Consider the following 49,005-nt stretch of genomic DNA (forward strand, 5'->3'; position numbering starts at 1 on the left):
GGAGATAAAACGGAGGTCTGCCGCTTTAGCGGTCGATTTATTTGGCCGGGAGTCCGGGGTCTCGGGGGAATGACGGTGATTCTCCCGAGACGTTCACCGGTATAATGGTGACATGTGAAGCAGGACTGGAGGTGAACGGAACTAACAATGAATAGCATAGATATCCGTTAATCCCGGAGCCCTCCCGAATTACTTCTTCACCTCTACCTGATAAAAAATATGCTTCCCGAACGGGTCAATCTCATACCCGGTCACCTCTTTGCGCACCGGCTCGAAAATCGTGGAGTGGGCAATCATCACCGCCGGCATCTGGTCGTGCATCATCTGCTGCGCTTCTTTATATAACTCAACTCGTTTATCGTGATTGCCTTCCGCGCGGGCTTCAAGAATCAGCTTATCAAACGGCTGGTAGCACCATTTTGACGAGTTAGAGCCGCCGTTAGCCGAGGTACAGGTAAACAGTGGCCCAAAGAAGTTATCCGGGTCGCCGGTGGCCGTGGTCCAGCCCATCAGCGCCGCCTGGTGTTCACCGCCCTTCACCCGTTTGAGATACTCGCCCCATTCATAGGTGACGATTTTCGCCGTGACGCCAACTTTCGCCCAGTCGGCCTGGATCATTTCCGCCATACGTTTAGCGTTCGGGTTATACGGCCGCTGAACCGGCATCGCCCACAGGTCGATGCTCATGCCGTTAGCAAAGCCGGCCTCTTTGAGCAGCTCTTTGGCTTTTTCAGGATCGTAATCATAGTCTTTGAGCTTATCGTCAGCGCTCCAGACGCCAGGCGGCAGCAGGTTTTTCGCCTCAATGCCGGTGCCGTGGAACACCGCTTCGATAATGGCCGGTTTATTGATAGCCATCGCCAGCGCCTGGCGCACCTTCACGTTGTCCAGCGGCGGCTTCTGGGTGTTAAACGCGAGGAAGCCGGTATTCAGCCCTGCTTTTTGCATCAGGTTGATGTCTTTGTTTTCCTTCATGCGCGGCAGGTCCGCCGGGTTCGGGAACGGCATCACCTGGCATTCGTTTTTCTCAAGCTTTGCATAGCGAATAGAAGCATCCGGCGTGATGGAGAAGACCAGGCGGTCAATCTTCGATTTGCCCTGCCAGTACTCAGGGAAAGCGGTGTAAAGAATGCGTGAATCTTTTTGATACTGCTTCAGCTCAAATGGCCCGGTGCCGATAGGGTCGGAATCAACGCGCTCCGGCGTACCGGCCTTCATCATGACGTCCGCATATTCTGAAGAAAGGATCGAGGCAAAATACCAGCCCAGGTCGGCGACAAACGGCGCTTCCGGGTGCGCCAGCGTGAAGCGCACGGTGTTGTCATCCACTTTGTCGATGGCGGTAATCAGCTTGCCGAACTCCAGGCTTTCAAAGTTGGAGTAATTGCCGTTGGAAACGTTGTGGTACGGATGCTTTGGGTCTTTCTGACGCATAAACGAGAAAATCACGTCGTCCGCGTTGAAGTCCCTGGTGGGCTTAAAGTATTTGTTGCTCTGGAACTTCACGCCTTTGCGCAGATGGAAGGTATAGACTTTGCCGTCTTCGCTGACGTCCCAGCTTTCCGCCAGGCTGGGCTGCAGCTCGGTGGTACCGACCTTAAAATCCACCAGCCGGTTGTAGACCGGCACCGCGCTGGCATCCACGCTGGTGCCGGAGGTGTAAAGCTGCGGGTTGAAGTTTTCCGGCGAACCTTCGGAGCAATAAACCAACGTGCTGGCCGCCACGCTGGTGCTAAGAGAGAGCGCCGCTACGGCAAGTGCAAGCGTTGTAATCTTTGTTTTCATCGCTGTCTTCCTGTGGTGTTTATCCTGACCCTGAATGAATAAAGCTTGTGCAAAGCGCCTTAATAAATAACATTAAATTTACATTGCCAACAAACAACATCGAACAATAAGGAAACACTATGCCTTCGTCGCTCAGCGAGCAGCTCACCCAACGTTTCTTCCGTTATCTGGCGGTCACCAGCCAAAGCGACGCGCGGGTAAATGCCCTGCCCAGCACGCCCGGGCAGCATGAAATGGCCAGCATGCTGGCGGAAGAACTGCGAGCGCTCGGCCTTGAAGAGATCGTTATCGACGAGCACGCCACGGTTACCGCCGTGAAGAGAGGCAATGTGGCCGCCGCGCCGCGCGTGGGCTTTATTACGCACATCGATACCGTTGACGTTGGCCTGTCGCCGGACATTCACCCGCAGATCCTGCGCTTTACCGGGGAAGACCTGTGCCTGAACGCCAAAGAGGACATCTGGCTGCGCACGGCGGAGCACCCGGAAATCAACGCCTGGCCCGGCGAGGAGATAATCTTCAGCGACGGCACCAGCGTGCTGGGCGCGGATAATAAAGCCGCCGTCACGGTGGTGATGACGCTGCTGGAAAACCTGACGGCAGAACATCGCCACGGCGACATCGTTGTGGCCTTCGTCCCGGATGAAGAAATTGGCCTGTGTGGTGCGAAGGCGTTGGATCTGGCTCGTTTTGATGTGGATTTCGCCTGGACCATCGACTGCTGCGAGCTGGGCGAAGTCGTTTATGAAAACTTCAATGCCGCCCATGCGGAGCTGAAGTTTACCGGCGTAACCAGCCACCCAATGTCCTCCAAAGGCGTGCTGGTCAACCCGCTGTTGATGGCAATGGATTACATCAGCCACTTTGACCGCAAGCAGACGCCAGAGCACACCGAAGGCCGTGAAGGCTACGTCTGGTTTAACGGGATCCAGGCCTCACAAAGCGAAGCGCTGCTGAAAGCGAATATTCGCGACTTCGACCTCGCAAGCTTTGAGCGCCGTAAGCAGCAGATTGGAGAAGTTGCGCAAAAAATTGCCGCGCAGCACCCCACCGCACGCGTGGAGTACAGCCTCAGCGATACCTACAGCAACATCAGTAATGCCATTACCGACGATCGCCGGGCGATTGATTTGATTTTTGCCGCCCTGGATGAGCTGGGCATTGAGCCGAAGGTGATTCCGATGCGCGGCGGCACGGACGGGGCTGCGCTTTCGGCTAAAGGGCTGCTAACGCCGAACTTCTTTACCGGCGCGCACAATTTCCATTCACGGTTTGAGTTTTTACCGCTGCGGGCGTTTGAGGCTTCGTATAACGTGGCGCTGAAGCTTTGTCTGCTGGCGGCGAAGTAATTTCCCCTCACCCTAACCCTCTCCCCAAAGGGGCGAGGGGACCAGAACAGGGAGTTTAACCCTCTCCCCAAAGGGGCGAGGGGATTCATACAGAGAACGCTTGAATTCCCCCTCTCCCTTCCAGGGAGAGGGCCGGGGTGAGGGTTAACCTTTACTTCTTCCGCGCCAGCATCGTGGCGAAACGCAGCTTAATACGGTTGCCGTTTTCATCGGTCTTATGCAGCTGGCCCACGTCTTCGTTGTACTTCACCAGCTCCCAGCCTGCATAGTAGTCACGCAGCTCGCCCTCTTTAAAGGCAAACGGGAACCCTACCGTGCAAGGGAAGTCTTCGGTATCCATCGCCGCTACGATCAGATTGTAACCCCCGGGTTTGGTGCAGCGCTGCATATTGGCGATAAGTCCCGGGATCGTGCCGCGCTCAAGGAACATCATCACCACGGTTGAGAGAATAAAATCATACTCACCGTCAAAGCTCAGCTGGTTAAGGTCAACCTGCGCAGTCACGATGTTTTTCAGCCCTTCGGCCTCAATAATTTCGTTCAGCCGGGCGATGCTCATCGGGTTTTTATCCCACGCGGTGACGTCGAACCCTTTCTGATTCAGGTACAGGCTGTTGCGCCCGCCCCCACAGCCAAGATCCAGCGTTTTACCTGGCGCTACGTACTTCACGGCGTGCAGCACGTCAGAATGGGTGGCGGTCAGGCCATATTTTTCACTGTAGTAGCTTTCAGACTTCTCGGTCATGACAGATCCTTTTTTTCTGGCCTCGCGGTACGCAAAATCAATTTCCCCTGCATGAGCAGGATGAAAGTGCGAGCCAGCAGCAGGCCAATAATCACATTAGTAAAAATAAAGAGCGGTACCGCGATGAGGTGAAACAGGCCGTCGCCGCTGCCCGCGCTCAGGTGCAGCGCGGTGGTCGCCAGCGCGGAAATACCGAATGAGAAGCTCCAGAAGGAGGCGTTAAACGGCTGCGCCAGGTACCAGGGCATTAAGCGCAGCATAAAAATCAGCTGTAGCAGGCCATAGCCAAACAGCATTTTGGCAAAGAAATCCGTCACGCCGCCGTTTACAGCCAGATAAGCGCTGCAGGCCACCAGCGCGGGGGCAAGCTGAATACCCAGCGAGGTGCGCACCGGCGTCGGAAGCTCCCCGACGCTGCGCATGCGGTGCAGTATCGCCGGCTCGAGACTCAGCCAGGAAAAAACGCCCGCCCCAAGGAACAGGATCCCCAGGTCGTGATAGCCCAGCGCGCCGCAGGCCATCGCGCTAATAAAGTTATTCGCCACGGTCGGCAGGTAAAGCCCTGGCGTCGTGGCATCCTGCGGGTGCGTCCCTCGCCATAACCCGGCCGACTGCCAGGCGGCATAACACAGCTGAACCACGGCGCCAAAGCCAAACATCGCCACGGCAAGCGGGCGCAGATAAGGCGCCACGCCGATGGCAACCAGCATGGTTGTCGCCGGGAACAGGCTGACAAAGCTGCTCATCAAGGGATGATGGATTTCCGCAACAACGCTGTGCGGGTAGCGAACCAGGCGTGTGATAAATGCCAAAGCCAGCAGCAGCCAGATAACACCTGCGAGCGCGACCAGCGCCTCGCCCACGGCCGACGGCACCGGCCAAATGATAGCGGCATAGCGCCAGGCAAATCCCATGCCGATGATGCCCAGCACCATGCCAAAGTAGCCTGCGGGAAGGTTGATAAAGCTACCGGGGGTCGGTTTATTCATTTTGTTTATTTTTTAAAATGTATTTTAAATGCATTTTATGCGATTACGCCGCCGAACGCTATGCCGGTGAATTACCTGCTACGTTTATCAGCAGGACACAGCGAGAAACGGCGATGAAAAAATACCGGTTAACGGAAAATTCACGGCTTCATGATTATCAGCACGACGGCGAACTGCGGCAAGTCCGGCTCTGGCAAATTGAGGCGCTTTGCGATTTTAGCGACGTAGAAACCGGGCAAAGCGGCGGCTGGGTTGAAGAAGAAGCTAATCTGAGCCAGTCGGGAAGCTGCTGGCTTGAGCCTGACGCTTTTGTCTGGGGCGGTGCGAGCGTCGAGGACAACGCGATAATCCTCGGCGAGTCAGAAATTTGCCACCAGGCGAGGGTGAGCGGTCACGCCCGCGTTGAGAATTCTCGTATCAGCGGCGAGTGCCATATCTATGGATTGGCTCGCGTGCTGCATCACAGCGAGGTGATTGCAGTGCTGGGGCTGACCGAAGACGCCGAAATGCGGCTGCAAATCTACGGGAACGCCATGGTCAGCGCCTCCCGCATCATTCATCAGGCGCAGATTTACGGCGATGCGCGGGTGAGTAATGCCTTTGTCGAGCACCGCTCGGCCATTTTCGGCCACGCGATTATCGAAGGAAATGAGGAGAACAACGTGTGGATCTGCGACTGTGCGCAGGTGTCCGACAACGCACGTATTATTGCCGGCAGCGGCGACAGTCAGATCCCTACGATTCGCTATTCTTCACGGGTTTACGGCAACGCCATCATCGAGGGCGACTGCGTGCTGAAGCATCGCGTTCAGGTTTACGGCGACGCGGTGCTCATCGGCGGCCCTGTCCTGATGGACAACAACGTGCAGGTATACGGCCAGGCTAAAGTGACGGGCAACGTGCTAATCGAAAATAACGTGCAGATTTATGACGAGGCAGCGGTGGAAGGTATTGATGGCGAACTCATTCACCTTCGCGGCATGAAGGATATTAACGGCGAGCAGCGCATCACCCGCACGCCGTTTTATGGGGTGTTTTAATCGGCGATACGCCCGTAAATATTCTGGTCGTGGTACCCGCCGTTCAGGAATTCGGCCTGTTTCAGGCAGCCTTCGAGCGTGAAGCCGTTGCGCTGTGCCACCCGGTTGCTGGCCTGGTTAGTGACGATGCATTTGATAACAAACCGGCGCACCGTCCCTGCCTGCGCGTAGCTGCTAATTACAGCCTCAATCACGGCAGAAATTATGCCCTGCCCCTGCCTGTCCTCGCTCAGCCAGTAGCCGATGTAGGCCGTTTTGTTGGTCGGTTCTATCTGGTTAAAGGAAAACACGCCCACCAGCTCGCCGCGAAGGAGGATCATAAACATCTTCGCGTAGCCCTTATGATGTAAGACGTAGTTACCCTGCACCGTTTTGCGCGTGTCGTCCTCGGAAACAACATACTGCGGCCAGTTCATGGCTTTTTGCAGCCAGCTTTTGTTGCGCTGCACCAGCGCGAAAACAGGCTGAACGAACCGCTCGCTAACCGAATGCAGCTCGATTTCATCGTTGACCGTAATCACTTCATCCTGCCATTCCTGATGCTGCTCCACACGCGGCTCCCGTTTTTGCTTAGAGGTGACAGCCATCTTATGTCACTTTTACCAGGAAGTTGACTCCAATTTATACCGACAGAACAGTAATGAATAAAAATTCATTATGGATAAATGCAAAATCAATACTAAAAACCAATACCCCGCTCATTCCTTGCATTAATTTTCATCAAAATATGGAATGCTTCGCGAAAAATGACTTCAAATATTGAAGTCAAAAAACGATATGCTACGATGACATTGCACGTCGAATCATGGAAGGAATCATGGGATATGGACAGGAATACCTAAGAAACAAACATCGTCAAACGCTAATTCAAATTTTCATCAAGCCCGTTCCCTCCGGAGTGAAATGGCAGGATATAGAAAGGCTGGTGCTTGCCCTCGGCGGAGAGGTCAACCCCGGCCGCGGTTCACGTATACGCTTCCAGCTTAACGGCAGCATTGCCCATTTTCATCGCCCCCATCCTTCTCCAGAGACCGATAAAGGGGCCATAGCCAACCTGAAAGAATGGTTTGAGAGTATCGGAGTCACACCATGACCACTGCGGAAGCACTGCCAAACATTATGATCATCAGCGGCCAGCCAGCGTTGATCACCTGGGTTCCCGAAATAAACCTCTTTCGCGGGAAATTTCTCGGCTTAACCGGATACTGTGACTTCGTCGCCGACAGCGCGGCGGGGCTTATTCGTGAGGGTGAAATCGCCTTACAGTACTACCTGGAGGACTGCCATTCTGCGGGTATTGAACCTTTTGAAAAAGAAGAGAAAATGAAGACGTTCACGCTGCGCTATCCTGAATCCTTTGGCGAACGACTGAGTGTTGCTGCGGCCGAGCAGCAAATGTCGGTTAACAGTTACATCATTGATGTACTGACAAAACATTTGAGAAATCGATAAAAAAGCCCCGCGGCTTTTACGCGGCGGGGCTGGGGTGATTAACGCATTTCGCGGTCGTCGACGTATTTACGCTTATCCGCCGGCGGCGGGAAGTACTGGTACAGCCAGGTTTCACTGATGGCTTTCCCCTGGCAGCGCAGGAACATACGCATCTCGACCGGGTCGGTGGAGTCGTTGGTCGGATACCAGTCAAACAGAATGCGGTAGCCGTCAAACGGTTCGACGTAGAGGATCTCAACCTGCTTCGCTTCGCCGTTGGAGAGCGTTATCACCGGTTCAATGCCTTTCGGCGCGGCGGCTTTCAGGTCGCCGCCGACAAAATCAATAGCAAAGCGGCGGGACCATTTGTCCGGGAAGTGTTCGCCCGGCGCCCAGCCTTCCGGGAAGCTGCCCATGCCGGTACGGGTGGCGTAAACGCGGGCCAGATCCGTGGTGACAGGCGGCAGGCCGCTCCAGTAGAGACGGTATTTAAACTCGAACTCATCCCCGGCTTTGACCGGTTTTTCCGGCTGCCAGAAGCAGACGATATTGTCGAGGGTTTCGCCGGTGGTCGGGATTTCCATCAGGCCAACGGAGCCTTTGCCCCACTTGTTGCGCGGCTCCACCCACAGGCTTGGGCGCTTGTTGTACCAGCCCATGATGTCCTGGTAGCTGGCAAAATCGTGGTCCAGTTGCAGCAGGCCGAAGCCTTTCGGGTTTTCGTCCATGAAAGCGTTGAACTGCAGCTTTTGCGGGTTATTCAACGGGCGGCAAATCCACTCGCCGTTACCGCGCCACATGGCCAGGCGGTCGGAGTCGTGAATTTGCGGGTGAATGGTGTCGCAGGTGCGGCGTTCGTTGGTGCCGCAGGCAAACATACTGGTCATCGGTGCAATACCCAGCTGTTTGACGTCTTTACGGGCGTAAAGGTGGTTGTCCACCTCCATCACCACCCGCTCGGCTTCGCAGTTGATGGTAAATTTGTAGGCACCGGTCACGCTTGGACTGTCCAGCAGCGCGTAGACCACAAAAGTGGTGTCGGAAGCTTTTGGCGTTTCAAACCAGAACGAGGTGAAGTCCGGGAACTCTTCCGGCGTGTCGGTGAAGGTGTCCACCGCCAGGCCACGGGCGGACAAGCCGTACTGGTAAGTGCTGTCTACGGCGCGGAAGTAGCTGGCACCGAGGAATGACACCACGTCACGGCGCGCCAGTTCAGGCGCCTTAAAGACCTTCAGACCGGCAAAGCCGAGATCGGTCTGGCCTTCGAGCTGTTTGGTGTCCACGCCCGCGTCGTTGTAGTTAAACAATTCCGGACGGAAGTGAATTTCACGCGCCTGGTGGGTGGCAGAGTCCAGAGAAAACATTCTGACGCGGCGGCGGAACCCCATGCCGACGTGGAAGAACTGCACGTCGAGCTGGCGATTATCTATGTTGTTCCACAGCGAATGATTAGCATCATACTGGATGGCGTTGTAAGCCTGAGGCGTCAGGTTAGCAAGCGTGTTCGGCAGCGCTCTCGGCGCGCCTCCCCACGGTTTTTTCGACAGGTCATGCGCCATGCCCTGGAGCACTGCAAAATCGAAGGCAGTGGAGTGCCCGTCCGCAATGCCGGACTCGGCTGCAAAGGCGCTTCGGGAGAACAGCGTGGCAAGGGTCGGCGTGCCGCAGGCAGCGGCGAGAGCCATAGAGGCCTGGATAAAACGTCTGCGATTCATGCCTGAGAAATCGTCCTTATATGTCGATGTGTTTCGTCCCGCCCTCGGGCAGAACAGCGGCAAGAGACTGCTACCTGTACGACCGCACACTCTAGACAAAATTCACAATGAATCCAATGGGCGGTGAAGGCGTTTGAGGGAGGAACGAAGGTTTTTTTTCAGGAAACCAGATATTGCCGAAAAATGGACAATACTCTGGCGAAAAAAGCGCTAAAAATTTTAGCAGGCGGCCCGTCGGCGAGCCGCCAGAAAGGTTACTTCACGCTAACGTCGATGCCCGGGAAGAACTTCTGCGCAAGCCTGGTGACGGTGCCGTCGGCTTTGACTTTATCAATCGCCGCGTCCAGCTCTTTTTTAGTGACAGTGTCACCTTTACGCAGACCAAAGCCGATCCCGCTGCCGAGAATGGTATCGTCGCTCACCGGCTTGCCGATAAAACCAAAACCTTTGCCCTGCGGCGTGCTCAGGAAGCCCGCCTGACCCGCAGCGGACATCACCAGCGAGGCGTCAATGCGGCCGTTCAGCAAATCGGCCCAGGCCATGTTCTGATCTTTATACGACACGACGCTTACGCCCTGCTTCTCCCAATGTTCTTTGGCATAGGTTTCCTGAATAGAGCCCTGCAGCACGCCGATGGTTTTACCCTTCAGCCCTTCCGCCGTCGCTTGCAGGCCGCTGCCTTCTTTGCCGACCAGCTGAGAAGGAATGCGGTAGATTGGCTGGGTGAAATCAATGCTTTTTTGCCGCTGGGCGGTGATGTTCATCGCCGAGTTGATGGCGTCGAATTTCTTCGCGGCGAGCCCTGGGATCAGCGAGTCAAACGAGGTTTCAACCCAGCTACACTTGAGGCTGGCCGCCTGGCAAATCGCCTTGCCCAGCTCGATATCAAATCCTTCCAGCTCGCCCGCGCTGTTGCGGCTCTCAAACGGAGGATATTCCGCTTCCAGACCATAACGCAGCTCGCCGGCCGCCAGCGCAGAAAACGAAGAGCACAGCCCAAGAAGCAAACTTAGCGCATAAACTTTTTTCATCATGACCTCTATCAGCGTGGCTTAACCCGGCACAGCGCCTGCGCGCCCGCCCGTAATGTGGCTTCATCTTTAGCAAATGAGAGCCGGATAATGTTGTTATCGGTACCGTCGGTATAAAACGCGGAAAGCGGAATCGTCGCCACGCCATAGTCGGTAATCAGCCGCTTCACCATTTCGCTGTCGGACTCATCGCTGAAGTGCCCGAAGCGGGCCAGCAGGAAGAATGACCCGCCGCTCGGCAACAGTTCAAACGGCGATTCGGCCAGCAGAGACTGCATTAAATCACGCTTGCGCTGATAAAACGCCGCCAGCGAGAGATAAGTTTGCGGGTCGCTCATATAGTCAGCAAAGGCGTACTGCATCGGCGTATCGGCAGAGAACATCAGGAACTGATGCACCTTGCAGATTTCATCCATTAACGCCGCTGGCGCCAGGCAGTAACCCACGCGCCAGCCGGTCACGTGGAAGGTTTTGCCGAAGGACGACACAATCACGCTGCGCTCGGCAAGCTGCGGGTGAGTCGCCATGCCGTGATGCTTTTTGCCGTCAAACACGATGTGTTCGTACACTTCATCAGACAGGATAACGATGTCGGTGTGACGGGTTAGTGCCGCCAGCATCTCGAGGTCATGGGCGCTGAACACCTGCCCGCTTGGGTTATGCGGCGTGTTGACGATAATCATGCGCGTGCGCGGGGTGATAGCCGCCCGGACTTCATCCCAGTTAATGGTGAAATCCGGCAGGTTCAGCTTCAGCGCAACCGGCGTGGCGCCCTGCAGGCGAACTATTGGCGCGTAGCTGTCAAAAGAAGGCTCAAAGTAGATAACCTCGTCGCCGGGATGCACCAGCCCGCCAATGGCGGAATAGAGTCCTTCGCTGGCGCTGGCGGTCACCAGCACTTCATCGGCGGGGTTATAGCTTGAGCCGTATAGGCTCAGCACTTTTTCAGCAATAAGCTGCTTCAGGGAGGCCAGGCCGGTCATTGGGGCGTACTGGTTATGCCCTTCCTGCATCGCTTTGGTGACGCCGGCAATTAATTTCGGGTCGCAGGGAAAGTTTGGCGCGCCCTGAGAAAGGTTTATCGCCTGGTGCTGCGCGGAAAGCTGGCCGATCACCGTGAAAATCGTGGTTCCTACGTCCGGTAATTTTGAACGATGTTGTACCGGGGTTTGCATGGCCATAGCCGCTCCTGAACATTATGCGATGTGCATAACTATTCAATCCGGATGCGATTGCCACGACAATCGAATTGTTGTCATAATAGCTATGCAAAAAATGCATAGCTCAGCGGAGAGCGTTATGACCCGGCGTAATTTCCCCCTTAATACCCTCGATGCTTTCCTGGTCACCGCCAGGCACCTGAACCTCACCAGAGCGGCGAAAGAGCTGTGCCTGACTCAAGGCGCGGTCAGCCGCAAAATTGCCGCGCTGGAACAGTGGTTTGGCTTTGCGCTTTTTGAACGCCACGCGCGCGGACTACGTCTTACGCCTCAGGGCAGCGCCCTACTCCCCGATCTGCAGAGCGCCTTCAACAGGCTGCTGGACGTGGCAGACCGCGCCTGCCATAAGCCTGAAATTATCCGGCTCAAGGCCCCCACCTGCGCCATGCGCTGGCTGGTGCCCAGACTCATCCAGCTCGAACAGCGAATGCCGGAAATACAGGTGGCGCTGACCACCACCGTTGAGCACGGCATCAATTTCAAAAATGAGCCGTTTGACGCCGCAATTGTGTTTGGGCAGCAGGCAAAGAGCGGCACGCTGCTGTTTGAAGAAGCCCTGACCCCGGTCATCAGCCAGGGACTGCTGCCGCAACACGCGAGTGGCTGGGAGCGATTAACCTTTTTGCACCCAACCCGCGATCGTACCGACTGGTCGCTGTGGCTTTCAGATAACCCCGCGCCGTGGCAGGCCATGACTAAAAATCAGCACTTCGACACGATGGATCTTGCCATCAGCGCGGCCATTCAGGGGTTTGGCATTGCGATAGCAGACGAAACGCTGGTTGCCGAAGATATTCGGACCGGACGGCTGGTGCGACCGTTTGCCGGTAGCGTGAAAACCGGCGCAGGTTACCGGCTGGCGGTAAAACCCGACAGCGAACATGCCGCCGGGCTCGAGGGGTTTTGCAATGAGCTGCTCAGTCCAGGCTGACGTGGTGTTTCATCACCCGCTTAAACAGCTGCATCCTCATGCGCATAAAGCGATTTTCCACCTTAAATTTCGCCCGCAGGTGCACGCCCAGACGCAGCGTACGATCCCGCCCTTTGATGCTAGCAGGCCAGCTTACCGGCCCGGGTAGCGATTTGCTGTGCGCTCCGGCACTGCGGGCAAAACTTACCCAGTAGTCACCGACGTGCGCCGCAAACTGCAGGTCCCGTTCATTCACATATTCGCTGGCCGGCGGGGAGAGCTGCAGCGTGTTAAAGACATACGCCACTTCGTTGCCGTGCCAGGTGCCGTTGGCGTAGGTTTCTCGCTCGGCCTCTGCCACGTAGTCAAAATAGTAGCGCCAGCAGGGCTGACCGACGCGCTGCTGCGCCTGCATCACCACAAATCCTGACGTCGTAAACGCCATATCCCGGCATACCTGCCGCCCCAGTTCAGCGTCCCCTTTAACGCCCGGATAGAGCAATTTTATCAGGCCCAGGCCAAAACGCTTTTCCCGACGCAGCAGCTCAACCTGCCCGGCGGGCTCTATGCCGAAGTAGCTCAGCACGCTCGCTTCGTCGCTGTTGCTGCCGACCATCAGCGGCATGCGGTGCTGTCGCCCGGCGAAGAAAATATCCAGCATCGGTTCGGGCAGAACGATATCGCCGCTAATGGGCGTCGGGCCGATGTTCAGCGGAGCCTCCAGAGCCCACAGCTCGTCGGCGGGAAGCGAGCGCAGCGCTTCGGCGCTGGCATTTTGCAGCCCAAAATGTTCAGCCACCGCCACCCCACGCTTGAGGGCCTTGCGGCGATCGACGTCCGGCAAGGTATAGGCGCTTTGAACTATGCCTTTATGGAAAAGCCCGCTGGCTAATGGCGAAGCCAGCAGCGAGAGCACGCTGCGTGCCCCCGCAGATTCGCCAAACAGCGTCACGCTGGCGGCATCACCGCCAAAAGCGGCAATATTTTCTTTCACCCATTTCAGCGCGGCTATCTGATCGAGTAAGGCGAAATTATGAACCGGGCCATCAGGATTTTCTTCGTCCAGCGCAGGATGCGCAAAAAAGCCCAGGTGCCCGAGGCGATAGTTCACCGTGACTAATACAACGCCGCGCGAGGCCAGCGCCGCGCCATCGTAAGGCGGCAGCGAACCGGCCCCGATGGTGTAACCGCCGCCGTGCAGCCAGACCATGACGGGCAGCGGTTTGTCGTCGCGTCGGGCTGGCGTCCAGATATTGAGGTAGAGGCAATCTTCCGAGAACTGGCCGGGATCGCCGCCGCCGACCGCCTTGCAGTACTCCAGGCTTTGCCAACAGGCCGGGGCGAAGGTATCGGCGACGCGAACGCCTGGCCAGCTTTCAGGCGGCTGTGGCGCTCGCCAGCGCAGGTTTTCGGTGGGAGGCGCGGCAAAGGGAATACCGCGATACACCGCAATATCCCCCTGCAGGACGCCGCTCAGTTGACCCTGAGCAACGTTAACAACGTGTTCCATCTGCTGTTCCTTGTAACTGACATCCCAGCAGGGTAACGCGTTTACAGCAAACCGCAACGCCGTTTACTGCGATCTTCCGCCTGTTGATAAAGGCTAAATTCGTCGGTAACCGCCGTGCCGAGCGCCTCTTCGAATTCCTGCCGGCTGGAATGACCGTGCTGCCGGTGCCCGCCGTCGCTGCCCAGGTTCGACTGGAAAATGCCCGCAGCGCTGACCGGCAGGAAGTCTTCATAAACTATCGGCTGCGCGACAAGCCACCCGCGCTCGATAAGCAGCTGCGGATCGTCGCCCGGTTTGATGGACTGGCGATGCATGTCGCCCACCGGCGTCAGGCGATAGCGAAAATAGGCCAGCCCCTGACGGCGCAGCAGCGCATCGCTGTCCGGGAAGCGGCTGAACACTTCCTGCAGGTGATGCTGATGGCTAAGGTTGTCGGTGCCGTTGCCTGCTTCCAGCAGCAGCTCGTCGTACAGCGCCCGGCCTTTAGGCGTCAGCGCCACGCCACGCTGCTCGATTTCCCCAAAACGCGCGGTGTGCGTACCGTGGTGCTCGCCGGCAAACAAAATAGGTTCTTCCAGCGCTTTAAAGCTGGTCTGGCGAAGCAGAATGGGTCGCTCACGGCGAGGCGGGCCTTCAATAATGGCTTTTGGCGTGATGCCGCGTTCCGGCATCAGGGACTGCACGCGATCGATGTCCAGCGTGCGGGGCGTGAGGTGGTTGATGTGGCAGCCACGGAAGCAAACTACGTCGGCAATCAGGCGATGTTCGTCGTGCAGAGCGCGATAGGTGTCGGCATCCACCGTGGCGTGCTGATGCCAGCGGAAGGTTTCCAGCGCTTCGGCCACGAAGATATTGGCCTCATCTTCGCTAAAACTGCCCTGCTTATCATGAAGATCCAGCATCTCACGGCAGCGTGGAGTAAAAATGTCACGTTGAGCCAGAATCGCGGCGGCTCGCGCCCTGAGTTCCGGATTATCAATCAGCTCGAGGCGCAGCAGAGAGGTAAACACGCGGAAGGGGTTGCGGGCCAGCGCCAGGTCATCAATCGGGCGGAAGGCGGTAGAATGCACCGGCACCCCGGCCTGGGACAGGTCATAGTAGCCCACCGGATGCATGCCCATGACCGCAAAAATCCGCTTTAATACCGCCAGCTCTTCGGCTTTGCCAACGCGAATGGCACCGTGACGTTCCACGCTAAGCCTGGCCAGCTCGTCGGCGTTTTCCAGCTGCTGATGCAGTTCAGGATCGTGTTCCAGCACCGCCAGGTTCACATCGGCCACAAGCTCCAGTAAGGTGCCGTACTGCGGAACTTCTTGCTGGTACATCGCCGACATAGCTTGCGAAAATTTGTCCCGAATCTCATCGGCCGTGAGGGTGTTCGCCATGATGTCATGCCTCCAGTGGATAGTGCTGAAAGCGTAGAGCCTGGTGGATCACTTATCAGGAAGAATTTCCATTTTGTGATCTGCTTTGCAGCGCCTAAAAAGTAATTTTTTCAGCACATTACATAACATCGCGTTATGAAGAATGGCCATCCCCACGAGTATAAATTAACAAAAAATTAACTAAAACAGGCAGCACACAAATCTGCCGATCGGCGTCACTTTTCAGCGCATTAGCTGCACCCGCACCGGAAAAATCTCCTCTGATTTAAATCTGTTATGCGCTTAGTCATAGCCAAATGTTAATGATATTTTGCAATCAGGTTATCAAAATTCAACACCAAAGCTTGTCAGCGAAGCCGGACTGTTTTTAACATCGGCTATGGAAAAAAACGGTCTCTTCAATCAGCGCATTCGCTTGCGCCATTTGCATACTTTCGTAGCCGTCGCTCAGCAGGGAACCCTGGGTCGCGCGGCTGAAACCCTTAACCTGAGCCAGCCGGCTCTCTCCAAAACCCTCAACGAGCTGGAACAGCTGACCGGTACCCGCCTGTTCGAACGCGGGCGGCTGGGGGCCCAGCTAACCCTGACGGGCGAGCAGTTTTTAACCCATGCGGTAAAAGTGCTTGATGCCCTGAACCATGCCGGGCAGTCGTTTATTCGAAAAGAGGACAGGCCTTCTGATGTCGTGCGCATTGGCGCGCTTCCCACTGCTGCTCTGGGCATTTTACCGGCGGTTATCGGAGAGTTTCATAAGCATCAGAGCGACGTCACGCTCCAGGTTGGCACGATGAATAACACCATGCTGCTGGCGGGGCTGAAGTCCGGCGAGCTGGACCTGGGGATTGGGCGAATGTCCGATCCTGAGCTGATGACCGGCCTTAACTATGAACTGCTGTTCCTCGAGTCCCTCAAGCTGGTCGTGCGCCCTAATCACCCGCTGCTGCATGAAAATATTACCCTGAGCCGGGTGATGGAATGGCCTGCGGTGGTTTCACCTCAGGGCACGGTGCCGCGCGACAACGCGGAGTCTTTGCTTGCTTCACAGGGCTGTAAGCTGCCCGCGACCTGCGTTGAGACGCTTTCTGCTTCTCTCTCACGTCAGCTCACCGTGGAGTACAACTACGTCTGGTTCGTGCCGTCAGGTGCGGTGAAGGATGATTTGCGCCAGGGCACGCTGACTGCCCTCCCCGTCCCCATTCCGGGCGTCGGAGAGCCTATCGGTATTCTGACGCGCGTGGATACCCCGCTTTCAACGGCCGCACAGATTTTGCTGTCTTCAATTCGTAAATCGATGCCGGCCTGAGAACCGTAGCCGCAATCTCTGCGGCTACGGCCTTAACGGCTGCGTTTGGCGTGTTTTTCCCACGTTTCCAGTTTGGCCTGCTCTGATTTTTTTAAAGCAACATAGCAGGCCCCGCTGCCGCCGTGGTGCGGCATCGCCACGCAAAAAGCCTGAACCTCGTCAAACTCGGCCAGCCAGCGCCCAAGGAAACTGCGCACCACGTTGGCATGGGATTTATCTTCTCGCCCTTTGCCGTGAACGATCAGCAGATTACGCAGGCCATCCTGTTTCGCCTGCATGACGTAGGAAAAGAGCAGTTGTCGACAGCGTTCAACTGGCTGGCGAATCAGATTGAGACTGGCCTGCTGGCCGTATTTTCCGAGCCTGAGCTTGTCCAGCACGCCGTTCTGTAAGCCTTCACGCTTGTACTCAAGCGGCGTGTCGAGGGGGATGATTTCCAAAAAATCGGTGGTGAGAAAGTTGTCGAGCTGGGTGGGGTCCGGCTTTGCAGCAACGTTCTCTTTCTGAGGTTTGATCCACTGGCTGTCTGCGCAGTTTTTCAGCGGTTTGACATCCTCCATGGCGTCAAGAAACAGCGATTTGTCGTCAAGGTTCACGGTCAATCCTCCGGTGTTATCTGCGGCTACTATAACCTCGCCCTGCGTAGGGCTCAACGGGGATAATGCCAGGCTTCATTTCGTAAACACGGCGCATTATTTGCGCCACTGTTTTTTTAAAAAATAAATACTTTGCATTTGCGTTAAAAAAACGTGAATCAAATAACCGCAATAGCAATTATTACTATCTGCATTGGAAAATAATCACCGCCGCAATCAGGCTGCCCGGCTGACGCTATTTCGGCTCAACGGTCGGTCAGGCGATAATGGGTTTTCCGATGCTATTGATCGTTATTATCGTTGGATTCTTTTTCTGCCTGCATATTACTCCGCGGCGTTAATCCTTTTGGGGTCTGGCTGCTATCGTTGAACGCATGCTATCTTTTCAGCCTGCAAAGGGGCCGGACATCGGCCTGAACCCGCAATAAAAACGGAGTTTTGCCGTGCTGACGATATTAGAAGATAAAATTGACACGCCTGTTGGGCCGCTGTGGATCCTGTGCGATGAGCAGTTCAGGCTTCGGGCCGTGGAGTGGGAAGAACATAGCGATCGCATGGCACAGCTGCTCAACATTCATTATGGTGCGCAAGGTTTTCAACGCGTTAGCAGCCGAAACCCGAATGGACTGAGCGATAAGCTACGCGATTACTTTGCGGGCGACCTGGCGGTAATTGATGCTCTGCCTACGGCCACCGCAGGCACGGATTTCCAGCGTCAGGTTTGGCAAGCTCTGCGTGATATTCCCTGCGGGCGAGTGATGCATTACGGGCAGCTTGCGGAGCAGCTGGGCCGGGCCGGAGCGGCACGCGCTGTCGGCGCCGCTAACGGCTCAAACCCGGTCAGTATCGTGGTGCCCTGCCATCGCGTTATCGGCCGTAACGGGACGATGACCGGCTACGCGGGCGGCGTGGCGCGGAAAGAGTGGCTGCTGCGCCACGAAGGCTATTTATTACTGTAGAAGTTGCCAAAAGTGCGGCTATTTATTCCGAAACGGAGTCGCTGCACTTTAATGTTTCAGTGAATTCAACAAGATGACGGCCTTTTTTTAGCCCCCTACCTTTATTATTGTCCGGATAGCGTTCTGCCAGACTTACCTGATCGCAAAAAAGATGTTAAAATTGACCAATATCAATTACGGTCCGAGCATATCTATGATCCCTGAAAAGCGTATTATTCGACGAATTCAGTCTGGCGGTTGTGCTATCCATTGCCAGGATTGCAGCATCAGCCAATTATGCATCCCCTTCACGCTTAATGAGCATGAACTCGATCAGCTTGATAATATCATCGAGCGTAAAAAGCCGATTCAAAAGGGACAAACCCTGTTTAAAGCGGGTGATGAACTGAAATCGCTGTACGCTATTCGCTCCGGCACCATCAAAAGCTACACCATTACCGAGCAGGGCGATGAGCAAATCACCGGTTTCCACCTGGCGGGAGACCTGGTCGGCTTCGACGCCATCGGCACCGGCCATCACCCGAGCTTCGCTCAGGCGCTGGAAACTTCTATGGTGTGTGAAATCCCGTTTGAGACCCTCGACGATCTGTCCGGTAAAATGCCAAGCCTGCGTCAGCAGATGATGCGCCTGATGAGCGGCGAAATTAAAGGCGACCAGGACATGATTTTGCTGCTGTCGAAAAAGAATGCCGAAGAGCGCCTGGCGGCGTTTATCTACAATCTTTCTCGCCGCTTCGCCCAGCGTGGCTTCTCGCCGCGTGAGTTCCGCCTGACCATGACCCGTGGCGATATCGGTAACTACCTCGGCCTGACGGTGGAAACCATCAGTCGCCTGCTGGGTCGCTTCCAGAAGAGCGGTATGCTGGCGGTGAAAGGCAAGTACATCACCATCGAGAACATCGACCTGTTGTCAGACCTTGCGGGCCAGTCACGTAACGTCGCCTGATAATCCCCTCCTTTGCCGGATCGCCTTTTATTCCATTTATTGATCCGGCAGGGGCTCTCCACCTGTTTCATTCCTTTCTTATGGGTTAATCTTACTTCACAGACTGTGGTTAAGCAGTTGTAAGGAGACCTGTATGGCAAACTACCAAAACATGCTTGTCGCGATTGACCCGAACCAGGACGATCAACCTGCCCTGCGGCGTGCTGTTTATTTGCATCAACGGATTGGCGGCAGGATCAAAGCCTTCCTGCCTATCTATGACTTTTCCTACGAAATGACCACGCTTCTGTCGCCTGATGAACGCACCGCCATGCGCAAAGGGGTTATCAGCCAGCGTACGGCCTGGATTAAACAGCAGGCGCAGTACTACATTGAAGCCGGCATTCCTATTGATATCAAAGTGGTGTGGCATAACCGCCCGTTTGAAGCCATCATCCAGGAAGTGATCGCCGGCGGGCACGACCTGCTGCTGAAAATGGCCCACCAGCACGACAGGCTGGAAGCGGTAATCTTCACCCCAACCGACTGGCATCTGCTGCGTAAATGCCCTTGTCCGGTGTGGATGGTGAAAGACCAGCCGTGGCCTGAAGGCGGTAAAGCGCTGGTGGCGGTCAATCTTGCCAGCGAAGAGCTTTACCACAATGCGCTGAATGAAAAGCTGGTGAAGGAAACCCTGAAGCTGGCGGATGATGTCAACCATACCGAAGTCCATTTGATAGGCGCCTACCCGGTCACGCCAATCAACATTGCCATTGAGCTGCCTGATTTTGACCCGAGCGTGTATAACGACGCGATTCGCGGCCAGCACCTTGTCGCCATGAAGGCGCTGCGCCAGAAATACGCCATCGACGAGAAGATGACCCACGTTGAGAAAGGGCTGCCTGAAGAAGTGATCCCGGACATGGCCGAGCATCTGCAGGCCGGGATTGTGGTACTTGGTACGGTGGGCCGCACGGGGCTGTCTGCGGCATTTCTGGGCAATACCGCAGAGCAGGTCATCGACCATCTGCGCTGTGATTTACTGGTCATAAAGCCGGATGATTACCAGACGCCGGTCGAAATGGACGATCCGGAAGACGACTGATGTCGTCAGGCTCTTAAGCAAAAATCCCGCTGAATACCGGCGGGATTTTTATTTGTCGCTCAGGCGTTATCATCGAGGCGAATGATGATGCCCCGCAGGTAATCGAGCACCATTCGCTCACTCTCCGCCAGCGGTTTCCCCTGCAGCAGCACGGCGCCAACATCCATATAGGTTGCGCTATCCTCTATCGTTTTTCTCATCACCCGCAGCCCCTCAAGCGACCAGGGACGATAAACCAGATCGGACAGAATGGTGACGCCCCTTCCCTTGGCCACCAGGCTGCGCACGGTTTCAAAAGACGTGGTGGTAAAAGTAACGTTGGGCTGCCCGCCTTTCGCCTGCCAGTGCTGGCAAATCACGTCCGGGTATTTGTCCGTATCCAGCATGATAAACGGCACGCCTGCGATATCGGCCAGCTTTATCGCGGGCTGGTTCAACAGCGGATGCCCCTGCGAAACCCACAGGCGGCGCTGCGAGCGGATAAATGTCTCAACGTTCAGCCCTGCGTCGTGGATGATATTCGACGTCAGCACCAGGGCAAACGCCAGCATTTTGTCCCGAAGCTGTTGGATAAGCTCAGCGGGATCGTCTTCAACAAAGCGGAGGGTCATCAGCGGGAAGTGCTGTTCAACCTCGCTGATAATTGCCGGCAGCAGGTAGGCGGCAAGCGTCTTCGCAATGCCGATGGTCAGCTCTCCGGCTGCCAGCTCAGGCTGGTACTGCAGGTCTTCTATGGCATGCTGGCTGTCGCTGATGATTTTGCGGGCATGAAGTAAAAAGCGCTCGCCGGACGGCGTGAGCTGCACGCCCCTGGGCTGACGCAGGAAAAGCTGACTGTTCAGGGCCTCTTCCAGATTGCGCATGGCCACCGTCATTGATGACTGCGAAATATGGCAGCGGGTTGCCGCTTTAGAGATCTGTTTCGTCTGTGCTAAGGCGATGAAAAACTCCAGTTGCCGCAGAGTAAATTTCATAGATAAAAACGATACCTTGAAATGGAAAAGATGAATTCGCTTTACACCAGGCGGATGTTTATCCTTTTCCTATCGACTAAAAAGCGTTACACGCCTTTAAAATCAAGCCATCAGGCGCCTGAGCAGACGTTAATTTACCGAGCTGGCCGCATGCCTCATCGTAATTATAGATAAAAGCGATATCTACACGGCATCCTGCCAGCATCATATGATGGAAATCAATCTATGCCGTATTTATTACTCAGCCTCGCCGCCCTGTTCTGGGGAGGTAACTATGTTGTCGGGCATTTACTGGTGGCTCAGGCCGATCCAATTGTTCTCTCAGAAGCCCGCTGGTTGCTGACCGCGCTGCTGTTAATGGCGCTTTACGGGGCGCAGGTTAAAAAACAGTGGCCGGAGATGATGCAGGCCAGGGGCACGGTCTTTTTTCTGGCGCTTTGTGGCCAGGTGCTGTTTCCGGTGACGTTGTATGTGGGACTGCAGTACACCTCCTCGCTCAACGCCGCCATTTACCTGTCGACCACGCCAGCGCTGGTGCTGCTTATCAATAAGCTAGTGTTCAGGGAGGTCATCTCGCGCCGCAACATTCTGGGCGTTATTTTGAGTTCCGCAGGCGTGATCTATCTGGTAATGCAGGGGGATTTGCTGCATCTCAACACGTTGAAAAACCTGAACCGGGGCGATGCATGGACGATGGGATCGGCGGCAAGCTGGGCGCTCTATTGTGCATTTTTACGGCTTAAGCCCAAAACCATCGGCGGTAATGCCTTTGTCGCCGTCAGCGCCGTGATTGGTGCCCTGGTGCTAATTCCGCTGCTTGTTTTTACGCTTATGCACCAGCCGCAGCCGTTTAAAGGCCAGTATCTGAACACTGGTTTTTTAGCCGGGCTGGGCTACCTGGTTATCTTCCCTTCATGGCTGGCTTATCTGCTTTGGAACAAAGGGATTTTAGCGATTGGCGCAACGCGGGGAGAGATCTATTCGCACCTGATCCCGCTCAGCGGCGGCGCGTTCAGCATTCTGTTTTTGAATGTCCCGCTGCACGCTTTTCATTTGATAAGCGCGTTGTTGATTACTGCCGGGATAGCCCTTTGCTCAGGACAGGCAAAAAAAAGCCGCCCTTTCGGACGGCTTTCGCGAGACAGTTGACGCTTAAAGCGCTTTCAGAATCGCTTCGACGCTGGCTTTGGCATCGCCAAACAGCATCTGAGTGTTTTCTTTAAAGAACAGCGGGTTCTGAACGCCTGCGTAGCCGGTATTCATCGAACGTTTAAACACAATGACGTTCTGCGCTTTCCAGACTTCCAGTACCGGCATGCCGGCAATTGGGCTGCGCGGATCGTCCTGGGCGGCAGGGTTAACGGTGTCGTTAGCCCCGATCACCAGCACGGTGTCGGTATCGGTGAAGTCGTCGTTGATTTCGTCCATTTCCAGCACGACATCATAAGGCACGCGGGCTTCCGCCAGCAGTACGTTCATGTGCCCCGGCAAACGACCGGCTACGGGGTGAATACCAAAGCGAACTTTGATCCCACGCGCACGCAGCTTCTCGGTAATTTCCGCGACCGGATACTGTGCCTGAGCCACCGCCATGCCGTAGCCCGGGGTGATGATCACCGAGGTCGAGTTTTTCAGCATCTCAGCGGTTTCTTCCGCGCTGATTTCACGGTGCTCACCGGCCTCTTCTGTTTCACCGCTAGAGGAACCATCGGTGCCAAAGCCACCTGCGATAACGCTGAAGAATGAACGGTTCATCGCCTTACACATGATGTAAGACAGGATGGCACCGGATGAACCAACCAGCGCACCGGTGACGATAAGCAGGTCGTTGCTGAGCATAAAGCCCGCCGCCGCCGCTGCCCAACCGGAGTAGGAGTTAAGCATTGACACCACAACCGGCATGTCTGCCCCACCGATGGAGGCCACCAGATGCCAGCCAAACGCCAGCGCGATAACGGTCATAATCAGTACCGCCAGCACCTGCATGCCGACGCTTTCGGTACGCACGAATACCAGCAACAGCGCAAAGGAAACCACCAGCGCTGCGAGGTTGAGCTTATGGCGGTTTGGCAGCATCAGCGGTTTAGACGAAATTTTACCGCGCAGCTTACCGAAGGCCACGATAGACCCGGTGAAGGTCACCGCCCCGATAAAGATCCCGATGAAGACCTCCGTCAGGTGGATGTTCTCCATGATCGGCTCAAGACCCGGACCGTGATCCAGGTAGCTGTTAAAGCCCACCAGCACCGCCGCCAGACCCACAAAGCTGTGCAGCACGGCAACCAGCTCAGGCATTTCGGTCATTTCGACCTTTTTCGCCAGGTGAATACCAATCGCGCCACCAATAACCATGGCGATGATAATCCACACCACATTGCCGGTTTCCGGGCCAAAAATGGTCGCCACCAGCGCAATCGCCATCCCCGCCATACCGAACAGGTTGCCCTGCTTTGAGGTTTCGTGTTTGGACAGGCCAGCCAGGCTAAAAATAAACAGGATCGCGGCAACAATGTATGCAGCTGTAACTAATCCTCCAGACATTTGTTACCCCTTAGTTCTTCCGGAACATTTTCAGCATGCGCTGAGTGACGGTGAAACCACCAAAAATATTGATACTGGCGATCAGTACCGCAATGAAGCTCAGGAAGCTGACCCAGCCGCCGTGACCAATCTGCAGCAGCGCGCCGACGACGATAATCCCTGAAATAGCGTTGGTCACCGACATCAGCGGCGTGTGCAGCGCATGAGAGACGTTCCATACAACGTAATAGCCGACGACGCAGGCCAGAGCAAACACGGTGAAGTGGCCGAGGAACTCTTTTGGCGCAACGCTCGCAAACCAGCCGAACAGAATAATCGCCAGCGCCATCAGGCCGTATTTAAACCACGGCGAGGTGGGTTTTTTCTCTGGCACCGGTTCTGCTGCAGGTTTTGCCTTCGCCTGAGGCTGGGCAGAAACCTGAATCGGAGGTGCAGGCCAGGTGACTTCGCCCTCGCGAATAACCGTCACACCACGTACCACAACGTCATCAAAATCGACGGTAATGTTGCCGTCTTTTTCTTTGCACAGCAGCTTAAGCAGGTTAACGAGGTTGGTACCGTAAAGCTGGGAAGACTGCGTTGGCAGGCGACCTGGCAAATCGGTATAGCCGATGACCTTCACGCCGTTCGCGGTGACGGTGACCTGGTTCGCAACGGTATATTCGCAGTTGCCGCCGTTTTGCGCGGCGAGATCGACGATAACGCTCCCCGCCTGCATGGAGTCCACCATTTCACGGGTGATCAGCTTCGGGGCCGGTTTGCCTGGGATTAACGCGGTGGTGACAATGATGTCGACCTCTTTCGCCTGGGCCGCAAACAGCGCCATTTCCGCGTCAATAAAGGCCTTCGACATCACCTTCGCATAGCCGTCCCCGCTGCCGGCTTCTTCTTTGAAGTCCAGCTCCAGGAATTCGGCGCCCATGCTTTGCACCTGCTCTTTTACTTCCGGGCGGGTATCAAACGCACGCACAATGGCGCCGAGGCTGTTGGCCGCGCCGATGGCAGCAAGCCCCGCAACGCCCGCACCAATCACCATGACTTTGGCAGGCGGTACTTTCCCTGCGGCGGTAATTTGCCCGGTAAAGAAGCGGCCAAATTCATGTGCGGCTTCTACGATGGCACGATAGCCGGCGATGTTCGCCATGGAGCTAAGCGCATCCAAAGATTGCGCGCGCGAAATACGCGGCACAGAGTCCATCGCCATCACGGTGATGTTCCGCGCCGCGAGCTTTTCAAGCAGTTCGGGGTTTTGCGCTGGCCAGATAAAGCTCACCAGCGTTGACCCTTCGCGGGCAAGCTCAATTTCGTTTTCCAGCGGTGCGTTCACTTTAAGAATAATGTCCGACTGCCAGACATCTGCGCTGTCGGTGATGCTCGCACCCGCGCGTTCAAACGCTTCGTCATCAAAGCTTGCCAGTTTTCCGGCATCACTTTCAATGGCGACCGTGAACCCCAATTTTATCAGCTGCTCTACCGTTTTCGGCGTGGCTGCCACGCGGGATTCATTGGTCAACCGCTCTCTTGGTACACCAATACGCATAGTATTCCCTTCCACCTGTTTTTGATGATGGTTTGCCAGACCTTGCCATGGCCAGACGCAAGCATCCGCCCGCACTCTGCCGGCAGATATCTGTTCCATTACCACTTCAACAAAAAATACATCTGTAACAAACTTTTTATAACCTACTGAAAATAACGACTGTGATCTAGATCCGCATCCGGGTATTTGTATTTTTATCGCAAAAATTCAGCTATCGCGTGGCCAGGCAGCTATTTTTATCTCTATTTACGCGCCAGGGCCTGATAATACGCTTAAGCGAAGCGGTAAGACATGATTCTACGCCGCAGCAAAACCCATTTTTAACAACGCATTAACTAAATAAGTCATAAGCTTTATCAGTTTTACCGGTGAATGCCTCTTTTTTTAACTTAATAACGATTGCTGCCGTCGTTCGTCGTCGGGAAGGCACAAGGCGTGAAAAATGGCGCAGACAAGGACGTTATTTCAAGCCATAATCGGCGACTAATCGGTCTTTATCAGAGAACGCAGTACTAGTACTCATTTTGCGCAAGGCGAAGGATTATTTTTATGAATCTCAAGAACACCCTTCTGGCGTCGGCTCTTATTTCCGTGACTTCGCTGTCCGCTCAGGCGGCGACCGAACTGACCCCAGAGCAGGCGGCCGCACTTAAGCCGTACGATCGTATTACCGTAACGGGCCGTTTTAATGCTATCGGCGACGCTGTTGCTGCCGTTTCTCGCCGCGCAGATGCCATAGGCGCCGCTTCATTCTACGTGCTGGACACCAGCGCAATGGGCGAAAGCGGTAACTCCCGCGTCGTGGCTGACGTTTATAAAAATGATGCCGCTAAAGCCGATGCGCCTAAAAATCGTGTCATCAACGGCTTGATGGAACTGCCGAAGGATCAGGCCTATAAGCTTGAACCTTTTGATACGGTGACCGTTCAGGGCTTCTTCCGTACCCAGCCCGATGTCAACGACGCGATCACTAAAGCCGCGCGTGACAAAGGTGCCGCGTCCTTCTTCATCGTACGCCAGGTTGATACCAACCAGGGCGGCAACCAGCGCGTAACCGCCTTTATTTATAAAGCGGATGCTAAAAAACGTGTTGTTCAGAGCCCGGACCTGCTGCCGGCCAACTCCGAAGCGGGCAAAGCCGCGTTAGCTGCGGGCGGCGCAGCCGCGAAGAACGTGGAAATTCCGGGCGTTGCTTCCTCTGAAACCCCGTCCTCTGACGTTGGCCGTTTCTTCGAAACACAATCTTCACAGGGTACGCGCTACACCGTAACGTTACCTGACGGCACCAAAGTTCAGGAAGTGAATAAGATTACGGCTGCCCAGATGGTACCGTTTGACAGCATCAAGTTCACCGGCAACTTCAGCAGCATGACCGACGTCTCCTACCAGGTGGCGAAGCGTGCGGCAGCTAAAGGGGCTAAGTTCTACCACGTCACCCGCCAGTGGCAGGAACGTGGCAACAACTTAACCGTTAGCGCTGACCTGTTTAAATAAGATACACCATCAATGCAAGGGCAGCTTACGCTGCCTTTGTTTGAAGGCAAGTAAATCACAGAATGTAATTCATTGTTTTTATTTAAAAAACGTAAGTTTTTTGAAAGGCAATGAATCATCTCAGTCATGAAAGGGCAGCTTACGCTGCCTTTTTTTTTGCACTCAAGTCATTTTATCGCACCACGCGCATTGCAAGCAGTGTGCACACTCCGTAAAATCCCGCGCCTTAGAGCGATCCTCCATTTATATGCGAAAAAGCAAAATAATTATGCGGGATCCTTTCCGACCTCAACAGGATACCTATGGAAAAGAAACTTGGCCTCGCAGCGCTAACCGCGCTGGTATTAAGCTCCATGCTCGGCGCTGGCGTATTCAGCCTGCCGCAGAATATGGCAAGCGTAGCGAGTCCGGCAGCGTTACTGATCGGCTGGGCGATCACTGGCGTTGGTATTCTTTTACTGGCTGTGGCGATGCTGGTACTTACCCGACTGCGCCCCGATCTTGATGGTGGAATATTCACCTACGCGCGCGAAGGCTTTGGCGAGTTAATCGGCTTTTTCTCCGCCTGGGGTTACTGGCTCTGCGCGGTGATAGCCAACGTGTCTTACCTGGTGATTGTCTTCTCGGCGCTGAGTTTCTTTACCGATACGCCGGAACTGCGCCTGTTTGGCGACGGTAATACATGGCAGTCGATCGTCGGTGCCTCCGTGCTGTTATGGATGGTGCACTGGCTGGTTCTGCGAGGCGTACAGACGGCGGCCAGCATCAACCTGGTCGCTACGCTGGCTAAGCTGCTGCCTTTAGGGATGTTCGTGGTGCTGGCGGCCATAGGCTTTAAACTCTCGACCTTCTCCCTCGATTTCACCGGCATCAAGCTTGGCGTTCCCGTTTGGGAGCAGGTGAAAAATACCATGCTTATAACCCTGTGGGTGTTTATCGGCGTGGAAGGTGCGGTTGTGGTATCCGCACGTGCGCGAAATAAAAAGGATGTTGGTAGGGCAACGCTGCTGGCGGTGGTTGCCGCGCTGAGCGTCTATCTGCTGGTCACGCTGCTTTCGCTTGGCGTTGTGGCTCGTCCTGAACTGGCGGCAATGCGTAACCCGTCGATGGCCGGCCTGATGGTTGAAATGATGGGGCCATGGGGCGAAGTCATTATCGCTGCCGGGCTGATTGTCTCGGTATGCGGCGCGTACCTGAGCTGGACGATTATGGCGGCTGAGGTGCCACTTCTGGCGGCGACCCATAAAGCCTTCCCGGGAATGTTCGCTCGACAGAATAAAAATAACGCCCCGTCGGCCTCCCTTTGGCTCACGAATATCAGCGTGCAGGTGTGCCTGGTGCTGATCTGGCTCACCGGGTCTGACTACAACACGCTGCTGACCATTGCTTCAGAAATGATTCTGGTGCCTTATTTCCTGGTCGGTGCTTATCTGCTCAAAATCGCCACTCGTCCGCTGCATAAGGCGATTGGCATCGGGGCCTGTCTTTACGGCCTGTGGCTCCTTTACGCGTCAGGGCCGATGCATCTTCTGCTCTCGGTGGTGCTGTATGCCCCTGGATTATTAGTGTTTCTTTACGCGCGTCATACCCATACGCACGAAAAGTCGCTAAATTTAAAAGAAAGAACCATTATTGGCCTGATGCTGCTGGCAGCATTTCCGGCGACCTGGATGCTGGTGGGCTAATCGACACCCTCCCCGGCCGCGATGTAGATTAGGGGAGCATGACTATTAATCGTCCAATTCTTATCACCGGTGCCGGGCAACGTATTGGCCTGGCGCTGGCTCAGCATTTTCTGGCTAAGTCTCAGCCATTAATCATTAGCTACCGCACGCGGCATTCTGCCGTCGACATGCTCGAACAGGCAGGGGCCGTTTGCCTTCACGCTGATTTTTCGAGCAATGAAGGCATCCTTGAATTCGCCGCAAGAGTGAAGTCGCTTACGCCTTCGCTGCGAGCCCTCATTCATAATGCCAGTGAATGGCAGCCGGAGAGTCGCGACACCGCGCTCGGCGATACATTGCAGGCAATGATGCAGATCCACGTTGCGGCCCCCTACTTGCTTAACCACGAGCTTGAAACATTGCTGCGCGGCCACGGACAGGCGGGGAGCGATATTATTCACCTCACCGATTACGTCGCTGAGCGCGGCAACGATAAGTATATTGCCTACGCCGCCAGCAAAGCCGCACTTGAAAACATGACGCTTTCGTTTGCCTCGAAGCTGGCTCCCGAAGTCAAGGTCAACGCCATCGCGCCGGCGCTAATCATGTTTAACGCCGGAGACGATGCAGACTATCGTCAGCGCTCGCTGAATAAATCGCTAATGAAGATCGCGCCAGGCGAACAAGAGATTGTCAGCCTCGTTGAGTACCTGCTGGCCAGCCGCTATGTCACCGGCAGAAGCCACGCGGTGGACGGTGGACGCCACCTACGCTAACGCTGTTTACCAACCATTAATGGTGTAATCTATTGCATCATTGTATGTTAAATTTTTAACAGCCGACGCGGCGGATTATGAGCAAAATAGTTTACGTGGAAGACGACCCGGAAGTCGGTAGCCTGATTGCCGCCTATCTCGGGAAACACGACATTGACGTTATTGTTGAAACACGCGGCGATCGCGCCGAGGCGGTTATCCAGCAACAGCAGCCGGACCTGGTCCTGCTTGATATTATGCTCCCGGGAAAAGACGGGATGACGCTGTGTCGGGATTTGCGCCCACAGTGGGATGGCCCGATTGTTTTGCTGACCTCATTAGACAGTGATATGAACCATATTCTCTCGCTTGAGATGGGTGCTAATGACTATATTTTGAAAACAACGCCGCCTGCCGTGCTTCTGGCACGGTTGCGACTGCATTTGCGCCAACGCGTTTCAGCCCAACAAACGGCTGACACCACCGCCAGTAACCTCAAGCCGCACAAAGCCATTCGTTTTGGCACGCTTTGTATCGACCCGCTCAACCGCCAGGTAACGCTTGGTGATGAAAACGTCGTGCTGTCGACGGCCGATTTCGATCTGCTGTGGGAACTGGCAACGCACGCGGGCCAGATAATGGACCGTGACGCTCTGTTGAAAAATCTACGTGGCGTGACCTACGATGGGATGGATCGCAGCGTGGACGTGGCCATTTCTCGCCTGCGTAAAAAGCTGCTTGATAACGCCACTGAGCCTTTCCGCATTAAAACCGTACGCAATAAAGGCTATTTGTTTGCGCCCCATGCCTGGGAAAGTGAAGCTTAATGGTAGGTGTACCAGGCGAATAAACCCGCTAACGCGGGTTTTTAGACAAACATCTACTTCACCGGCGTTTTTATATCTAGGAAAGTAAGCAGATCGACGTTCTCTGTGTTCCTGGCCATCTCGTTCAGTGCGGTGAGGGTAAAGCCATAGGCTTTATCACTGGTGTCATCAACGCTGTATACAAACTGACGTGAGCCATCCTGAGTAGCACAGCTAATACTCCACTCTCCATTCTGTTGTTTATTATTTGAACAACGCTGAGGGCCAAAACTGTAGGAAAGATAGGACTCAAGCCTGTCTTGTGCAGTAGAGACAAACGGAGGAACAGAAGAGTTGAAACCGGAAAGAACAATCCCCCCACCAGCCAAAAGAAGTACAGCAGCAGCAGAACCCCATTTTTTTGTCATTGCCAAAATCCCTATGAATTAACATCTAAAAATTATCTACGCATGTTAGCCCGTTAAAATAGCACGTTGATTTTAGATAAAGATGAAGCTGATACGAGAAAATTCTTAAATACCGACACGGTTTTCAGAAAAAGTTCATCAGTGCCTGACCAAAAACTCGGGACTGGAGATTGAAAACAATATTATATTGGATTGAATACTACTTTCGACGTAACGCTGGATATAATGCTGTAATAGCGGCAGGAGAAACCTGAAGCACATACGTATGTCATTAATTTACGGTAATATTTAATGAAAAAGCTGTTCGTGCAGTTTTACCTTCTGCTGTTTGTCTGCTTCCTGGTGATGACCATGCTGGTCGGCCTGGTGTATAAATTCACCGCCGAACGCGCGGGCCGCCAGTCGCTGGATGATTTAATGAAAAGCTCGCTGTACCTGATGCGAAGCGAGCTGCGTGAAATCCCGCCGCGTGACTGGAATAAAACCATCAACGATCTCGACCTGAACCTCTCTTTTAAGCTCAATATCGAGCCGATGAGCAAGTTCAAGCTAGATGACGTTGCCGCCCGTCATCTGCGGGAGGGTGAAATCGTGGCGCTGGATGAGGAGTACACCTTTATCCAACGCATTCCGCGCAGCCACTATGTGCTTGCGGTGGGCCCGATTCCTTACCTGTTTTATCTGCACCAAATGAGGCTGCTGGACATAGGCCTGATTGCCTTTATTGCCATCTCACTCGCCTTCCCGGTGTTTATCTGGATGCGCCCACACTGGCAGGACATGCTCAGGCTGGAAAGCGCTGCTCAACGCTTTGGTAAAGGGCATCTCGATGAGCACATACATTTTGATAATGCCTCAAGCTTTGAACGATTAGGCATCGCCTTTAACCAAATGGCCGATAATATTAATGCCCTGATTGCCAGCAAAAAGCAGCTAATCGACGGGATTGCGCATGAGCTCAGAACGCCGCTGGTTCGCCTGCGTTACCGCCTTGAAATGAGCGATAACCTCAGCACAGAAGAGTCGCAGGCGCTCAATCGTGATATTGGCCAGCTAGAGGCGCTGATCGACGAGCTGCTCACCTATGCACGCCTTGACCGCCCGCAGACCGAACTTCATCTTGCACACGTGAAATTTGCCAGTTGGATGGAAACGCACATTGCCGACGTACAGCTCATCCACCGTCAGCGTCAGATAGCCCTCGAGACAGATACCGTCACCGCTATCGACTATGGGGCGCTGGATCTTCGCCTGATGGAGCGAGTCACCGACAACCTGATCAACAACGCCCTGCGCTACAGCCAGCAGCAGCTGCGCATCAGCCTGTGGCGTGAAGGTGATATTGCGAATCTGCAGGTTGAAGATGACGGCCCGGGTATTCCGGAAGAAGAACGCGCCCGCGTATTCGAGCCTTTTGTTCGCCTCGACCCGAGCCGCGATCGCGCCACCGGTGGCTGCGGCCTTGGCCTGGCGATAGTGCACTCCATCGCCGTTGCCATGGGCGGGCAAGTCACTATTGATAGCAGCCCGCTGGGCGGCGCCAGCTTCCGTTTTTCGTGGCCGGTCAACACCACTTACCTCTCCTGACTCTCTGGCCCGAACACCTGTCGGGCCCGTTTTTCCCTGCTGAACACAAACGACGCTATTGCTGAAGTGTGCACCTGCTGCTACAGTTCTTTAGTATGTTGTAACTAAAGAGAGCCCTCATGCCACGCTACGATATTATTGAACGATTGACGTCCACCTGCCGCGAGCTGGAACAACAGCTGATTGTGCTGCGTGAACAGCTCGGGCAATTCAGGCTGTTGAGCGGGAGAGTTTTTACGCTGCCAACGATTGAAAAAAGCAAAGAACACGATCCGCTCTCGGCTATAGAAGTGACGCAACGCGTGGGCCAGGAAGCGCACCAGGCTGCCGTCGCCCACTTTACGCGGCTGTTTATCCAGCAGCAGTCGGAAAAAACCAGCACCAAGGCCGCCGTGCGTTTGCCTGGTGCGCTCTGCTATTCAGTGACCGAAGATCAATTCCAACAAACCAGCGTGCTTCTGGAACATATCAACCAGCTAAAGTACTCACTGGAGCACATTATCAGCGTCGAGTCTGAGCTGCCCTCTGCCCAGCGTTTTGAGTGGGTGCACCGCCACATTCCCGGCCTGCTTACCCTGAACGCCTACCGCGCTATCACCCTGCTTGAAACGCCGGATACCGTGCGCTTCGGCTGGGCCAATAAGCAGATAGTCAAAAACCTTAGCCGCCAGCAGGTGCTGGAGATGCTTGAGAAAAGCCTTAACGCCGGGCGGGCCGTGCCGCCATGGACGAAAGAGCAGTGGGCTGAACGCGTCGCGCAGGAAATCAATGATGTTCAAAGGCTGCCGGAAAATACCCGGCTGAAAATCAAACGCCCGGTCAAGGTCCAGCCCGTGGCGCGCGTCTGGTACCAGGCGCAGCAAAAACAGGTGCAGTATGCCTGCCCTACTCCGCTGATCGTGTTATGCCGACAGGAAAGCGGTGAAACACCGCCCGATTTAGGGGAACTGCTGAATTATGACGCGGAAAATATTCGCCATCGCTACAAGCCGGAAGCGCAGCCGCTGAGACTGATTATCCCGCGGCTGCACCTTTACAGTGAAAGGTAAAACTTACGACTTCATGCTGCCGACCATATCCTCCGGGCGAACCCAGGCATCGAACTCTTCTTCGGTCAGGTAACCGAGCTTGAGCGCCGATGCCTTAAGGGTCAGTCCCTCTTTATGGGCTTTTTTGGCAATTTCTGCCGCTTTGTCATAGCCGATATGGGTGTTGAGCGCGGTCACCAACATCAGCGACTCGTTCAGCAACTGGCTGATGCGGTCACGGTTAGGCTCGATGCCCACCGCACAATGTTCGTTGAAGCTTTCCATGCCATCGGCCAGCAGGCGAACGGACTGCAGGAAGTTATGGATAACCATCGGGCGGTAAACGTTCAGCTCGAAGTTACCGGACGCGCCGCCGATGTTCACCGCCACGTCATTGCCCAGCACCTGGCAGCACAGCATGGTCACGGCTTCGCACTGGGTCGGGTTCACTTTCCCCGGCATGATGGAGCTGCCCGGCTCGTTCTCAGGGATAGATAGCTCGCCGATACCGCAGCGCGGCCCGGAAGCCAGCCAGCGAACGTCGTTTGCGATTTTCATCATCGAAGAGGCCAGCCCCTTCAGCACGCCATGCGCGTGTACCAGCGCATCGCAGGTGGCGAGCGCTTCAAACTTGTTTGGCGCAGTGACGAACGGCTGCTTCGTGAAGTCAGCCAGCTCTTTTGCCACGCGAACGGCATACTCAGGATGGGTGTTCAGCCCGGTCCCCACCGCCGTGCCGCCCAGCGCCAGCTCCGCCAGATGCGGCAGGCTGTGGTCGATATGCTTCAGGTTATGCTCAAGCATCGCCACCCAGCCGGAGATCTCTTGCCCAAGCGTCAGCGGCGTGGCGTCCTGCAGGTGGGTACGGCCGATTTTGACGATATCTTTAAAAGCATCCGCCTTTTTCGCCAGCGTTTGTTTGAGCACGTTTAGCTGCGGCAGCAGATGCTCGCGTACCGCGATAATGGCCGCCACGTGCATGGCGGTCGGGAAAACGTCGTTCGAACTCTGACTTTTGTTAACGTCGTCGTTCGGGTGCACCAGTCGCTCCATCCCACGCACGCCGCCCAGAATTTCACTGGCACGGTTCGCCAGCACCTCATTCATGTTCATGTTGCTTTGGGTGCCAGAGCCGGTCTGCCAGATAGCCAGCGGGAACTCACCGGGATGCTTCCCGGCCAGCACTTCATCGGCGGCGGCGATAATGGCCGTGCCGCGCTCTGCGGGCAGCAGGCCAAGGTCAACGTTGACTTTGGCCGCCGCACGCTTGGTGAGCGCCAGCGCCCGAATCAGCTCGGTCGGCATTTTCTCGGTAGAGATGCGGAAGTGCTCAAGTGAACGCTGAGTCTGCGCCCCCCACAGTTTATCTGCAGGTACGTCGATCGGGCCCATTGAGTCTTTTTCACTGCGACTGGATGTCATGCCTTTCTCCTTTGCGATAAAAAAAGCCGCCGTTTTACGGCGGCTCGAGTATTACTTAACGCATCGAGAACACTGTGAGAGCTGAATTTTCTGGAAGAAGTCGTTGCCTTTGTCATCCACCAGGATAAACGCCGGGAAATCTTCCACTTCAATTTTCCAGATGGCTTCCATACCCAGTTCCGGGTACTCCACACACTCCAGGCTCTTGATGCTGTTTTGCGCCAGCACCGCCGCCGGCCCCCCAATACTGCCCAGGTAGAAACCACCGTGTTTGTGACAGGCGTCCGTCACCTGCTGGCTGCGGTTGCCTTTTGCCAGCATTACCATGCTGCCGCCGTTGGCCTGCAGCTGATCCACGTAGGAGTCCATGCGGCCCGCGGTCGTCGGCCCTAAGGAGCCGGAAGCGTAACCGTCCGGCGTTTTGGCCGGGCCTGCGTAATAAATAGGGTGGTCTTTCACGTACTGCGGCAGATCTTCCCCGTTATCGAGACGTTCTTTCAGTTTAGCGTGAGCGATGTCACGCGCCACAATAATGGTGCCGGTTAACGACAGACGGGTGGACACCGGGAAGTCGGACAGCTGGGCGAGGATCTCTTTCATCGGGCGGTTCAGGTTAACCTTAACGGCTTCCCCTTCCCCCGCCTGACGCAGCTCTTCCGGAATGTATTTGCCCGGGTTGTGCTCCAGCTTCTCAAGCCAGATGCCGTCTTTGTTGATTTTTGCCTTGATGTTGCGGTCTGCAGAGCATGACACGCCCATGCCGACCGGGCAGGAAGCCCCGTGGCGCGGCAGGCGAACGACACGGATATCGTGCGCGAAGTATTTGCCGCCGAACTGCGCACCCAGGCCAAGGTTCTGGGCTTCTTTCAGCAACTCTTCTTCCAACTGCACATCGCGGAACGCCTGGCCGTATTCGTTACCTTCGGTTGGCAGACCGTCGTAGTACTTGGTTGAGGCCAGTTTCACTGTTTTCAGCGTGGCTTCGGCAGACGTACCGCCGATAACAAACGCCACGTGGTACGGCGGACAGGCCGCGGTGCCCAGAGTGCGCATCTTCTCAACCAGGTAGTCTTTCAGCTTCGCCGGCGTTATCAGCGCCTTGGTTTCCTGATAGAGGTAGGTTTTGTTGGCCGAACCGCCGCCTTTGGCGATGCACAGGAACTTATATTCATCCCCGTCCACGCTGTAGAGGTCAATCTGTGCCGGCAGATTGGTGCCGGTGTTCACCTCTTTATACATATCCAGCGCAGCGTTCTGGGAATAGCGCAGGTTATCTTCAATAAAGGTGTTGTAAACGCCGCGAGACAGCGCTTCTTCGTCGCCGCCGCCGGTCCAGACTCGCTGGCCTTTTTTGCCCATGATGATGGCGGTGCCGGTGTCCTGGCAGGTTGGCAGAATGCCTTTGGCGGCAATGTCGGAGTTACGCAGGAACTGCAGCGCAACATACTTATCGTTTTCGCTGGCCTCCGGGTCGCTCAGAATGTCCGCCACCTGCTGCTGATGCGCCGGGCGCAGCATAAACGAAGCGTCGTGGAAAGCGTGCTGGGCGAGCAGCGTCAGGGCCTGAGGGTCAACCTTGAGGATTTGCTGGCCGTCAAACTCGGCGACGGAGACATGGTCGGAGCTCAGGAGGTAATATTCGGTCGGATCTTTTTGGAGCGGGAAAGGCTCCTGGTAATGGAAGGGTTTATTCGACATATTTTTCTCACTTGCGACAACAGTAACGTTAATTTTTATATTTCAGCGCAGGATCTTACGCTGCATTCCAAAAACAATTCATAACATGCTACACAATTTTTTAACAGAAACTGAGACTAATACGACTTTTTGTTGCCCTGGTTACTTCACGGCGGATAATTGGTTTAATAACTGAAACTTCGACTCAATGATGACAGGGACCTGAGATGCAAAAATTGATCAATGCGGTACAAAATTATGCCTGGGGAAGTGAAACGGCGTTAACGGAACTGTACGGCATCGCCAACCCGCAGCATAAGCCCATGGCCGAACTGTGGATGGGCGCTCACCCAAAGAGTAGCTCAAAAGTGCTCGATGCTAACGGGCAACAGCACGCATTGCGCGATGTAATTGACGCTGACCAGCCTGCGCTGCTGGGGAAAGCCGTTGCCGGGCGTTTTGGCGAGCTGCCTTTCCTGTTCAAAGTGCTTTGCGCCGCCCAGCCGCTATCGATTCAGGTTCACCCGAATAAAAAAGCTTCTGAAATCGGTTTTGCTAAAGAAAACGCCGCCGGTATTCCGTTAGATGCCGCAGAACGCAACTACAAAGACCCCAACCACAAGCCCGAGCTGGTGTTTGCCCTTACGCCATTCCTCGCGATGAACGCCTTCCGCGAGTTCTCCGACATTGTGTCGCTGCTGCAGCCGGTTTCCGGTGCGCATCCGCTGATTGCTCATTTCCTGCAGAAGCCCGGCGCAGAAAGCCTGGCACAGCTGTTCGCCGGCCTGCTGAATATGCAGGGTGAAGAGAAATCCCTGGCACTTGGCGTACTGAAAGCTGCCCTGAATAACCAGCAGGGTGAGCCGTGGGAAACCATTCGCGTGATTTCCGAATTTTACCCGGACGATAGCGGCCTCTTCTCTCCGCTGCTGCTGAATGTAGTTAAGCTTGAACCCGGCGAAGCGATGTTCCTGTTCGCCGAAACGCCACATGCCTATCTGAACGGCGTGGCGCTGGAAGTAATGGCCAACTCTGACAACGTGCTGCGTGCCGGGTTAACGCCGAAGTACATTGATATTCCTGAGCTGGTTGCCAACGTTAAATTTGAGCCAAAACCGGCCAGCCAGCTGCTGACTCAGCCACAGAAAAACGGCAGCGAGCTGGACTTCCCTATCCCTGTGGACGATTTTGCCTTCTCGCTGCATGACCTGAGCACGCAGGAAGCCACGCTCGCTCAGCAAAGCGCGGCCATTGTGTTCTGCGTTGAAGGTGAAGCCGTGCTAACCAAAGACGCCCAGCGTCTGGTGTTGAAGCCGGGTGAGTCAGCCTTTATTAGCGCCGCAGAATCCCCGATTGCCGTCAGCGGCGTAGGCCGGGTAGCGCGAGTGTTTAATAAACTTTAACTTACTGATCTTTTTAGCGCGTATTGCTAAGCTAGTAAGCACGTTACCGAAAGCGCCTGTTATCAGGCGTTTTTCTTTCGCCCGGTGGGGGACGGCTACCGGCTTCTAAACATGGATAATGACACGATGAAAAAATCTCTGGTTGCGGTTGGGGTAATTGTTGCGCTGGGCGTGGTGTGGACCGGCGGAGCCTGGTTTACGGGCAAACAGCTCGAAGGCCGTATGGCCGAAATGATTGATAACGCCAATGCGGAAATCAAAAATTCTGCGCCGGAATCAGGCCTGGTCCTCAGCTATCAGGACTATAAGCGTGGGCTTTTCCACAGTACGGTGCAGCTGGTTGTTAAGCAGGTAGCCGGCACGAAAAATGCGCTGCTCACGCCGGAACAAAGCGTGTTGTTCAACGAAACCATCGACCATGGTCCTTTCCCGTTCGCCCAGTTGAAGAAATTCAACCCGATCCCGAGCATGGCGTCTATCCACACCGAGCTTGTGAATAACGAGACGACCAAACATCTCTTTACGCTGACCAAAGATAAGCCGCTAATTAGCGTGGACACCCGTGTAGGCTACGGCGGCGCAACCTCTTCCGACATCGCGCTGGCGGCCATTGACGCCACTGAAGGGGAAAACAAACTCAGCTTCAGCGGCGGCAAATTGACGGCCGACGTTGACGGTTCAGGCAATGAAATCGCGATTTCTGGCACCGCAGACAGCGGGTTGGTTAATACCGTTAACGAATACGGCCAGCGCGTACAAATCTCCTTCAACGGCATTAAAACCGACGGCGACAGCAAACGCAGCCTGTTTGACCAGCGCGTTGGCTCGCAAAAAGCAACCGTTGATAAGCTCTCAATGGTGGTTGACGGTAAAGAGATTGCCGTCGTGGAAGGCTTCAATCTGAACGCAAAATCTGACGTTCAGGACGATAAAAAGCACTTTGCCGGCCAGTTCGACTACAGCCTGGACGCGCTGAAAGTGCAGAACCAGAACATGGGCAGCGGCAAGCTGACGCTTAAGCTCGGCAATATTGATGCCGCCGCGCTGCGCGAGTTTACGCAGAAATATAACGCCGGCGTGCAGCAGCTGATGGCAGACCCCGCCCTGCAGCAAAACCCTGAGCTCTACCAGCAGAAATCGGTCGAGCTTATCAGCGCCAACCTGCCGCTGCTGCTGAAGGGCAATCCGACCATTACCGTCGCCCCGCTAAGCTGGAAGAACGCGAAAGGCGAATCAACCTTCAACCTGTCGCTGTTCATGAAAGATCCGCAGGGCGTCACCGGCCCGGCCAATACGCCGGAAGAGCAGCTGGACCGCTATGTGAAGTCTCTCGATGCGAAGCTGACGATCCCGATGCCGATGGCAACGGAAATGATGTCTCAGGTGGCGCAGCTTGAGGGCTATAACGCCGAAGAGTCACAGAAACTCGCCAGCCAGCAGATCAAAGGCCTGGCCGCGATGGGCCAGATGTTCCGCGTCACCAAAGTGGACGGCGATAACATCACCACCAGCCTGCAGTATGGTAATGGCAAAGCCGCCCTGAACGGCGAGCAGATGTCGCTGGGTGAACTGTTCAGCATGTTCGCTCTGCCGGCAGGTATGGGTGGCCCGGCGCTGCAGGATAACGACAGTGATGCCGTGCCTCAGCCGCAGGACGACGCGCCTGGGGATGATGCTTCTCCGGACGCCGAACCGGCTCCTCAGCAGTAACTCTTACAAAAACCCCGCCAGCAGGCGGGGTTTTTAGTTTCTGGCGGCCATCAGGCACGATCCGCTCAAGCTGTTCCTGAAAAGTTAGTTTTTAATGGTTATCAGGCGCGCGGGCATAATCTGGTTACTGAAAACGATGTCGCTTTCCTGGACCCGCTGAAGAATACGCTGCGCCGCGCTGCGGCCAATTTCCCTCGCGGGCGTTGTCACCCAGGTCATCGGCACGTCGTCTAACTCCTCTTCGGTGACCTCGGCAAAAGCCGCCAGCGCGATATGCCTGTCGTAATAGCTGTCGACGCTGCCGCCCCCCATCTGCCAGCCCGCCCTTGTCAGGCCGAACCACGCCCCCATTGCTACGGTGCTGTTGTGGCAGACAACCGCGCTGAGGGTCGGGAAATTATGCAGCAGCTCGGTAATCGCGTCCGCCGCCTGCTTCTGGCTCGGCTCGCACTCGAGGATCCAGTCGCTATGAAAAGGCAGTCCGTGCTGCATCAGCGTGGCGCAGAAACCGCCCAACCGTTCAGCACGAGTCAGAGAGGAGCTGCGCCCGCCTAGCCAGGCAATACGCTGATGCCCACGCTTAATCAGGTGCTCGGTCACCAGCTGCGCCGCCTGCATATTATCCGGCCGGATAATATCCACTTCATCCAGATAGCTCGCCCGTGAGGCAAACACCAGCGGCAGCTTATTCTGTGCCGCCATTTCTCGCAGGTCGGCACCCTGTCCTGCTGCCCCGGCAATAATAATACCGTCCACGCCCTGCGATACCAGCATGTCAAAACAGCGCTGCATATGCTGGCCGTTGCTTCCGCTTTGGGTCAGAAATAAAAGCTGCCCCTGCTGCTCCAGCGCTTCCGTCAGCCCGGCGGTGAGCTCCGCGTAAAAAGGATTGCAAAGGTCGCGCACGATAAGGCCAATCACGCCGCTCTGCCCGCCGCGAAGCGACACGGCCTGGCGATTACGCACAAACCCTAACTTTTCGATGGCCTCATTTACCCGCTGACCGGTGGCGGTTGAAATTCTGCCCTTGCCGCTGAGCACCAGCGATACCGTGGTCACCGATACGCCTGCGGCCTCGGCAACCTCGTTGATAGTGATTCTTTTGGTCAGCGTCGACATCGTCAGGTCAGATCCTCCGTGAATCGATAAATATAAAGATAAAACGTTTTACTTATGCTGGCATATTCAACTTCATTATGCGCGGTAATTCTGAGATCGTCCTCACGATAAAATTGGGTAAAACGTTTTATCATCACCAAACTTTAGTTACTCAACATCTCATTTTAACCGGGTTAAGGAGTCGTGATGGCGGCTAATACACCACAAAAAAAATCACTGTGGGAATTTTTTCAAAACCTTGGCAAAACCTTTATGTTGCCGGTGGCGCTGCTCTCTTTCTGCGGCATCATGCTGGGTATCGGCAGCTCGCTGAGCAGCCATGACGTCGTCACGGAGATCCCGTGGCTGGGTAATCCGGTGCTGCAGCTGATCTTCACCTGGATGAGCAAAATGGGCTCGTTCGCCTTCAGCTTCCTGCCGGTGATGTTCTGTATTGCGATTCCGCTGGGCCTGGCGCGTGAGAACAAAGGCGTTGCGGCCTTTGCCGGTTTTGTCGGCTATATGGTGATGAACCTGGCGGTTAACTTCTGGCTCACCGCTAAAGGCATCCTGCCGACTACCGATGCGGCAATTCTCAAAGCCAACAACATTCAAAGCGTGCTCGGCGTTCAGTCAATTGATACCGGTATTCTCGGTGCGGTCATTGCCGGGATCATCGTTTATCTGCTGCACGAGCGTTTCCACAACATTCGCCTGCCGGACGCGCTGGCCTTCTTCGGCGGCACCCGCTTTGTGCCGATCGTTACGACCCTGGTGATGGGGCTGGTTGGCCTGGTCATCCCGCTGATTTGGCCAATTTTTGCCGCCGGGATCAACGCCCTGGGCTACATGATCCACAGCGCAGGCATCTTTGGCCCGATGATCTTCGGCACCGGCGAACGCCTGCTGCTGCCTTTTGGCCTGCAGCACATTCTGGTGGCCCTGATTCGCTTCACCGAGGCGGGCGGCACCATGGACGTTTGCGGCCATACCGTGAGCGGCGCGCTGACCATCTTCCAGGCGCAGCTTAGCTGCCCGACCACCCACGGTTTCTCTGAGAGCGCAACGCAGTTCCTGTCACAGGGTAAAATGCCGGCGTTCCTCGGCGGCCTGCCTGGCGCTGCGCTGGCGATGTACCACTGCGCCCGTCCAGAAAACCGTCATAAAATTAAAGGGCTGCTGATCTCCGGCGTGATTGCCTGCGTCGTGGGCGGTACCACAGAGCCGATCGAGTTCCTGTTCCTGTTCGTGGCTCCGGTACTGTACCTCATTCACGCCGTGCTGACGGGTATTGGCTTTACCATGATGTCCGTGCTGGGCGTCACCATCGGTAACACCGACGGCAACATTATCGACTTCTTCGTCTTCGGCGTGCTGCACGGCCTGTCCACCAAATGGTATATGGTGCCGGTCGTGGCCGCGGTGTGGTTTGCTGGCTACTATGCTATCTTCCGCTTCGCCATCACCCGCTTCAATATCAAAACCCCTGGTCGTGATATTGAAACCACCACCGCAGAAAAACCCGTCGGCGGCCACACGGGCAAATCCGGCTATAACGTGCCGGCTATTCTGGCGGCGCTGGGCGGCAGCGACAACATTTCGACGCTGGATAACTGCATCACCCGTCTGCGCCTGTCGGTCAAAGATATGTCGCAGGTGGATACCGCAGCCCTGAAGGCCAACCGCGCCATCGGCGTCGTCAAGCTTAACGAGCACAACCTGCAGGTGGTCATCGGGCCACAGGTTCAGTCGGTCAAAGATGAGATGGTCGGCCTGATGCGAACCGTCGAGGCTTAATTCACAAACGGGCGCTGCGGCGCCCTTTTTGCCGTGAGGTTTTATGTTTGATTTTTCTGTTCCGGTAGACCGCCACGGGACCTGGTGCACCCAGTGGGATTACGTGGCCGATCGCTTCGGCGCCGCCGACCTGCTGCCCTTTACTATCTCCGATATGGACTTTCCAACCGCGCCCTGCATCCTTGAAGCCCTGCAAAAACGGCTGGCTCACGGCGTGCTCGGCTACAGCCGCTGGAAGAACGACGATTTTCTCTCCGCTATCGCCCACTGGTATCAGCAACGCTTCGGCAGCACCATCAACCCTGAAAGCGTAGTCTACGGGCCTTCCGTGATTTACATGGTTTCACAGCTCATTCGCCAGTGGTCACAGCCGGGCGACGGCGTGCTTATTCATACCCCGGCCTACGATGCGTTCTACAAGGCAATTGAAGGCAACAAACGTCAGGTATTGAGCGCTTCGCTGCAAAAAACGGCGGACGGCTGGCAGTGTGATATGGCGGAACTGGAGGCCTTGCTCGCCCGCCCTGAATGCAAAGTTATGCTGCTGTGCAGCCCGCACAACCCAACCGGCAAGGTCTGGACTCGTGCAGAGCTGGAGCTGATGGCTGAACTCTGCGAACGCCACGGCGTGCGCGTTATCAGCGACGAAATCCATATGGATATGGTGTGGGGCGAAAATCAGCATATTCCGTGGTGCGACATCGGCCGCGGCGGCTGGGCGCTGTTCACTTCGGGCTCTAAAAGCTTCAACATCCCGGCGCTCACCGGCGCCTACGGGCTGATAAATGATGCAGAAGATCGCCAGCAGTATCTGAGCGTGCTCAAAGGGCAGGACGGCCTCTCTTCTCCGGCGGTGCTGGCAATCGTCGCCCATATTGCCGCCTACCGCGAAGGCGAATCCTGGCTTGATGCGCTGCGAGACTATCTGCAGGATAATTTGCAGTTCGTGGCCGACAGGTTGAACCAGGCATTCCCGGCGCTTAACTGGCAGCCGCCGCAGTCCACCTATCTGGCCTGGGTCGATTTACGCCCGCTGGGGCTGGACGATCGCGCCCTGCAGAAAGCGCTTATTGAGCAGCAAAAAGTCGCCATCATGCCCGGCTACACCTACGGCGTTGAAGGCAATGGCTTTATTCGCCTGAACGCCGGGTGCCCGCGCGTCAAGCTTGAGGCCGGCGTCGAGCGGCTTATCGCCGGGATCCAGTCCCTGCTGTAGCCATTAAGGGGAGCCTGCTCCCCTTCTCCACCCTGCTCATTCATCCTTTCGTCATCTTTCCGACACCTAACCGACACACTATCTTCACCCGCTCACCTTAAGCTCTTGTCCATTAAAAACAGGAGCAAATCATGCACGTTTTTTCCGGTGAAATTCCCTTCGGTCATGCTGTCCATTCCTTCCATGTTGCCCCAAATACTCCGGCGATTAGCCTGACGGGCACCACGCTGCGTACCGGGCATCTTTATTGTTATCTGTACGACAGCCGCCGGCAGCTGCGGGCCTCCGTGATGCTGCAAAAGCCTGAAAAAGTGCTGACGGTTTGCCCTGACTGGGCCTCCGTCGGCGCGCTGCCAGGGGAACTCCCGCCGGGAGAGTGGCAGCTGCATGTCTATAACGTCATCGGGGAAAGCCGCTCGCCGCAGCCGATGAGCTACCGGCTGGACGTCAGCTTTGACGCGCTGGCCGCCCCGGTAGACTTTGACAAGCTGGGCGTGCTGCGCCCCGATCATCAGGTGATTTTTGACTACCAGCGCACGCTGAGCGACCGCCCGGGCTGGTACCGTGGCGACCTCCACGGCCATACCACTTTGTCCGACGGCAACAATACGCTGCTGCAGGCGCTGGACATCATGGCCGAACAAGGCCTGGATTTCTTCTTCCTGACCGAACACAACCTGTCGCACGCCTGCCTGCCGCGCCATGACAGCGTGCTGATGCTGCCGGGCATTGAGGTCACCGCCGACAAAGGCCACCTGAACGTGCACGGCCCGGCCGCCACGCTGAATATGTTCAATGCGGATTACAGCAGCCGCGGCCTGATTACTCAGGGCATTGCGCTCAAGCGCCCGGAAAGCGTGCTGAGCGTGAACCACGCCATGCTGCATCCGTGGAGCTGGCTGTACGACGAGATGCCGCTGGCAGACGTTGACGTGCTGGAAGTGCTCAACGATCCGACCTGGAAAAACGCCACCCCCGCCAATGAACAGGTCGTGGAGATTTTCAATACGCTGTGGAACGCCGGGCACCGTATTTATGCCGTAGGAGGCAGCGACTGCCATATGCAGCCTCACGAGCGTTACCCGCAGGCTACGGAGCCGTCAATTTACGGCGATCCGGCAACCTGGGTTTATGCTCAGGCGCTCAGCGGGGAGGCCATTCTTGCGGCCATCAAAAAGGGACATTGTTATTTTGAACGCCGCTGTGGCCTGAACTTCAGCCTGAACGACGGGGCGCTGCTGCCCGGCGATGCCGCCGATGGTAGACAGGTCGTGCTGACCGTTGCGGTAAAAGATACCGGGCAGCGCTACACGCTTCAGGTGGTGTCCGACACGGGTATTCTGGCGGAACACGCGCTGGAAACCACGCCGCAGGATATCCGCTGCGACATGGCTGAGCATGCCTGGATTCGCTGGGATATTCGCCGCAGCAACGGCACGCTAGAGGGGATGATCAATCCGGTTTACTGCGCACAGCACCCGCTGTTCCTGTCGCCCATTGGCACCACCTGGGGCGACGTTACCGGCCATCTTGAGTTCCCTCGCAGCACGGATGAAGAATAATTTCCTGGCAGTTTTGTCTGGTTATTTCTTTGGTTTGTAAAATTTTGAAATTATTTAATATGAATATTTAGTCGTTGTGCTTTGCATAAATCCGCTAAAAACGACGAAAATGCTCTCTCATCATAGTCATAGAAATCAGACCCGGTGACGCGCTGCCTCCCGGGTCTTTTGTTGTACAGAGAGAGACAATATGAGTTTATCTTCCGGCCATGCTTCTCATCAGGCGATCCCCCCCGGCTCGGGCGCACTGTTCTTCATTCAGATGTTCGCCACGCTTGGTTTTGCGGTGCTGTATTCAACTCTGGTGCTCTACGTCACTAAGCGGCTGGGCTTTAGCGAAAGCCAGGCCGACGCCATGATGGGTATTTTCGGGGCGTTCAACTACGGGCTGCACCTGTTCGGAGGCTGTCTCGGGGGCCGCTATCTTAGCAACCGTAATCTGTTTGTGCTGGGGATGCTGCTGCAGGTTGCGGGCTGCTATCTTATTGCCGAGGCGGGCCTGACCGGCCTGTGGTGGGGGCTGGCCATGTTCCTGAGCGGCAGCGGGCTGAACGTCACCTGCCTGAACATGATGCTGACCCAGCGTTTTGCGCCGGATGACGATCGCCGCGAAGCCGCCTTCCTGTGGAACTACGCCGGGATGAACCTGGGCTTCTTCATCGGCTTTACCGTGGCGGGCTACTACCAGCTGACCGAAAGCTATCGGGCGCTGTTCCTTTTTGCCACCCTCGGTAACGTTGCCGCCGTGGTGATAACCCTGCTCCGCTGGCCGGTGCTGGCCGACATCAGCACGCCGCTGCAGCACGTCAAGGGCAAAGGCTTTTATCTGCGCATGGCTTTTGGCCTGCTGGTGCTGATTCTTCTGGTGCCCGTCCTGCGCCTCCTGCTCGGCCATACCGAATTTAGCGGCACGTTCGTCATCGTGCTGGGCGCGCTGATCTTCCTGATGCTCTGCGTGATGACCGTTCGCCGACCTAATAAACATGAACGTCGCCGCATGGCGGCCTACCTGCTGCTGGCCGTGGGTTCACTGGTCTTCTGGTCGCTGTACCAGCTGGCACCGATGGGGCTGACGCTGTTCGCCGAACATAACGTGACCCTGAGCGCTTTCGGCTGGCAGGTTTCGCCGCAGTGGCTGCAAAACATCAACACCATGGTGATTGTGATTGGTGGCCCGCTGATGGCCTGGCTGTTCAAGCGCCTGCGCGATCGCGGCGTGCGTATCGATATTCCGGCGCAGTTTGCCTCCTCGTTATTCTGCATGGGCGTTGGCATGCTGGTGCTGCCTTTGGGGATTACCATGGCCGGCGCGGACGGCATGGTTGCCCTGAAATGGATCGTGCTTAGCTACATTCTGCAAAGCATCGGTGAGCTGCTGATTTCCCCGGTCGGCTACTCGATGATTGGTAAACTGGCCCCCGCCAACCTGCAGGGGCTGATGATGGGCTGCTGGATGATGGTGACCGGCGTAGCCTCCGTGCTGGCGGGCTATGTTTCAGGCCGTATGCCGCAAAATAGCGGCAGCACGCCGGTATTGACCGACCCGGGCTACAGCAAGGTCTTTAGCCAACTGGGCTGGGGCTCCGTCGCGACCGGCGTCATTTTGCTGCTGCTTATCCCGCTGCTTCGCCGCCTGATAGAGCAAAAAAATACCGCTCAGGCCTGATTCACAGGGCGCGGCCAGATTGAGGCGGTGCAAATTGCGCGATCGCAGAGAGGGACCGGGTTTGGCAAACAGATGTTTACGTGGGCTGTAGAACAGTGCAAAGCACGAGGCTGCCATCTCGTCCAGCTGACAACAGATAAAACGCGAACTGATGCGCACCGCTTTTACGACAGGCTGGGCTTTGAGGCCAGCCACCTCGGCTACAAGCTGACGCTGCAGTAGTTTTTCATCCGTGAGCGCACGACAGGGACGTTTGCGCAACAAAGTTTTCACGGCCGTAGCAATTACCCCCGATTTCTTTTTATAATACGCCGCACTTTAATCAAAAAAGAGTGCGACCATGATTGATACCACCCTGCCGTTAACCGATTTGCACCGCCACCTTGATGGCAATATTCGTGCGCAAACCATCCTCGATCTCGGCCGCCAGTTTAATTTATCTTTGCCTGCCAATACTCTCGATACCCTGCGTCCACACGTTCAGGTCGTGGAAACCGCGCCGGACCTCGTCAGCTTCCTGCAGAAACTGGACTGGGGCGTGAAGGTACTGGGCGATCTCGATGCCTGCCGTCGCGTAGCCTGGGAAAACATTGAAGATGCCGCCCGCAACGGCCTGCACTATGTCGAACTGCGCTTCTCTCCGGGCTATATGGCGATGAGCCATAACCTGCCGGTGGCGGGCGTAGTCGAGGCGGTTATCGAAGGCGTTCGCCAGGGCTGCCGCGACTTTGGCGTTGAAGCGCGCCTGATTGGCATCATGAGCCGTACTTTTGGTGAAGCCGCCTGTGAGGCCGAGCTGAACGCCCTGCTCGCCCACCGCGACAGCATTACCGCGCTGGACTTAGCCGGCGACGAACTCGGCTTTCCGGGAAGTCTGTTCCTGAATCACTTTAACCGCGCGCGTGATGCGGGCTGGCGCATTACCGTTCACGCAGGCGAAGCCGCCGGGCCAGAAAGCATCTGGCAGGCGATTCGTGAGCTGGGCGCGGAGCGTATCGGGCACGGCGTGAAGGCGGTAGAGGATCCGGCGCTGATGGATTTCCTGGCCGAACATAAAATCGGGATCGAATCCTGCCTGACGTCAAACATCCAGACCAGCACCGTAGCCGCGCTGGACAAGCACCCGCTGATAACCTTCCTGGATCACGGCGTGCTGGCGACCATTAATACCGATGACCCGGCGGTTCAGGGCATCGATATTATTCACGAGTACACCGTGGCCGCACCTCAGGCCGGCCTCAGCGCGGCGCATATTCGCACCGCGCAGGAGAATGGCCTGAAGATAGCCTTCCTGAGCGAAGCCGAAAAACAGGCGCTTATCGCTAAGGTTCAGGCCGCGTAACGAGTACCGGCAGCCGGCGTCAGGACGCTGATTCCAGCTGCCGTTTTTCTTCCGCCGTTTTGCGGGCATAGCGCTGGGCCAGGACCGCACAAACCATCAGCTGGATCTGGTGGAAAATCATCAGCGGCAGCACCATCATCCCCACCGCGCTGGCCGGGAAGAGCACGTTTGCCATCGGCACGCCGTTGGCCAGGCTTTTCTTCGAGCCGCAGAAAACGATGGTTATCTCATCGGCCGTATTAAACCCTAACAGCCGGGCCGCCAGGGTATTCACCACCAGCACAATCGCCAGCAGTACCAGCGAGCAAACCAGAACCATCAGCAGCGAGAAGCCGTTCACCTGGTGCCAAATTCCCTCGACTACCGCTTCGCTGAACGCCACGTAAACCACCAGCAGAATGGACGAGCGATCGGTCAGGCCAATCAGTTTTTTATGACGATCCACCCATTTGCCGATCAGCGGTCGGGAGAGATGGCCGATAACAAACGGCACCATCAGCTGCATGATAATTTTGCCAATGGCGTGCAGCGTATCGGTAGAGCCTTCCTGAGTCTGCATAAGCGCGCCGACCAGGACTGGCGAGAGGAAAATACCCAGGATGCTCGAGGCAGACGCGCTACACACCGCTGCGGCCACATTGCCCCCGGCAACGGAGGTAAAGGCAATGGCCGATTGCACCGTGGCTGGTAACGCACAAAGATACAGGAAGCCCATATAAAGCGGCTGACTGAGGATCGCAGGCGAGAGAAAGCCCATCGCCAGCCCCAGCAGCGGGAACAGCGCAAAGGTACTGAGGAAAACCACTAAATGGAGTTTCCAGTGCCCCATCCCCGCCATGATGGCATCGCGGGAGAGCTTTGCCCCATGCATAAAGAAGAGAAGCGCAATCGCAAAGGTCGTCAGGTATTCAAACCCGGTCTTCACAATCCCCTCACAGGGGAATAGCGACGCCACGATCACCACGCCAATCATTACCAGTAAAAAGTTATCAATTTTTAGTTTTTGCAGCCAACCCATCCTGTCCTCTATCTGTGTAACGTCATTTTGGCTTTTACTTTGCAACAAATTGGCCGCGCTGGCGAGCTAACAATTCTGCAACGTGCCAAAAAATAAGCTGAAGCCGCGTGATTATTTATCAAAAAGCGAAACGCCGGAGATGTAGCACAACTAAAACTAAATTAAGAATGCAGTCACGCTTAATTTAAAACTATTTAAAGAAGACAAAACAGCGTAAATCAAGGTGAATTTATTATTTATATTTTTACCTGATGGTAAAAATATAAATAATTGATAAAC

The 49,005-nt window shown here is 55.6% G+C and carries 42 protein-coding genes; 24 read left to right on the forward strand and 18 right to left on the reverse strand.

Annotated elements, in window-relative coordinates:
- Nucleotides 1-189: 189 nt before the first annotated feature.
- Complete coding sequence (locus tag HX778_RS07465) at nt 190-1,785, reverse strand: ABC transporter substrate-binding protein (protein WP_176981649.1); 1,596 nt, start codon at nt 1,783-1,785, stop codon at nt 190-192.
- Nucleotides 1,786-1,904: 119 nt separating this feature from the next.
- On the opposite strand from HX778_RS07465, the gene pepT reads away from it, so the two are divergent.
- Nucleotides 1,905-3,134: a peptidase T gene (gene pepT, locus HX778_RS07470; protein WP_176981650.1), complete on the forward strand. Its 1,230-nt coding sequence runs from the start codon at nt 1,905-1,907 to the stop codon at nt 3,132-3,134.
- Between the two features lie 151 nt (nt 3,135-3,285).
- Here the strand turns inward: pepT and tehB are convergent, their stop codons facing one another.
- Nucleotides 3,286-3,879, reverse strand: a complete 594-nt coding sequence (tehB, locus tag HX778_RS07475; RefSeq protein ID WP_038473069.1) for a tellurite resistance methyltransferase TehB — start codon at nt 3,877-3,879, stop codon at nt 3,286-3,288.
- Nucleotides 3,876-4,868 (reverse strand): dicarboxylate transporter/tellurite-resistance protein TehA, encoded by a 993-nt coding sequence (gene tehA / locus HX778_RS07480; protein ID WP_038473070.1) that lies wholly within the window; start codon nt 4,866-4,868, stop codon nt 3,876-3,878. Before tehA ends, tehB begins: the two co-directional genes overlap by 4 nt.
- Before the next feature lie 113 nt (nt 4,869-4,981).
- Between tehA and ydcK the strand changes: the two genes are divergently transcribed.
- Nucleotides 4,982-5,908, forward strand: coding sequence for a YdcK family protein (gene ydcK, locus HX778_RS07485; protein WP_176981651.1), 927 nt, complete (start codon nt 4,982-4,984; stop codon nt 5,906-5,908).
- Here the strand turns inward: ydcK and rimL are convergent.
- A complete protein-coding gene (gene rimL / locus HX778_RS07490; RefSeq protein WP_176981652.1) occupies nt 5,905-6,495 on the reverse strand; it encodes a 50S ribosomal protein L7/L12-serine acetyltransferase in 591 nt (196 codons plus the stop codon). The two genes, ydcK and rimL, sit on opposite strands and share 4 nt — an antisense overlap.
- Nucleotides 6,496-6,725: 230 nt before the next feature.
- On the opposite strand from rimL, the gene HX778_RS07495 reads away from it, so the two are divergent.
- Together HX778_RS07495 and HX778_RS07500 are read left to right on the forward strand one after the other, a co-directional pair.
- Nucleotides 6,726-7,001, forward strand: coding sequence for a type II toxin-antitoxin system HicA family toxin (locus HX778_RS07495; protein WP_144244020.1), 276 nt, complete (start codon nt 6,726-6,728; stop codon nt 6,999-7,001).
- The gene (locus HX778_RS07500; protein ID WP_176981653.1) at nt 6,998-7,360 is read left to right on the forward strand and encodes a type II toxin-antitoxin system HicB family antitoxin; all 363 of its coding nucleotides are present in this window, start codon (nt 6,998-7,000) and stop codon (nt 7,358-7,360) included. The genes HX778_RS07495 and HX778_RS07500 overlap by 4 nt, the downstream gene beginning before the upstream one ends.
- Nucleotides 7,361-7,398: 38 nt before the next feature.
- On the opposite strand, the gene HX778_RS07505 is transcribed toward HX778_RS07500, so the two are convergent.
- The 3 genes from HX778_RS07505 to HX778_RS07515 all read right to left on the reverse strand — a co-directional run bounded on the left by HX778_RS07505 (nt 7,399) and on the right by HX778_RS07515 (nt 11,266).
- Nucleotides 7,399-9,054, reverse strand: a complete 1,656-nt coding sequence (locus HX778_RS07505) for a glucan biosynthesis protein D (protein ID WP_038473077.1) — start codon at nt 9,052-9,054, stop codon at nt 7,399-7,401.
- A 254-nt stretch (nt 9,055-9,308) separates the two neighbouring features.
- Nucleotides 9,309-10,085, reverse strand: a complete 777-nt coding sequence (locus HX778_RS07510; RefSeq protein ID WP_176981667.1) for a transporter substrate-binding domain-containing protein — start codon at nt 10,083-10,085, stop codon at nt 9,309-9,311.
- An 11-nt stretch (nt 10,086-10,096) separates the two neighbouring features.
- Nucleotides 10,097-11,266: a pyridoxal phosphate-dependent aminotransferase gene (locus HX778_RS07515; protein WP_038473079.1), complete on the reverse strand. Its 1,170-nt coding sequence runs from the start codon at nt 11,264-11,266 to the stop codon at nt 10,097-10,099.
- A 118-nt stretch (nt 11,267-11,384) separates the two neighbouring features.
- On the opposite strand from HX778_RS07515, the gene HX778_RS07520 reads away from it, so the two are divergent.
- A complete protein-coding gene (locus tag HX778_RS07520; RefSeq protein ID WP_038473080.1) occupies nt 11,385-12,236 on the forward strand; it encodes a LysR family transcriptional regulator in 852 nt (283 codons plus the stop codon).
- Here the strand turns inward: HX778_RS07520 and HX778_RS07525 are convergent.
- A complete protein-coding gene (locus tag HX778_RS07525; protein ID WP_176981654.1) occupies nt 12,223-13,725 on the reverse strand; it encodes a carboxylesterase/lipase family protein in 1,503 nt (500 codons plus the stop codon). The two genes, HX778_RS07520 and HX778_RS07525, sit on opposite strands and share 14 nt — an antisense overlap.
- 41 nt (nt 13,726-13,766) lie before the next feature.
- On the reverse strand, nt 13,767-15,110 hold the full coding sequence (locus HX778_RS07530; protein ID WP_176981655.1) for a VOC family protein: 1,344 nt from the start codon (nt 15,108-15,110) through the stop codon (nt 13,767-13,769).
- 379 nt (nt 15,111-15,489) lie between these two features.
- Between HX778_RS07530 and HX778_RS07535 the strand changes: the two genes are divergently transcribed.
- Nucleotides 15,490-16,413, forward strand: coding sequence for a LysR substrate-binding domain-containing protein (locus HX778_RS07535; RefSeq protein ID WP_038473086.1), 924 nt, complete (start codon nt 15,490-15,492; stop codon nt 16,411-16,413).
- Nucleotides 16,414-16,445: 32 nt separating this feature from the next.
- Here the strand turns inward: HX778_RS07535 and smrA are convergent, their stop codons facing one another.
- Nucleotides 16,446-17,009 (reverse strand): DNA endonuclease SmrA, encoded by a 564-nt coding sequence (smrA, locus tag HX778_RS07540; RefSeq protein WP_038473088.1) that lies wholly within the window; start codon nt 17,007-17,009, stop codon nt 16,446-16,448.
- 443 nt (nt 17,010-17,452) lie between these two features.
- On the opposite strand from smrA, the gene ogt reads away from it, so the two are divergent.
- From ogt to uspE, 3 genes are all read left to right on the forward strand, one after another.
- Complete coding sequence (ogt, locus tag HX778_RS07545; protein WP_038473089.1) at nt 17,453-17,968, forward strand: methylated-DNA--[protein]-cysteine S-methyltransferase; 516 nt, start codon at nt 17,453-17,455, stop codon at nt 17,966-17,968.
- A gap of 193 nt (nt 17,969-18,161) precedes the next feature.
- The gene (fnr, locus tag HX778_RS07550; protein ID WP_038482703.1) at nt 18,162-18,914 is read left to right on the forward strand and encodes a fumarate/nitrate reduction transcriptional regulator Fnr; all 753 of its coding nucleotides are present in this window, start codon (nt 18,162-18,164) and stop codon (nt 18,912-18,914) included.
- A gap of 133 nt (nt 18,915-19,047) precedes the next feature.
- The gene (uspE, locus tag HX778_RS07555) at nt 19,048-19,998 is read left to right on the forward strand and encodes a universal stress protein UspE (protein WP_038473091.1); all 951 of its coding nucleotides are present in this window, start codon (nt 19,048-19,050) and stop codon (nt 19,996-19,998) included.
- Nucleotides 19,999-20,057: 59 nt separating this feature from the next.
- Here the strand turns inward: uspE and HX778_RS07560 are convergent, their stop codons facing one another.
- On the reverse strand, nt 20,058-20,972 hold the full coding sequence (locus HX778_RS07560; protein ID WP_176981656.1) for a LysR family transcriptional regulator: 915 nt from the start codon (nt 20,970-20,972) through the stop codon (nt 20,058-20,060).
- Between the two features lie 225 nt (nt 20,973-21,197).
- Between HX778_RS07560 and HX778_RS07565 the strand changes: the two genes are divergently transcribed.
- Nucleotides 21,198-22,121, forward strand: a complete 924-nt coding sequence (locus HX778_RS07565) for a DMT family transporter (RefSeq protein WP_176981657.1) — start codon at nt 21,198-21,200, stop codon at nt 22,119-22,121.
- A 3-nt stretch (nt 22,122-22,124) separates the two neighbouring features.
- Here the strand turns inward: HX778_RS07565 and pntB are convergent, their stop codons facing one another.
- Together pntB and pntA are read right to left on the reverse strand one after the other, a co-directional pair.
- The gene (gene pntB, locus HX778_RS07570) at nt 22,125-23,513 is read right to left on the reverse strand and encodes a Re/Si-specific NAD(P)(+) transhydrogenase subunit beta (protein ID WP_038473095.1); all 1,389 of its coding nucleotides are present in this window, start codon (nt 23,511-23,513) and stop codon (nt 22,125-22,127) included.
- A gap of 10 nt (nt 23,514-23,523) precedes the next feature.
- On the reverse strand, nt 23,524-25,053 hold the full coding sequence (gene pntA / locus HX778_RS07575; RefSeq protein ID WP_176981668.1) for a Re/Si-specific NAD(P)(+) transhydrogenase subunit alpha: 1,530 nt from the start codon (nt 25,051-25,053) through the stop codon (nt 23,524-23,526).
- 549 nt (nt 25,054-25,602) lie between these two features.
- Here pntA and ydgH point away from each other — a divergent pair.
- The 4 genes from ydgH to rstA all read left to right on the forward strand — a co-directional run bounded on the left by ydgH (nt 25,603) and on the right by rstA (nt 29,793).
- On the forward strand, nt 25,603-26,547 hold the full coding sequence (gene ydgH / locus HX778_RS07580) for a DUF1471 family protein YdgH (protein WP_038473098.1): 945 nt from the start codon (nt 25,603-25,605) through the stop codon (nt 26,545-26,547).
- Between the two features lie 302 nt (nt 26,548-26,849).
- On the forward strand, nt 26,850-28,232 hold the full coding sequence (locus HX778_RS07585; RefSeq protein ID WP_038473100.1) for an amino acid permease: 1,383 nt from the start codon (nt 26,850-26,852) through the stop codon (nt 28,230-28,232).
- A 38-nt stretch (nt 28,233-28,270) separates the two neighbouring features.
- Nucleotides 28,271-28,987, forward strand: a complete 717-nt coding sequence (folM, locus tag HX778_RS07590; protein ID WP_038473101.1) for a dihydromonapterin reductase — start codon at nt 28,271-28,273, stop codon at nt 28,985-28,987.
- A 77-nt stretch (nt 28,988-29,064) separates the two neighbouring features.
- A complete protein-coding gene (rstA, locus tag HX778_RS07595) occupies nt 29,065-29,793 on the forward strand; it encodes a two-component system response regulator RstA (RefSeq protein WP_038473103.1) in 729 nt (242 codons plus the stop codon).
- 53 nt (nt 29,794-29,846) lie between these two features.
- Here rstA and HX778_RS07600 read toward each other — a convergent pair whose 3' ends face one another.
- The gene (locus tag HX778_RS07600) at nt 29,847-30,200 is read right to left on the reverse strand and encodes a hypothetical protein (protein WP_176981658.1); all 354 of its coding nucleotides are present in this window, start codon (nt 30,198-30,200) and stop codon (nt 29,847-29,849) included.
- 291 nt (nt 30,201-30,491) lie between these two features.
- On the opposite strand from HX778_RS07600, the gene rstB reads away from it, so the two are divergent.
- The gene (gene rstB, locus HX778_RS07605; protein WP_176981659.1) at nt 30,492-31,787 is read left to right on the forward strand and encodes a two-component system sensor histidine kinase RstB; all 1,296 of its coding nucleotides are present in this window, start codon (nt 30,492-30,494) and stop codon (nt 31,785-31,787) included.
- Between the two features lie 119 nt (nt 31,788-31,906).
- Nucleotides 31,907-32,836: a DNA replication terminus site-binding protein gene (gene tus, locus HX778_RS07610; RefSeq protein ID WP_038473108.1), complete on the forward strand. Its 930-nt coding sequence runs from the start codon at nt 31,907-31,909 to the stop codon at nt 32,834-32,836.
- Between the two features lie 3 nt (nt 32,837-32,839).
- On the opposite strand, the gene fumC is transcribed toward tus, so the two are convergent.
- Together fumC and fumA are read right to left on the reverse strand one after the other, a co-directional pair.
- Complete coding sequence (gene fumC / locus HX778_RS07615) at nt 32,840-34,237, reverse strand: class II fumarate hydratase (RefSeq protein ID WP_176981660.1); 1,398 nt, start codon at nt 34,235-34,237, stop codon at nt 32,840-32,842.
- A gap of 51 nt (nt 34,238-34,288) precedes the next feature.
- The gene (gene fumA / locus HX778_RS07620) at nt 34,289-35,935 is read right to left on the reverse strand and encodes a class I fumarate hydratase FumA (protein ID WP_038473111.1); all 1,647 of its coding nucleotides are present in this window, start codon (nt 35,933-35,935) and stop codon (nt 34,289-34,291) included.
- A 206-nt stretch (nt 35,936-36,141) separates the two neighbouring features.
- On the opposite strand from fumA, the gene manA reads away from it, so the two are divergent.
- Nucleotides 36,142-37,317 (forward strand): mannose-6-phosphate isomerase, encoded by a 1,176-nt coding sequence (gene manA / locus HX778_RS07625; RefSeq protein ID WP_038473112.1) that lies wholly within the window; start codon nt 36,142-36,144, stop codon nt 37,315-37,317.
- A 126-nt stretch (nt 37,318-37,443) separates the two neighbouring features.
- Entirely contained in the window at nt 37,444-39,027 is a 1,584-nt protein-coding gene (locus tag HX778_RS07630) for a YdgA family protein (protein WP_176981661.1), read from the forward strand.
- A gap of 84 nt (nt 39,028-39,111) precedes the next feature.
- Here HX778_RS07630 and HX778_RS07635 read toward each other — a convergent pair whose 3' ends face one another.
- Nucleotides 39,112-40,146 carry a Mal regulon transcriptional regulator MalI gene (locus tag HX778_RS07635; RefSeq protein WP_038473114.1) on the reverse strand — a complete coding sequence of 345 codons (1,035 nt, stop codon included), beginning with the start codon at nt 40,144-40,146 and terminating at the stop codon, nt 39,112-39,114.
- Between the two features lie 186 nt (nt 40,147-40,332).
- On the opposite strand from HX778_RS07635, the gene malX reads away from it, so the two are divergent.
- The 6 genes from malX to add all read left to right on the forward strand — a co-directional run bounded on the left by malX (nt 40,333) and on the right by add (nt 47,708).
- The gene (gene malX / locus HX778_RS07640) at nt 40,333-41,922 is read left to right on the forward strand and encodes a maltose/glucose-specific PTS transporter subunit IIBC (protein ID WP_176981662.1); all 1,590 of its coding nucleotides are present in this window, start codon (nt 40,333-40,335) and stop codon (nt 41,920-41,922) included.
- 43 nt (nt 41,923-41,965) lie between these two features.
- Nucleotides 41,966-43,138: a MalY/PatB family protein gene (locus tag HX778_RS07645; protein ID WP_176981663.1), complete on the forward strand. Its 1,173-nt coding sequence runs from the start codon at nt 41,966-41,968 to the stop codon at nt 43,136-43,138.
- A gap of 131 nt (nt 43,139-43,269) precedes the next feature.
- On the forward strand, nt 43,270-44,700 hold the full coding sequence (locus tag HX778_RS07650; RefSeq protein WP_176981664.1) for a CehA/McbA family metallohydrolase: 1,431 nt from the start codon (nt 43,270-43,272) through the stop codon (nt 44,698-44,700).
- Between the two features lie 190 nt (nt 44,701-44,890).
- Nucleotides 44,891-46,366: a peptide MFS transporter gene (locus tag HX778_RS07655; RefSeq protein ID WP_176981665.1), complete on the forward strand. Its 1,476-nt coding sequence runs from the start codon at nt 44,891-44,893 to the stop codon at nt 46,364-46,366.
- An 18-nt stretch (nt 46,367-46,384) separates the two neighbouring features.
- The gene (locus HX778_RS07660; protein ID WP_370527370.1) at nt 46,385-46,588 is read left to right on the forward strand and encodes a GNAT family N-acetyltransferase; all 204 of its coding nucleotides are present in this window, start codon (nt 46,385-46,387) and stop codon (nt 46,586-46,588) included.
- A gap of 118 nt (nt 46,589-46,706) precedes the next feature.
- The gene (gene add, locus HX778_RS07665) at nt 46,707-47,708 is read left to right on the forward strand and encodes an adenosine deaminase (RefSeq protein ID WP_038473123.1); all 1,002 of its coding nucleotides are present in this window, start codon (nt 46,707-46,709) and stop codon (nt 47,706-47,708) included.
- 19 nt (nt 47,709-47,727) lie between these two features.
- Here the strand turns inward: add and HX778_RS07670 are convergent, their stop codons facing one another.
- A complete protein-coding gene (locus HX778_RS07670) occupies nt 47,728-48,726 on the reverse strand; it encodes a bile acid:sodium symporter family protein (protein ID WP_176981666.1) in 999 nt (332 codons plus the stop codon).
- Nucleotides 48,727-49,005: the final 279 nt, after the last annotated feature.

The organism is Cedecea sp. P7760, assembly GCF_013386425.1.
GTDB lineage: Bacteria > Pseudomonadota > Gammaproteobacteria > Enterobacterales > Enterobacteriaceae > Cedecea > Cedecea selenatireducens.

Bases quoted from the DNA above. Each gene is read 5' to 3' on its own strand.
- ydgH (WP_038473098.1), top strand. From the start codon at position 25,603: ATGAATCTCAAGAACACCCTTCTGGCGTCGGCTCTTATTTCCGTGACT.
- folM (WP_038473101.1), top strand. From the start codon at position 28,271: ATGACTATTAATCGTCCAATTCTTATCACCGGTGCCGGGCAACGTATT.
- add (WP_038473123.1), top strand. From the start codon at position 46,707: ATGATTGATACCACCCTGCCGTTAACCGATTTGCACCGCCACCTTGAT.
- HX778_RS07630 (WP_176981661.1), top strand. From the start codon at position 37,444: ATGAAAAAATCTCTGGTTGCGGTTGGGGTAATTGTTGCGCTGGGCGTG.
- HX778_RS07495 (WP_144244020.1), top strand. From the start codon at position 6,726: ATGGGATATGGACAGGAATACCTAAGAAACAAACATCGTCAAACGCTA.
- HX778_RS07535 (WP_038473086.1), top strand. From the start codon at position 15,490: ATGGAAAAAAACGGTCTCTTCAATCAGCGCATTCGCTTGCGCCATTTG.
- fumC (WP_176981660.1), bottom strand. From the start codon at position 34,237: ATGACATCCAGTCGCAGTGAAAAAGACTCAATGGGCCCGATCGACGTA.
- HX778_RS07645 (WP_176981663.1), top strand. From the start codon at position 41,966: ATGTTTGATTTTTCTGTTCCGGTAGACCGCCACGGGACCTGGTGCACC.
- HX778_RS07465 (WP_176981649.1), bottom strand. From the start codon at position 1,785: ATGAAAACAAAGATTACAACGCTTGCACTTGCCGTAGCGGCGCTCTCT.
- HX778_RS07565 (WP_176981657.1), top strand. From the start codon at position 21,198: ATGCCGTATTTATTACTCAGCCTCGCCGCCCTGTTCTGGGGAGGTAAC.
- HX778_RS07585 (WP_038473100.1), top strand. From the start codon at position 26,850: ATGGAAAAGAAACTTGGCCTCGCAGCGCTAACCGCGCTGGTATTAAGC.
- HX778_RS07635 (WP_038473114.1), bottom strand. From the start codon at position 40,146: ATGTCGACGCTGACCAAAAGAATCACTATCAACGAGGTTGCCGAGGCC.
- manA (WP_038473112.1), top strand. From the start codon at position 36,142: ATGCAAAAATTGATCAATGCGGTACAAAATTATGCCTGGGGAAGTGAA.
- HX778_RS07560 (WP_176981656.1), bottom strand. From the start codon at position 20,972: ATGAAATTTACTCTGCGGCAACTGGAGTTTTTCATCGCCTTAGCACAG.
- fumA (WP_038473111.1), bottom strand. From the start codon at position 35,935: ATGTCGAATAAACCCTTCCATTACCAGGAGCCTTTCCCGCTCCAAAAA.
- fnr (WP_038482703.1), top strand. From the start codon at position 18,162: ATGATCCCTGAAAAGCGTATTATTCGACGAATTCAGTCTGGCGGTTGT.
- rstB (WP_176981659.1), top strand. From the start codon at position 30,492: ATGAAAAAGCTGTTCGTGCAGTTTTACCTTCTGCTGTTTGTCTGCTTC.
- tehA (WP_038473070.1), bottom strand. From the start codon at position 4,868: ATGAATAAACCGACCCCCGGTAGCTTTATCAACCTTCCCGCAGGCTAC.
- ydcK (WP_176981651.1), top strand. From the start codon at position 4,982: ATGAAAAAATACCGGTTAACGGAAAATTCACGGCTTCATGATTATCAG.
- HX778_RS07655 (WP_176981665.1), top strand. From the start codon at position 44,891: ATGAGTTTATCTTCCGGCCATGCTTCTCATCAGGCGATCCCCCCCGGC.
- pntB (WP_038473095.1), bottom strand. From the start codon at position 23,513: ATGTCTGGAGGATTAGTTACAGCTGCATACATTGTTGCCGCGATCCTG.
- HX778_RS07505 (WP_038473077.1), bottom strand. From the start codon at position 9,054: ATGAATCGCAGACGTTTTATCCAGGCCTCTATGGCTCTCGCCGCTGCC.
- HX778_RS07530 (WP_176981655.1), bottom strand. From the start codon at position 15,110: ATGGCGAACACCCTCACGGCCGATGAGATTCGGGACAAATTTTCGCAA.
- rstA (WP_038473103.1), top strand. From the start codon at position 29,065: ATGAGCAAAATAGTTTACGTGGAAGACGACCCGGAAGTCGGTAGCCTG.
- HX778_RS07650 (WP_176981664.1), top strand. From the start codon at position 43,270: ATGCACGTTTTTTCCGGTGAAATTCCCTTCGGTCATGCTGTCCATTCC.
- HX778_RS07510 (WP_176981667.1), bottom strand. From the start codon at position 10,085: ATGAAAAAAGTTTATGCGCTAAGTTTGCTTCTTGGGCTGTGCTCTTCG.
- HX778_RS07600 (WP_176981658.1), bottom strand. From the start codon at position 30,200: ATGACAAAAAAATGGGGTTCTGCTGCTGCTGTACTTCTTTTGGCTGGT.
- HX778_RS07670 (WP_176981666.1), bottom strand. From the start codon at position 48,726: ATGGGTTGGCTGCAAAAACTAAAAATTGATAACTTTTTACTGGTAATG.
- HX778_RS07500 (WP_176981653.1), top strand. From the start codon at position 6,998: ATGACCACTGCGGAAGCACTGCCAAACATTATGATCATCAGCGGCCAG.
- malX (WP_176981662.1), top strand. From the start codon at position 40,333: ATGGCGGCTAATACACCACAAAAAAAATCACTGTGGGAATTTTTTCAA.
- tehB (WP_038473069.1), bottom strand. From the start codon at position 3,879: ATGACCGAGAAGTCTGAAAGCTACTACAGTGAAAAATATGGCCTGACC.
- HX778_RS07520 (WP_038473080.1), top strand. From the start codon at position 11,385: ATGACCCGGCGTAATTTCCCCCTTAATACCCTCGATGCTTTCCTGGTC.
- tus (WP_038473108.1), top strand. From the start codon at position 31,907: ATGCCACGCTACGATATTATTGAACGATTGACGTCCACCTGCCGCGAG.
- HX778_RS07525 (WP_176981654.1), bottom strand. From the start codon at position 13,725: ATGGAACACGTTGTTAACGTTGCTCAGGGTCAACTGAGCGGCGTCCTG.
- pntA (WP_176981668.1), bottom strand. From the start codon at position 25,053: ATGCGTATTGGTGTACCAAGAGAGCGGTTGACCAATGAATCCCGCGTG.
- rimL (WP_176981652.1), bottom strand. From the start codon at position 6,495: ATGGCTGTCACCTCTAAGCAAAAACGGGAGCCGCGTGTGGAGCAGCAT.
- uspE (WP_038473091.1), top strand. From the start codon at position 19,048: ATGGCAAACTACCAAAACATGCTTGTCGCGATTGACCCGAACCAGGAC.
- HX778_RS07515 (WP_038473079.1), bottom strand. From the start codon at position 11,266: ATGGCCATGCAAACCCCGGTACAACATCGTTCAAAATTACCGGACGTA.
- pepT (WP_176981650.1), top strand. From the start codon at position 1,905: ATGCCTTCGTCGCTCAGCGAGCAGCTCACCCAACGTTTCTTCCGTTAT.